This window comes from Hydrogenophilus islandicus (assembly GCF_054657095.1).
Map to the genome: position 1 here is coordinate 1 of NZ_BAAHXE010000013.1, position 51,353 is coordinate 51,353.

50 protein-coding genes, 1 other RNA gene and 1 pseudogene are annotated in these 51,353 nt (G+C 64.8%); 28 read left to right on the plus strand and 24 right to left on the minus strand.

The window, feature by feature from the left end; genetic code table 11:
• Positions 1-13: 13 nt before the first annotated feature.
• The 10 genes from ACYQ6T_RS05505 to ACYQ6T_RS05550 all read right to left on the minus strand — a co-directional run bounded on the left by ACYQ6T_RS05505 (position 14) and on the right by ACYQ6T_RS05550 (position 10,481).
• The gene (locus ACYQ6T_RS05505; protein WP_459828626.1) at positions 14-304 is read right to left on the minus strand and encodes a K+/H+ antiporter subunit F; all 291 of its coding nucleotides are present in this window, start codon (positions 302-304) and stop codon (positions 14-16) included.
• On the minus strand, positions 304-810 hold the full coding sequence (locus ACYQ6T_RS05510; protein ID WP_459828628.1) for a Na+/H+ antiporter subunit E: 507 nt from the start codon (positions 808-810) through the stop codon (positions 304-306). Before ACYQ6T_RS05510 ends, ACYQ6T_RS05505 begins: the two co-directional genes overlap by 1 nt.
• Positions 807-2,432: a monovalent cation/H+ antiporter subunit D gene (locus tag ACYQ6T_RS05515; protein WP_459828629.1), complete on the minus strand. Its 1,626-nt coding sequence runs from the start codon at positions 2,430-2,432 to the stop codon at positions 807-809. Before ACYQ6T_RS05515 ends, ACYQ6T_RS05510 begins: the two co-directional genes overlap by 4 nt.
• Positions 2,429-2,773 carry a Na+/H+ antiporter subunit C gene (locus tag ACYQ6T_RS05520; protein WP_459828630.1) on the minus strand — a complete coding sequence of 115 codons (345 nt, stop codon included), beginning with the start codon at positions 2,771-2,773 and terminating at the stop codon, positions 2,429-2,431. Before ACYQ6T_RS05520 ends, ACYQ6T_RS05515 begins: the two co-directional genes overlap by 4 nt.
• Complete coding sequence (gene mbhE / locus ACYQ6T_RS05525; protein WP_459828631.1) at positions 2,770-5,604, minus strand: hydrogen gas-evolving membrane-bound hydrogenase subunit E; 2,835 nt, start codon at positions 5,602-5,604, stop codon at positions 2,770-2,772. The genes ACYQ6T_RS05520 and mbhE overlap by 4 nt, the downstream gene beginning before the upstream one ends.
• Before the next feature lie 3 nt (positions 5,605-5,607).
• Positions 5,608-7,299, minus strand: a complete 1,692-nt coding sequence (locus tag ACYQ6T_RS05530) for a tetratricopeptide repeat protein (RefSeq protein WP_459828632.1) — start codon at positions 7,297-7,299, stop codon at positions 5,608-5,610.
• Positions 7,300-7,362: 63 nt separating this feature from the next.
• On the minus strand, positions 7,363-8,355 hold the full coding sequence (locus tag ACYQ6T_RS05535) for a metal ABC transporter substrate-binding protein (RefSeq protein ID WP_459828633.1): 993 nt from the start codon (positions 8,353-8,355) through the stop codon (positions 7,363-7,365).
• A gap of 40 nt (positions 8,356-8,395) precedes the next feature.
• Positions 8,396-9,280 carry a metal ABC transporter permease gene (locus ACYQ6T_RS05540; protein WP_459828634.1) on the minus strand — a complete coding sequence of 295 codons (885 nt, stop codon included), beginning with the start codon at positions 9,278-9,280 and terminating at the stop codon, positions 8,396-8,398.
• Complete coding sequence (locus ACYQ6T_RS05545; protein ID WP_459828635.1) at positions 9,277-10,041, minus strand: metal ABC transporter ATP-binding protein; 765 nt, start codon at positions 10,039-10,041, stop codon at positions 9,277-9,279. The genes ACYQ6T_RS05540 and ACYQ6T_RS05545 overlap by 4 nt, the downstream gene beginning before the upstream one ends.
• Before the next feature lie 17 nt (positions 10,042-10,058).
• Positions 10,059-10,481 (minus strand): Fur family transcriptional regulator, encoded by a 423-nt coding sequence (locus ACYQ6T_RS05550; protein ID WP_459828636.1) that lies wholly within the window; start codon positions 10,479-10,481, stop codon positions 10,059-10,061.
• Between the two features lie 50 nt (positions 10,482-10,531).
• On the opposite strand from ACYQ6T_RS05550, the gene ACYQ6T_RS05555 reads away from it, so the two are divergent.
• Complete coding sequence (locus tag ACYQ6T_RS05555; protein ID WP_459828637.1) at positions 10,532-11,245, plus strand: fumarylacetoacetate hydrolase family protein; 714 nt, start codon at positions 10,532-10,534, stop codon at positions 11,243-11,245.
• Here the strand turns inward: ACYQ6T_RS05555 and lgt are convergent.
• On the minus strand, positions 11,205-12,011 hold the full coding sequence (gene lgt / locus ACYQ6T_RS05560) for a prolipoprotein diacylglyceryl transferase (RefSeq protein ID WP_459828639.1): 807 nt from the start codon (positions 12,009-12,011) through the stop codon (positions 11,205-11,207). The two genes, ACYQ6T_RS05555 and lgt, sit on opposite strands and share 41 nt — an antisense overlap.
• A gap of 64 nt (positions 12,012-12,075) precedes the next feature.
• On the opposite strand from lgt, the gene ilvD reads away from it, so the two are divergent.
• From ilvD to ACYQ6T_RS05595, 7 genes are all read left to right on the plus strand, one after another.
• The gene (ilvD, locus tag ACYQ6T_RS05565) at positions 12,076-13,926 is read left to right on the plus strand and encodes a dihydroxy-acid dehydratase (protein WP_459828641.1); all 1,851 of its coding nucleotides are present in this window, start codon (positions 12,076-12,078) and stop codon (positions 13,924-13,926) included.
• Positions 13,927-13,928: 2 nt separating this feature from the next.
• Positions 13,929-14,171 carry a hypothetical protein gene (locus tag ACYQ6T_RS05570; RefSeq protein WP_459828643.1) on the plus strand — a complete coding sequence of 81 codons (243 nt, stop codon included), beginning with the start codon at positions 13,929-13,931 and terminating at the stop codon, positions 14,169-14,171.
• Entirely contained in the window at positions 14,164-14,469 is a 306-nt protein-coding gene (locus ACYQ6T_RS05575) for a cell division protein ZapA (RefSeq protein WP_459828645.1), read from the plus strand. The genes ACYQ6T_RS05570 and ACYQ6T_RS05575 overlap by 8 nt, the downstream gene beginning before the upstream one ends.
• Before the next feature lie 8 nt (positions 14,470-14,477).
• A non-coding RNA gene (ssrS, locus tag ACYQ6T_RS05580) (6S RNA) lies at positions 14,478-14,659 on the plus strand.
• A gap of 16 nt (positions 14,660-14,675) precedes the next feature.
• Positions 14,676-15,485, plus strand: coding sequence for a sulfite exporter TauE/SafE family protein (locus tag ACYQ6T_RS05585; protein ID WP_459828647.1), 810 nt, complete (start codon positions 14,676-14,678; stop codon positions 15,483-15,485).
• On the plus strand, positions 15,482-16,303 hold the full coding sequence (locus ACYQ6T_RS05590; RefSeq protein WP_459828649.1) for an NADPH-dependent 7-cyano-7-deazaguanine reductase QueF: 822 nt from the start codon (positions 15,482-15,484) through the stop codon (positions 16,301-16,303). Before ACYQ6T_RS05585 ends, ACYQ6T_RS05590 begins: the two co-directional genes overlap by 4 nt.
• Before the next feature lie 88 nt (positions 16,304-16,391).
• On the plus strand, positions 16,392-16,700 hold the full coding sequence (locus ACYQ6T_RS05595) for a c-type cytochrome (RefSeq protein WP_459828651.1): 309 nt from the start codon (positions 16,392-16,394) through the stop codon (positions 16,698-16,700).
• 82 nt (positions 16,701-16,782) lie between these two features.
• On the opposite strand, the gene ACYQ6T_RS05600 is transcribed toward ACYQ6T_RS05595, so the two are convergent.
• Positions 16,783-17,922, minus strand: a complete 1,140-nt coding sequence (locus tag ACYQ6T_RS05600; RefSeq protein ID WP_459828653.1) for an EAL and HDOD domain-containing protein — start codon at positions 17,920-17,922, stop codon at positions 16,783-16,785.
• Positions 17,922-18,938 carry a CDP-6-deoxy-delta-3,4-glucoseen reductase gene (locus ACYQ6T_RS05605; RefSeq protein ID WP_459828655.1) on the minus strand — a complete coding sequence of 339 codons (1,017 nt, stop codon included), beginning with the start codon at positions 18,936-18,938 and terminating at the stop codon, positions 17,922-17,924. Before ACYQ6T_RS05605 ends, ACYQ6T_RS05600 begins: the two co-directional genes overlap by 1 nt.
• A gap of 45 nt (positions 18,939-18,983) precedes the next feature.
• Between ACYQ6T_RS05605 and ACYQ6T_RS05610 the strand changes: the two genes are divergently transcribed.
• From ACYQ6T_RS05610 to ACYQ6T_RS05620, 3 genes are read left to right on the plus strand one after another with little or no spacing between them, the layout of a single operon-like run.
• A complete protein-coding gene (locus ACYQ6T_RS05610; protein WP_459828657.1) occupies positions 18,984-19,895 on the plus strand; it encodes an NAD-dependent epimerase/dehydratase family protein in 912 nt (303 codons plus the stop codon).
• Complete coding sequence (locus tag ACYQ6T_RS05615; RefSeq protein ID WP_459828659.1) at positions 19,895-20,311, plus strand: CopD family protein; 417 nt, start codon at positions 19,895-19,897, stop codon at positions 20,309-20,311. Before ACYQ6T_RS05610 ends, ACYQ6T_RS05615 begins: the two co-directional genes overlap by 1 nt.
• Positions 20,312-20,326: 15 nt before the next feature.
• Positions 20,327-21,559: a THUMP domain-containing class I SAM-dependent RNA methyltransferase gene (locus tag ACYQ6T_RS05620; protein ID WP_459828661.1), complete on the plus strand. Its 1,233-nt coding sequence runs from the start codon at positions 20,327-20,329 to the stop codon at positions 21,557-21,559.
• Between the two features lie 9 nt (positions 21,560-21,568).
• Here ACYQ6T_RS05620 and ACYQ6T_RS05625 read toward each other — a convergent pair whose 3' ends face one another.
• Positions 21,569-22,702, minus strand: coding sequence for a PilT/PilU family type 4a pilus ATPase (locus ACYQ6T_RS05625; RefSeq protein ID WP_459828663.1), 1,134 nt, complete (start codon positions 22,700-22,702; stop codon positions 21,569-21,571).
• A 12-nt stretch (positions 22,703-22,714) separates the two neighbouring features.
• Positions 22,715-23,755, minus strand: a complete 1,041-nt coding sequence (locus ACYQ6T_RS05630) for a type IV pilus twitching motility protein PilT (protein WP_459828665.1) — start codon at positions 23,753-23,755, stop codon at positions 22,715-22,717.
• 85 nt (positions 23,756-23,840) lie between these two features.
• Here ACYQ6T_RS05630 and ACYQ6T_RS05635 point away from each other — a divergent pair, with 85 nt between their 5' ends.
• The 5 genes from ACYQ6T_RS05635 to ACYQ6T_RS05655 are packed head-to-tail and all read left to right on the plus strand — an operon-like array spanning position 23,841 to position 26,696.
• Positions 23,841-24,575 carry a YggS family pyridoxal phosphate-dependent enzyme gene (locus ACYQ6T_RS05635; protein ID WP_459828667.1) on the plus strand — a complete coding sequence of 245 codons (735 nt, stop codon included), beginning with the start codon at positions 23,841-23,843 and terminating at the stop codon, positions 24,573-24,575.
• Positions 24,575-25,381, plus strand: coding sequence for a pyrroline-5-carboxylate reductase (gene proC, locus ACYQ6T_RS05640; protein WP_459828669.1), 807 nt, complete (start codon positions 24,575-24,577; stop codon positions 25,379-25,381). The genes ACYQ6T_RS05635 and proC overlap by 1 nt, the downstream gene beginning before the upstream one ends.
• A gap of 1 nt (position 25,382) precedes the next feature.
• Positions 25,383-25,982, plus strand: coding sequence for a YggT family protein (locus tag ACYQ6T_RS05645; protein ID WP_459828671.1), 600 nt, complete (start codon positions 25,383-25,385; stop codon positions 25,980-25,982).
• A gap of 3 nt (positions 25,983-25,985) precedes the next feature.
• Positions 25,986-26,291 (plus strand): DUF167 domain-containing protein, encoded by a 306-nt coding sequence (locus ACYQ6T_RS05650; protein ID WP_459828673.1) that lies wholly within the window; start codon positions 25,986-25,988, stop codon positions 26,289-26,291.
• 6 nt (positions 26,292-26,297) lie between these two features.
• Positions 26,298-26,696: a NusG domain II-containing protein gene (locus tag ACYQ6T_RS05655; RefSeq protein ID WP_459828675.1), complete on the plus strand. Its 399-nt coding sequence runs from the start codon at positions 26,298-26,300 to the stop codon at positions 26,694-26,696.
• On the opposite strand, the gene ACYQ6T_RS05660 is transcribed toward ACYQ6T_RS05655, so the two are convergent.
• Genes ACYQ6T_RS05660 through ACYQ6T_RS05685 form a run of 6 tightly spaced genes read right to left on the minus strand, consistent with a single transcriptional unit; the run spans position 26,686 to position 32,930 of the window.
• Positions 26,686-28,011: a dihydroorotase gene (locus ACYQ6T_RS05660; protein WP_459828677.1), complete on the minus strand. Its 1,326-nt coding sequence runs from the start codon at positions 28,009-28,011 to the stop codon at positions 26,686-26,688. The genes ACYQ6T_RS05655 and ACYQ6T_RS05660 overlap by 11 nt on opposite strands.
• Positions 28,008-28,985 (minus strand): aspartate carbamoyltransferase catalytic subunit, encoded by a 978-nt coding sequence (locus ACYQ6T_RS05665; RefSeq protein WP_459828678.1) that lies wholly within the window; start codon positions 28,983-28,985, stop codon positions 28,008-28,010. Before ACYQ6T_RS05665 ends, ACYQ6T_RS05660 begins: the two co-directional genes overlap by 4 nt.
• Entirely contained in the window at positions 28,982-29,497 is a 516-nt protein-coding gene (pyrR, locus tag ACYQ6T_RS05670; RefSeq protein ID WP_459828680.1) for a bifunctional pyr operon transcriptional regulator/uracil phosphoribosyltransferase PyrR, read from the minus strand. The genes ACYQ6T_RS05665 and pyrR overlap by 4 nt, the downstream gene beginning before the upstream one ends.
• Positions 29,498-29,500: 3 nt before the next feature.
• Complete coding sequence (gene ruvX, locus ACYQ6T_RS05675) at positions 29,501-29,974, minus strand: Holliday junction resolvase RuvX (RefSeq protein WP_459828681.1); 474 nt, start codon at positions 29,972-29,974, stop codon at positions 29,501-29,503.
• Positions 29,967-30,533 carry a YqgE/AlgH family protein gene (locus ACYQ6T_RS05680; RefSeq protein WP_459828683.1) on the minus strand — a complete coding sequence of 189 codons (567 nt, stop codon included), beginning with the start codon at positions 30,531-30,533 and terminating at the stop codon, positions 29,967-29,969. Before ACYQ6T_RS05680 ends, ruvX begins: the two co-directional genes overlap by 8 nt.
• A gap of 15 nt (positions 30,534-30,548) precedes the next feature.
• Positions 30,549-32,930, minus strand: coding sequence for a penicillin-binding protein 1A (locus tag ACYQ6T_RS05685; protein ID WP_459828684.1), 2,382 nt, complete (start codon positions 32,928-32,930; stop codon positions 30,549-30,551).
• A 140-nt stretch (positions 32,931-33,070) separates the two neighbouring features.
• Between ACYQ6T_RS05685 and pilM the strand changes: the two are divergent.
• The 9 genes and pseudogenes from pilM to ACYQ6T_RS05730 form a co-directional block, all read left to right on the plus strand.
• Positions 33,071-34,048 (plus strand): annotated as a pseudogene (gene pilM / locus ACYQ6T_RS05690) (type IV pilus biogenesis protein PilM); the annotation flags it as partial.
• Entirely contained in the window at positions 34,045-34,641 is a 597-nt protein-coding gene (locus ACYQ6T_RS05695) for a PilN domain-containing protein (protein WP_459828686.1), read from the plus strand. The pseudogene pilM and the gene ACYQ6T_RS05695, both read left to right, overlap by 4 nt.
• Positions 34,638-35,300, plus strand: coding sequence for a type IV pilus inner membrane component PilO (locus tag ACYQ6T_RS05700; protein ID WP_459828688.1), 663 nt, complete (start codon positions 34,638-34,640; stop codon positions 35,298-35,300). The genes ACYQ6T_RS05695 and ACYQ6T_RS05700 overlap by 4 nt, the downstream gene beginning before the upstream one ends.
• Positions 35,297-35,884: a pilus assembly protein PilP gene (locus ACYQ6T_RS05705; protein WP_459828691.1), complete on the plus strand. Its 588-nt coding sequence runs from the start codon at positions 35,297-35,299 to the stop codon at positions 35,882-35,884. Before ACYQ6T_RS05700 ends, ACYQ6T_RS05705 begins: the two co-directional genes overlap by 4 nt.
• Before the next feature lie 11 nt (positions 35,885-35,895).
• Positions 35,896-38,016 (plus strand): type IV pilus secretin PilQ, encoded by a 2,121-nt coding sequence (locus ACYQ6T_RS05710; RefSeq protein WP_459828693.1) that lies wholly within the window; start codon positions 35,896-35,898, stop codon positions 38,014-38,016.
• Between the two features lie 38 nt (positions 38,017-38,054).
• Positions 38,055-38,606 carry a shikimate kinase gene (locus tag ACYQ6T_RS05715; protein ID WP_459828694.1) on the plus strand — a complete coding sequence of 184 codons (552 nt, stop codon included), beginning with the start codon at positions 38,055-38,057 and terminating at the stop codon, positions 38,604-38,606.
• Entirely contained in the window at positions 38,587-39,669 is a 1,083-nt protein-coding gene (aroB, locus tag ACYQ6T_RS05720) for a 3-dehydroquinate synthase (RefSeq protein ID WP_459828696.1), read from the plus strand. The genes ACYQ6T_RS05715 and aroB overlap by 20 nt, the downstream gene beginning before the upstream one ends.
• A gap of 145 nt (positions 39,670-39,814) precedes the next feature.
• Positions 39,815-42,412 (plus strand): bifunctional aconitate hydratase 2/2-methylisocitrate dehydratase, encoded by a 2,598-nt coding sequence (gene acnB / locus ACYQ6T_RS05725; protein WP_459828698.1) that lies wholly within the window; start codon positions 39,815-39,817, stop codon positions 42,410-42,412.
• Positions 42,413-42,476: 64 nt separating this feature from the next.
• Complete coding sequence (locus ACYQ6T_RS05730) at positions 42,477-44,042, plus strand: HDOD domain-containing protein (RefSeq protein ID WP_459828700.1); 1,566 nt, start codon at positions 42,477-42,479, stop codon at positions 44,040-44,042.
• 104 nt (positions 44,043-44,146) lie between these two features.
• On the opposite strand, the gene ACYQ6T_RS05735 is transcribed toward ACYQ6T_RS05730, so the two are convergent.
• Positions 44,147-44,815 carry a YiaD family glycine zipper/OmpA-like lipoprotein gene (locus tag ACYQ6T_RS05735; protein ID WP_459828702.1) on the minus strand — a complete coding sequence of 223 codons (669 nt, stop codon included), beginning with the start codon at positions 44,813-44,815 and terminating at the stop codon, positions 44,147-44,149.
• Positions 44,812-46,590: a bifunctional isocitrate dehydrogenase kinase/phosphatase gene (aceK, locus tag ACYQ6T_RS05740; RefSeq protein ID WP_459828704.1), complete on the minus strand. Its 1,779-nt coding sequence runs from the start codon at positions 46,588-46,590 to the stop codon at positions 44,812-44,814. Before aceK ends, ACYQ6T_RS05735 begins: the two co-directional genes overlap by 4 nt.
• A 95-nt stretch (positions 46,591-46,685) precedes the next feature.
• Here aceK and icd point away from each other — a divergent pair, with 95 nt between their 5' ends.
• From icd to ACYQ6T_RS05755, 3 genes are all read left to right on the plus strand, one after another.
• Positions 46,686-47,930: an NADP-dependent isocitrate dehydrogenase gene (gene icd / locus ACYQ6T_RS05745; protein ID WP_459828706.1), complete on the plus strand. Its 1,245-nt coding sequence runs from the start codon at positions 46,686-46,688 to the stop codon at positions 47,928-47,930.
• A gap of 232 nt (positions 47,931-48,162) precedes the next feature.
• Entirely contained in the window at positions 48,163-48,471 is a 309-nt protein-coding gene (locus tag ACYQ6T_RS05750; RefSeq protein ID WP_459828707.1) for a DUF485 domain-containing protein, read from the plus strand.
• On the plus strand, positions 48,471-50,228 hold the full coding sequence (locus ACYQ6T_RS05755) for a cation acetate symporter (RefSeq protein WP_459828709.1): 1,758 nt from the start codon (positions 48,471-48,473) through the stop codon (positions 50,226-50,228). Before ACYQ6T_RS05750 ends, ACYQ6T_RS05755 begins: the two co-directional genes overlap by 1 nt.
• 81 nt (positions 50,229-50,309) lie before the next feature.
• Here the strand turns inward: ACYQ6T_RS05755 and ACYQ6T_RS05760 are convergent, their stop codons facing one another.
• A complete protein-coding gene (locus ACYQ6T_RS05760) occupies positions 50,310-51,311 on the minus strand; it encodes a sodium:calcium antiporter (RefSeq protein ID WP_459828711.1) in 1,002 nt (333 codons plus the stop codon).
• Positions 51,312-51,353: the final 42 nt, after the last annotated feature.

Here is a 51,353-nt window from a genome sequence, read left to right on the forward strand (position 1 = left end):
ATCGTTTCTCCTCCTACTCAGCAACGGCGCGACGAGCCAGATAGCGGGCGGCTGCGACGGTCCCGACAAACCCGAGCGCCGCGATCAAGAGCGCCGTTTCAAAAAGGATCGGGGTGTGGCTGCGCAGATCCCAGATGAGCAGCAGCCCCGCGGCGTTGAGGTAGAGGGTGTCGAGCGCCAGCAGCCGATCGACGGCGTCGGGGCCGCGCCAGAGCCGGAATGCGGTGAGGAGCAGCGCCAACGCGAGCACCATGAGCGCGCCGTCGAGGATCACCGTCAGCATCGGCGAAAAGGTGGGCGTCATCACAATTTCTCCTGAAGATCGAGGTGGAAGATCGTCAAGAGGGGCTTTTGGTAGCGGTCGACGATCTCGGCCACTGCCGCGTCGGGGTCGGGGCAGTCGAGCATATGGACGAGGAGCCGGTCTTCGCCAAACGTCACCGAAACGGTCCCCGGTGTGGTGGTGATGATCGTCGCGAGGAGGGCGTTCGCCCGCTCATGACGCGTCGCGAGGGGGACACTCAGCCACACCGAGCGGGGGCGAAGGTTCGGAGTGACGACCAGCCGCGCGATGCGGAGGTTCGAGACGAGAATGTCCCAAAGTACCACCGCGCAGAGGCGCGCCGCGGCAAGCCACCGCACCCGCTCGCGGTGGCCCAACATCGGGCGAAGGGCACGCGGAATCGCCCAGCCAAAGAGCGTCGCCGCAACGAGGTGGAGCGGGGCGAGAGTGTGGTTAAGCAGCAGCCAACTGACCGCGAGCAGAAGCGAGAGGTAGGGGTAGGGGAACCAGCGGGTGATCCAGTTCATCGCGCCTCCTCCCTTTTCCCAACCGTGCCGTCATAGGGACGGACCCACGGCGCGTCGCGTTGTGCCGCGTCGAGCACCACCTCGGCATAGGCGCTCGGGTCGGCCGCTTGGAGGGCTGCGGCGTAGGTGAAGCGGTAGAGGGGCTCAGCCCAAAGGGTCATCGCGAAGACCACTGCGACGAGTGCCACGACAGGACGCAAAAGAGTGCGGCTCGCTCCAGCCGGCCAGACGGTGATCTGCTGCGGCTGGACGTGCCAGAAGATCGTGACCCCCGCGCGGGCAAGCGCAACCAGGGTGAGCGCACCGACCGCAAGGAGCGTGGTCCAGATCACCGGGGTTGCGGGGGCGTCGAGGCTCGCTTCCAGGAGGTAGAGTTTGCCGAGAAAACCGGGAAAGGGGGGGATGCCGATCGCGGACGCCGCGGCAAAGAGCATCACCACGCCCAGAGCCACAGGATCCTTGAGCGCTGGAGCCGGCTGGATGGTGTCGCCGACGCTGCCGCGCTGCGCCGCGATGAGGGCAACGAGGAGGAAGAGGAGCGCGACGGTGATCGTGCTCTGGACGAGATAGAAGAGCGCTGCGGCGATCCCTTTTGACGTCGCGACGGCCACGCCGAGGAGGGTGGTGCCGACCGACGCGATGGTGAGGTAGGCAACCTGGCGGGTCAGGGTGCGGGCGGCAAGCGCCCCGGTAACCCCCAAGAGAGCGGTCGCGACCGCCGCGGGGAGGAGGAGGGAGAAGTGGGACGCGACGAGGGAACCCGCTGGGCCGCCCCACACCGCCCAGTGGACGCGGATGATCGCGTAGAGGCCGACTTTGGTCATGATCGCAAAGAGCGCCGCGACCGGGGGCGACGCGGCGCTGTAGGCGGCGGGAAGCCACAGGGCAAGTGGGGCTGCCGCCGCTTTGACCGCGAAGACGATGAGGAGCAGTGCCGCCCCCGCGCGCGCAAGGAGCAACTGCTCGGGCGTGAGCTCCGGGGTGCGCAGCGCGAGGTCGCTGAGGTTGAGGCTCCCGTAGGCGCCGTAGGTCAACGCGAGCCCAAGGAGGAAGAGTGCCGACGCGGTGAGGTTGACGACGACATAGCCAAAACCGGCGCGCAACCGGGCGCTCCCCAACCCGTGGGTCAAGAGGGCGTAGGAGGCGATGAGGAGCACCTCGAAGAAGACGAAGAGGTTGAAGATGTCGCCGGTGAGAAACGCGCCGTTCAATCCCGCCCACTGGATGTGGAAGAGCGGGTGGAAAAGACGCCCACGGTGGTCCCAACTGCCGAGGGCAAACGCAAGCGCCGCGAGTGCAACGACCGCGGTGAGGAGCACGAAAAGGGCCGCGAGGCGGTCGGCAACGAGCACGATTCCAAATGGTGGAGGCCAATCGCCCAGGGGATAGGCGGTGATCGCGCCACCGTCGCTTTGCATAAAGAGGACCAGAGCGAGCAGGAGCGTCACCACTCCCCCCATGAAGCTCAACCGCCGCAAACGCTTCCAGCTCGGGTCGGGATGGTTGCTCCCCTGCGGTTCTTCGCTCGTGGGGGGTGAAAGAAGCAGGAGCAGAACGCCCCAGACGAGCGGTCCTGCGACGAGGAGCACGGGAAGGTGCATGAGGAGCGGTTCGACGCTCACCGTCGTTCCTCCTTGCCGCGCAACGCAGTCTCTTCACTGCGTGTCTCCGCGTATCGCCGCACCGCAAGCGCCAAAAGATAGGCGGTCGTGGCAAAGCCGATTACGATCGCGGTGAGAATGAGCGCCTGCGGGAGCGGGTCGGCGCTCAACGAGCGGCTGCGATCGAGAATCGGTGGCGCGTTGAACCAGATCCCGCCGGAGACAAAGATGAAGGCGTTCACAGCGTAGCTCAAAAGCGTCAAACCGAGCGCGGTGGCAAAGGCACGCGGCACGAGCAGGAGATAGACGCCGACGGCGGTAACCAGGCCAATGACGCACGCCAAAAGGGCTTCGAGGGTCATCGCAGCTTCTCCCCTGGGTTGGGTCGCGTGACGTGGGGGGTGGGCGATTCGGAATCGTTGCGCCGACCGGCGGCGAGTGTCGCGAGGAGGAGGAGCGTCGCGCCAACGACGGTGAGGTAGACGCCGAGGTCAAAGAGCGCGGCTGTGGCCCACGGAAGCTCCCCGAGGAGCGGCAGAACGGGGTGGCCATGGGCGCTCGTCAGGAACGGCCGCCCGAAGAGCCACGCTCCTGCACCGGTCGCTGCCGCGGTCAAGAGACCAAGCCCGATGAGGCGCGCCGTTCGCCACCCCCCGTGCGTCTGAAGGAGCCGCTCGCCGACGGCAACGCCGTGCGCCAGGGTCACCAGCAGCAGCGCCCCGGCGGTGACCAGACCGGCGATGAACCCCCCGCCCGGTTGGTTGTGGCCGCGCAGGAAGAGGTAGACGCTCAGAAGCAGCGCCATCGGCAACATCACAGTGGTGGCGACGCGTAAGAGGAGCGGATGGGGTTCGACACCGCTTATTATCCCGGGCTGGCGGAACCGGCTGCGGGTGCCCGAGAAGAAGAGCGCCCAGGCACCGAGCGCGGCGACGCCGAGCACGGTGATCTCGCCAAAGGTGTCGTAGCCGCGAAAGTCGACGAGGATCACATTGACGACGTTGCTCCCGCCCCCCTTCGGGAGCGACTCGGCCAGGAAGTACCAGCTGATCGATTCGCGCGGCGTGGTCATCAAGAGCCACGCGAGAAGCCCAACGACGACGCCCGCGGCGAGCGCGACTGTGCCGAAGAGGAGCCGCTGGGCGCGCGTGACCTGAGCGGTCCGTTTCGGCAGGTAGGAGAGGGCGAGAAAGAGGAGCACGGTGCTCACCACCTCGACCGAGATCTGCGTCATCGCAAGGTCAGGCGCCGAGAGGAGCGCAAAGGCGACGACACTCGCAAGGCCAATCACACCGGTGAGCAGCACTGCGACGACGCGGCGCGCGTGGCAGTAGAGGAGGAGCAGCGCCGAGACGACCACGAGCGCACCGAGGAGGAGCGCCACGGGCGGGAGCGGGTGGGGCATCGGCGATGTTTGCTTCAGCCCCTCGGACCATGGGGTGACCCAAACGACGAGGAGGAGCGCACTCACCCAGATGAGGACGAGGATCGCGGAGAGGGAACCGGTGTCGGTGCGACGGGTGAGCCACGCCGCGAAGCGCACCAGACGAGCGATCGCGGCCGCAAAGAGGGCCCGACCAGAGCGGCGGCCGAAGAGACGGTCGATCTCGAAGGCGTGGAGTTTTCTTTGGGTCATCAACAGCGCGTATGCGATTCCCCCGCCGACAAGCGCAATCCCGCTCATCACGACGTGCAGTCCGGGGTGGTGCCAGAGCGCCAGGTGGGGGTCGGGAACAGGGGTGCCAGCGGCGGCAGAGGCGACGCGCACGACAAGGGGTTCGGCAAGCGAGGGGAGGATGCCCAAAAGCAGGCAGAGGGTCGCGAGCAGCACCACCGGCGCACGCATCCCCCACGCCGGTTCGTGGGGGTGCGGATTGGGGAGCGGCCCAGGTTCGCCGTTGAAGAAGGTGTCATGGATGAAGCGAAAGGAGTAGGCGACGCTCGCCGCCGCCGCAAAGGTCGCGATCACCGGGACGACGGGGTGGGGCGCGGAGAGGGTAGCGGTGAAGAAGAGCTCTTTGGAGAGAAAACCGTTGAAGAGGGGAATTCCCGCCATCGCGGCCGCCGCGAGCGTTGCAAAGAGTCCGGTCCAGGGAAGATAGCGCATCATGCCGTTGACGTAGCGAAGATCGCGCGAACCGGTTTCGTGGTCAATGATGCCAGCAGCCATGAAGAGCGGCGCTTTGAAGAGGGCGTGGTTGAGGGTGTGGAGCACCGCGACGACGAGCGCCTCGGTCGTTCCCAACGCGATCATCGTCATGATGAGCCCCAAGTGGCTCACCGTCGAGTAGGCAAGGAGCCCCTTGAGGTCGTGCTTGAAGATTGCGATGCACGCGCCGACCGTGAGCGTCGCGAGCCCCGCCGGCAACGCGATCGCGGTGAAGCTCTCGACGCCGGCAAAGAGGGGGTGGAGCCGCAGCAGCAGAAAGAGCCCCGCTTTGACCATCGTCGCCGAGTGGAGGTAGGCGGAGACGGGTGTGGGCGCCGCCATCGCGTCGGGGAGCCAGAAGTGGAACGGAAACTGCGCGCTTTTGGTCGCCGCGCCGATAAAAATCAACACCATCGCCCAGAAAAAGAGGGGGTGGTTCTGGATCGCCTGGGCGTTTGCGAGCAGGGCGCTGATCTGGTGGGTACCGCCGATCGCGCCGAGGAGAAGCGCCCCCGCGGCAAGAGCGATGCCGCCGGTGCCGGTGACGATGAGCGCTTGGCGTGCCCCGCGCCGCGCGGCGATCTGGTCGCTCCAGTAGCCGACGAGCAGAAACGACGAGAGGCTGGTGAGCTCCCAGAAGACGACGAGGAGGAGGAGATTGTCGGCCAAGACGATCCCGAGCATCGCCGACATGAAGAGGAGCAGCGTCCCGTAGAACTTTCCTGGGGGATCGTTCGGCCCAAGGTAGTAGGCGGCGTAGCCGATCACAAGGAGCCCGATCGCGAGGATCAAGGTTGCGAAGAATAATGCGAGCGCATCAATACGCAGCTGCCAGTTGAGGCCAAGCGACGGGATCCACAGGGCCGACTCGGCAACGGGGGTGCCGCGCCAGATCGTCGGCGCCTCGGCAAAGAGGAGGAGCAGCGCCGACGCGGCGACGCCCGCAGCGCACAGGGCCGCGGCGCGTTTGCCGTAGCGGCTGCCCACCCAGGTGCAGCCGAGTGTGCCGACAATGAGGGGAAGAAGGATCATTTCCGTGAGCATCGGTTACCGGTCCGGGAAACGGCGTTTGAGGATTGCCCGCCAGCGCGCTGCGCGTTCAGCATCGCCCATTGCCTCATAGACGGCGACGAGGTGGGCGCCGATCTCAGGGTCGGGCGAACGGCGCCAAGCCGCTTCGATCAGCCGCTGCGCCGCGGCGAGATCCCCTTGGCGAAAGCGGAGCCACCCTTCGCTATCCATGATGAACCCGTCGGCAGGTTTGAGCGCGCGCGCGAGCGTAATCAGCCGCTCCGCCTCCTTAAGGTCGCGGTTGGTGTCGGCAAGCAGGTAACCCAATGCGTTGAGGGTGTTGGGGTCGATCGGTTTCATCGCGGCGAGTTTGCGCAAGTACCCTTCAGAGCTTTCCCGCTCCCCCAGCCGCTCGAGGATGAGCGCGTAGTCGTAGAGGAGCGACGGCCGGTCGCCAAAGGTGGCCTGTGCCTCGATCAGCAGTTCGCGCGCCGCCTGCAGCTGGTTCGCCTCGAGCCAGAGGCGCGCTTCGCGGAGCGCCGCTTCCGGCCCGTTGAGCGGCTCGACGCGGTCGAGGAGCTCCGCCGCTTCGGGAACGCGTCCAAGCCGCGCGAGCGCTTGCGCTTCGAGCCGGCGCGCCTCATCAGCGAGCGCTTCCGGGATGGGACGCCGCAGCAGCTGCAGCGCGCGGCGCGGTTGCCCGCGGGCAAGCCACATCTGCGCGAGCTTCACCTGCACCTCGGGGTGGCGTTTCGCAAGCGGCGCAAGGAGTGCTGCCGCCTCCTCGGGGGCAACCCCCTGCGCGCCAAACGAGGCGATCGCGGCGATCGCCCGCGGTTCGGGAGGGCTCTTTTTCACCCACGGGGCGAGGAGCTGCAGCGGGCGCGCCGAGGGAGTCGCGTCGCTCTCGGCAAGGAGCGCGGCAAGCGCCAACGCGACGGTAAGGTTCTCAGGTTGGCGCGCGAGCGCCGCCTCCAGGGTCGGAATCGCACGCTCGGGGGTCATATGGTCGAGCGCCACCTGCGCCCACTGGGCGAGCGCCGGTGGCCAATCGGGGCGAAGGCGAAGCGCCTCGTGCACCGCCCGTTCCGCCTCAGCAAGTGCCCCGGCTTGGCGCGCTGCCTCGCTCACAATTAGGTGGGCGGCCGGCTCAGAGCGGTAGGGTTCGACGGCAGCGGTGATCAAGCGAAGAATCTGCTCGGGGTTACCCAGTTCAGCGAGTGCCGCGGGGAGGCCTAAGAGGGTCTCTTCCCGTTCGTTGGGGTGGTTCGCGAGGATTTCGGCAATTTTGCCGCCGATTTGCGCTTCAAAGCGGGCAGTGAGCCGGTCGCGGTGCGCGGAGAGCTCTTGGAGCCGTTCACTCTGGGGGGCAATTGCGCGCCAGAGGGTGAGGACGCGGTCGAATTCTGGGGCGTTGCCGGCAAGGAGTGCCGCTTGCGCCCAACGGTCGAAGACGAGTGGCGTCGGTACGTGCTCCGCGGCACGGGCGTAGGCTTCGAGCGCCACTTTCCATCTGCCGTTGCGTAAGGCCAACTCGCCGACGAGCCAGAGGAAGGTGACCTCGCCGTCGAGCTCAGAGGAGAGACGCTCCTCGAGGATCGCGGACGACTGGAGTTCACCACTCGGCGGGTCAGCATCGGGGGACGCCTCCCCCTTCTCGGCGACGAGGGGCGCTGAGAAGAGAAGGGAAGCGAGCGTGAGGCTACTGACAAGCACGCGACGCGTCATGCCGGTTCCTGCGAAAGTCGACGACCCATAGGATAGCAGAACTTCCGCACGGTTCCGGTAGGGCTAGCCGGCGAGAAGGGCGCGGCAGATTTCACCAAGGTTGTGTCGCATCATCGCAACATAGGTGGTCGGCCCACGGGAATCGGGCGCAAAGGTCTCGGTATAGAGGGGGCCGGCGACGGTGAGGCCAAGTTGTGCGGCGAAAGTCTGGGCGATGCGGCTCGTGCGGTGCGCTTCGGTAAAGAGCACCCGGATCGCGTCGCGCTGGGCTCGTGCGCGCAGCGCCTCAATCCGTTGCGGGGTGATCTCGCCGTGCGGGACGACGGTGTCGATGCCGATCAGTTCGACGCCAAACGCCCGGTTGAAGTAATCGAACGCCTGGTGCGGAACGAACCCTTTGCGCTGCTTTTCGGGAATCGTTGCGACCATCTCTCTCCCTTGGGCGTGGAGCGCGACGAGCTCGCGGCGAAACGCCTCAGCACGCGCCCGCACCCCATCGGCGTCGTCGGGGAGAAGCGCACTCAGCTGGTCACTCAAGGGAGCGATCACCTCGGCGACCAGCGTCGGGTCGAGCCAAAAGTGGGGGTCAACGCCGCCGTGGTCGTGATCATGGTCGTCGTCGTGGTCATGACCGTGTTTGTGGCCATCGCGCAGCTCCTTTGCACCCCTCAGGAGGCGGTCTGGCGGGAGCGTATCGCCCAGGGCGAGGAGCGGCGTCTGCGGGGCGATGCGCTGGGCGTCGCGGACAAACGGCGCGTCGACCCCCAAACCCATCGCAACGAGGAGCCGAGCCTCGCGCAGTGCAGCAAAGTGGGCGGGGCGTAGGACCACACTGTGGAGGTCTTGGTGGGGCTCGGCGAGCGCCGTGACGGTGAGCCGGCTGCCGCCGACGGTGCGGACCCAGTCGGCAACGATCGGGTGGCTCGCGACCACGAGCGGTGACGAGGAGGCGAATGCCGTCGGTCGGGATACGGCAGAAAAGGCGACAGTGAGCGCCGCGAGTCGGTAGAGAAAACGGCGGCGGGCTGGGGAGAAGGGGGGTGGCGCGTACGACATGCTCGCGGACTCCATAACGTTCTGCAATTCCATGGCGAGACTATTCAACGCGATGGCGGCGCGGGGGGTGGCGGCGACGCCAGAGCCCTTGCGGGGCGACGACGATCGACGCGAGGTAGAGCGCGGAGAGAAGCGCCGCGACCGCAGGGCCCGGCGGGAGATCCCAGCGCACCGAACTCCACAACCCCAAGGTGCTCCCGGCGAATCCGATCGCTGCAGCAGTCGCGAAGGTGGGGAGGAGTCGCTCGACCCAGAGGCGTGCGGTGAGCGCCGGCAGCATCAGGAGGGTGAGGCCCAAGAGCGCCCCCAGCGCCTGAAAGACCGCGACCATCATCGCCACCATCACCGCAAGTGTCGCGTAGTGGGTTCGCGCCGACGCGTGCGGGGCGACGCGGCGAAAGGTCGCAGCGTCGAACCACTCAAACGCAATCGCCCGACGACAGGCGACCAGAAAGAGGAGCGTGGCCACTGAGGTGACGGTGATGAACCCGACGGTCGGGGCGTCGAGCGCCAGAACCGAACCGAAGAGGAGGTGCATCACATCGACGGGGCTCCCTTGGGCGGTGACCAGCAGCACCCCGAGCGCGAGCGCCGAGAGCTGGAAACCGGCAAGGGTCGCGTCTTCGAAGAGGTTGGTGTTGCGGCTCGCCCATCCTGCAGCCCACGCGACTGTGATTCCGGCAACCAGCCCGCCGATCGTCATCGCCGGGAGCGACAACCCCGCGACGAAGTAGCCGGTTGCAACCCCAGGGAGGATCGCGTGGCTCATCGCGTCCCCCATCAGGCTCATCCGCCGGGTGACAAGGAGAACGCCCAGAGGGGCTGCCGCCACTGCGGCCACCGCGAGCGCCAACCACGCCTGCCGCAGCCACGGCTCGAGGAGAATCATCTGCCAAGAGGCGAAGAGATCGAGGGGTGCCGTCATCTGCTCTGCCCATTGTCCACGGCGCACCACGGGGCGTCGTCGTGGGGTGCACGGGGTTGGCTCAACTGGGCGTGCCAGGCGTCCCAGTCGATCGCAGTGGTCGGAGCAAACATGAATAATTCGCGTGCAAGAAGAAGGGTCCAGGGGAAGTCGCTGCGGGCGATCGCTTCGTCGTGGAGTGCCGCGAGCACTGTTACCCCCGCAGTGCGCCAGCGGGCGATGATTCTGCGCACCCATTCGACGGTCGTCGCGTCCATCGCGGTGAAGGGTTCGTCGAGGAGGACCAGCGGAGCCTCCCGCACGAGGAGCTGAGCAAATCGCACCCGTTGTTGCTGGCCGCCTGAGAGGGTCGCAACAGGCCGCTTCGCAAGTGCCGTGAGCCCCATTTCGGCAAGCGCTTCCGCGACGCGTTCCCGTTGTGCACGGGTAAGCGGCCGCCAACACCCGGTTTCGGGCCAGAGCGCGAGCGCGACGGCGTCAAAGACTGAGAGCGGAAACTCCTCCCGCCACGTGGGGTGTTGCGGCAGATAGGCGATGCGCTCCCGCCAGCCGTCGGGAAGCGTGATGCGGCCGGTCATCGGCGGGAGGATGCCTGCGATTACCTTCAAGAGCGTCGACTTGCCCGCGCCGTTGGGGCCGAGCAGTGCGACGTGGCTTCCCGCCGGAATCGTCACCGTCAGGTGGTGGATCGCCGGATGGTGGTCGTATCCGGCGGTGAGGTTGTCGATGATGAGTGCTGCGGTGGCAAGCGGCGGCGTCATGAAGGGGTCCCTCGGGGTCATGGAGCCGTTCGGCATTGCGCGCAGCGGCCGCGGACGACGAGCTCGAGATCCTCGGCGACGAAATCGTCCGGGAGCGGTGGGCATGCTGTCGCGTGTGGCGGCAGACACCAGGTCTGGCCGCAATGGGTGCAGAGAAAATGGGCGTGCGCGGGCTCGTCACCGGCAGCCTCGAAACGGGCCGCGCGGTCGCTCGCGGCGATCCGCCGGGCAAGCCCTTGGGCGACGAGCCATTCGAGCGTACGATAGACGGTGACGCGGTCAGGGTGCCGGGTCGTTGCCGCTGCGGTGGCGGCAAAGACCTCATCCGGGGTGAGCGGATGGGGTGCATCGCGTAAGATGGCGAGCACCCACCAGCGGGCGGCCGTGACGCGACCGAAGCGGGCGAGGAGTTGGCTAATCGGATCGTCGTGGGGGTTCATATCTGCAATTTTATTGCATTTCTCTTTTTTGTCCAACTGAGGAGTACTCGATGAACGAAAACTGGGTTTTTTCGCCGACCATTCCTACCGTTCCCGTTTGCGACGGGCGGCGCTTTCCGGTGCGGCGCGTCTTTTGTGTCGCGCGCAATTACGCCGATCATGCGCGGGAGATGGGTGCCGACCCCAACCGCGAGGCGCCTTTCTTCTTCCTGAAGCCCGCCGACACGGTCTTTCCTGTGACCACGGACGATGCCGCGTGGCCCTACCCCTCGATGAGTCATGAGGTTCACCACGAGGTGGAGCTGGTCGTCGCGCTCGGCGCTGGAGGAGCCGATCTGACCCCGCAAGAGGCCGTGGAGGCGATTTGGGGCTACTCGGTGGGGCTCGACATGACTCGCCGCGATCTCCAAAGCGAAGCGAAGGCGAAAGGAAGACCGTGGGATGTCGCCAAAGGATTTGACGCTTCCCTTCCCATTGCACCGCTCGTTCCCGCTCCGGCTCGGCTCCTCGAACGGGGGGCAATCCGCCTCTGGGTGAATGGGACGCTACGGCAGGAGGGCGACTTGGCGCAGATGATCTGGTCGATCCCGGAGCTGATCGCCACCCTCTCGCGCTATTGGCGTTTGGCTGCTGGGGATCTGATTCTCACCGGAACTCCGGCGTGGGTCGGTCCGGTGGTGGTCGGCGACCGGGTGACCGCAGAGGCCGAGGGGGTGGGGCGGTTCACGATGCGGGTGGTTGCGGGCGGTACGCCCAAACCATGAGGAGCGTGCCCGCCGCAACCATCGCGAGCGACAGCCACTGCGCGGTGGTGAGTGTTGCGCTTAACCCTGAGAATATCCCGGGGTCGGGGTTGCGGAAAAATTCGCAACAGAAGCGGATCACCCCATAAGCGAGGAGAAATAGTGCCGCAACCGCTCCGGTGGGGCGGGGGCGGCGGGCGAAAAACCAGAGGAGGAGAAAGAGCACCACCCCTTCGGCAAACGCCTGGTAGAGCTGCGACGGGTGGCGGGGCACCTCATCGACGTGGGGAAAGATCATCGCCCACGGGAGGTCTGCGGGCGCGGGGCGTCCCCAGAGCTCACCGTTGATGAAGTTGCCGATCCGGCCGAAACCCAAGCCAGGGGGGATGAGGGGGGCGACGAAATCGGCGACTTCCCAGAAACGCAGCCCGGTGCGCCGCGCGTGCCACGCCATCGCCGCGATCGCGCCGATCAGCCCGCCGTGAAAGCTCATCCCCCCTTTCCAGATCGCGATAATCTCGAGCGGATGGGCCAAGTAGTAGGCCGGTTGGTAGAAGAGCACTTCGCCCAGGCGCCCGCCGATGATGATCCCGATGACGCCTGCGGTGAGGAGCTGCTCGAGCCGTTCGGCCGACCAGATGGCCGTGAGGTTGAGCCGCTTCGCGTGGCGAAGACCCAGCCCATAGAACGCCGCGAAACCGGCGAGGTACATCACCCCGTACCAGCGAATCGCGAGCGGCCCGAGCTCCAAGGCGACCGGATCGAACTGCGGATAGAGGAGTGCCATCGTGCTTTCTCAGGTAAAAGCGTTAGAATACGGCAAAGAGAGGGCTAGCGAAAAGGAGCGACTGATGCCGCAATACCGTTCCCGAACTACCACCCACGGGCGCAACATGGCAGGTGCGCGGGCGCTTTGGCGAGCCACCGGGGTGAAAGAGAGTGACTTCGGCAAGCCGATCATCGCAATCGCCAACAGTTTCACCGAATTCGTGCCGGGTCACGTCCATCTGCGCAACCTCGGGCGGATCGTCGCGGAAGAGATCGCCCAGGCGGGGGGAATCGCCAAGGAGTTCAACACGATCGCCGTGGACGACGGGATCGCGATGGGCCACGGCGGGATGCTCTATTCGCTCCCCAGCCGCGAGCTGATCGCCGACTCGGTCGAGTACATGGTCAATGCCCACTGCGCCGACGCGCTCGTCTGCATCTCCAACTGCGACAAGATTACCCCGGGGATGCTCATGGCGGCGCTACGCTTGAATATCCCGACGATCTTCGTCTCCGGCGGCCCGATGGAGGCGGGGAAGATCACGCTCGGTGGTAAGCCCGTTGCGCTCGACCTCGTTGACGCGATGGTGAAAGCGGCCGAGGATGGGGTGAGTGACGAGGAGGTTGCCGCGGTGGAGCGCAGCGCCTGTCCCACCTGCGGTTCGTGCTCGGGGATGTTCACTGCCAACTCGATGAACTGCCTCACCGAGGCGCTCGGGTTGTCGCTTCCCGGCAACGGCACGCTGGTCGCGACCCACGCCGACCGCGAACGGCTCTTTCGCGAAGCGGGGCGACGGATCGTCGCGCTGGCCCGGCGCTATTACGAGGAAGAGGACGCTTCGGTCCTGCCACGCGCGATCGCCACGCGCGCCGCGTTTGAAAACGCGATGGCGCTCGACGTCGCGATGGGGGGGAGTACCAACACGGTGCTCCATTTGCTCGCCGCGGCGCATGAGGCGGGGGTGGCGTTCACGATGGCCGACATCGACCGGATCAGCCGCAAGGTGCCCTGTCTCTGTAAAGTGGCTCCGGCAGTCCCTGACGTCCATATCGAAGACGTCCACCGCGCTGGCGGCGTGATGGGGATTCTGGGGGAGCTGCAACGCGCGGGCCTCCTCGACGACACGGTGCCGACCGTCCACGCGCCGACGCTCAAAGAGGCGCTTGCGCGCTGGGACGTGCGCCAGACGGCCGACCCCGAGGTGCATACCTTCTACCGTGCGGCGCCCGGAGGGATTCCGACCGTCGAACCCTTCTCCCAGGCGAACCGCTACCCCGCACTCGACCTCGACCGGGTGAGCGGGGTGATCCGCGACCGGGCGCATGCCTTTACCCAAGATGGCGGGTTGGCGGTGCTCTTCGGCAACCTCGCGCCCAAGGGGTGCATCGTGAAGACGGCCGGCGTCGATCCGTCGATCTGGGTCTTCAAGGGGCGGGCGAGGGTCTTCGAGAGCCAGGAGGAGACGGTGGAGGCGATCCTCAACGACCGCATCACCCCGGGCGACGTCGTCATCGTGCGCTACGAAGGGCCGAAGGGGGGGCCGGGGATGCAGGAGATGCTCTACCCGACGAGCTACCTCAAGTCGAAAGGGCTCGGCAAAGTTTGCGCCTTGATCACCGACGGCCGTTTCTCGGGGGGAACTTCGGGGCTCTCGATCGGCCACGTCTCACCCGAGGCGGCGTGCGGCGGCGCGATCGCGCTCGTTGAAGAGGGGGATACGATCGAAATCGACATCCCCAACCGCCGCATCCACCTCGCGGTGAGCGACGAGGAGCTGGCCCGCCGCCGCGCTGCAATGGAGGCGCGGGGTGCGAAAGCGTGGAAGCCGGTAGCGCGCACGCGGCCCGTCTCAGTGGCGCTTCGCGCCTACGCGGCGCTCACCACCAGCGCCGATACCGGCGCGGTACGGGACGTCACCCAGGTGGAGCGGTGACGATGGAGCGGTTGCTTGCCGCGGTCGAAGCGAAAGTCGAGGCGGTGGCCCTGGCGCTCTCTACCGCCCGCCAGGAGAACGCCCAATTGCGCCTGAAGCTCGCCGCGTTGGAACAGGAGAACCGCGCGCTCAAAGAGGCACTGCGTGCCGCGTTCGACGCGGTGGGGGCGCAACAGGCGCAGGTGGCCAAGCTGCGAAGTAGCGCAGAGGCGTGGTTGCAGCAACGGAAGAGTAACGATGGCTGAAACCCGGGTTGAGGTGACGCTGTGCGGTAAAACCTATCGCCTCACGGGCGACGAAGAGGATGCGCCGCTGCTCCAGGAGGCGGCGCGGCTCCTCGATGAGCGGCTCGCCCGGTTGCGCCATGACGGTTTGAGTGGCGAAAGGCTCTATTTGTGGGCGGCGTTCGACGTCGCCACCGAACTCGTCCGTCTCCAGCGCCAGGGGGGGTTTGACGTCGCTGCGTTTCAGCGTAGAATGGAGCGCATCGGTGCGCGGCTCGACCGCTTGATCGCGGAAGAGAATCCTTCGTTACCGCGCTGAATTTCGAGTTTACCCTGCGGCGTTCGGGAAAGCTGTACGATCCTTGAACCAATAAGCGTGAAGCTAGGTCGCCGACCCAGGCGTTGCCGGTGTGCGCGCGGCGCTGCCGTGTGCCTGATGGCAACGGGAACGCGACCCTCCTGAACCGAAGGTTCAGGTCACTCAGCTGGATCGGCGCCGCGGGGTTCCTATTTTTTCCGAGCGCAATGGATATCTGGTGGCTTGCCTACCCCGTTCTCGGGGTATTCGTCGGACTCTTTGCTGGCCTCTTGGGCGTGGGGGGCGGCGCGATCATGGTGCCGGTGCTCACCACCCTCTTCACCTATCAGGGCTTTTCCCCTGAAGTGGTCGTCCACATGGCGCTCGGCTCCTCGATGGCGGGGATTGTGCTCACCTCGATCGCCAGCGCCCGGACCCACATCCAACACCAGGCGGTTCGCTTCGATGCGCTTTTCCCGATGGCCTCTGGCGTCCTCCTCGGCACCTTTGCCGCGTCGTACCTCGCGTCGTTGATCGACAGTCGGCTGCTGGCGATCTTTTTTGCCTGCTTCATCGCCTACGTCGCGGTGCAGATGATCATGAACTGGAAGCCCAAAGCGACGCGGCCGTTGCCTGGGCGGGGCGGTCTGGCGGCAGCAGGGTTCGTGATCGGCGCTGTTTCGGCGCTGGTCGCGATTGGCGGCGGCACCCTCACCGTGCCGTTTCTCACCTGGTGCCAAGTGCCGGTGACCCACGCGATCGGGACCTCAGCAGCGCTCGGTATTCCGATTTCGGTCACCGGTACGATCGGTTACGTAATAAACGGCTGGAACGACCCGAACCTTCCCCGCTTCTCGTTGGGTTACCTCTATCTTCCCGCGGTGATCGGGGTGAGCCTCACGAGTATCTTCACCGCGCCGATCGGCGCCCGCTGGACCCATCGGCTGCCGGTGCCGGTCTTGAAGCGGATCTTTGCCGGGGTGTTGCTGCTGCTCCTTGTGAAGATGCTCTGGACCCTCTTTGGGGGTGGTGCGTGAGCGCGCTGTGGCTGGGGCAACAGACGCCGATCCCTGAGGGGTACGCCCCTGAACTCTTGACGCCGATTCCCCGTGCGGAGGGGCGGCGCGCGCTCGGCGAACCGCTTCCCCGGTGGGTAGGGGAGGACCGCTGGTTTGGCTACGAGTGTAGTTGGCTCGATTGCAGCGGCAGACCGCAGAGCGCGGTGATCGAGATTCGGGTGCCGGCCGACTCGCCCTTGCTGATCGAATCGAAGTCGCTCAAACTCTATCTCCACGGCTTTAATCAGAGCGGCTGGGATTCGCCCGAAGCGCTCCAACATTGCATCGCAGGTGACCTCAGCGCTGCGGCAGGCGCTCCGGTCACGGTGCATCTCCATGCCCCCGACCGCTTTGTCCGCGAAGTCGCTTGGGACTTCGCCGACCCCGAGGCGCTCCTCCTCGACACGCTCCCCGTGGAGCGCCCGCCCTACGACTACGATCCGCAAGCGCTCGCGCTTCTCGGGGAGGAGGTGGTCGAACAGCGCTTCGTGATGGGGAACTTCCGTTCGCTCTGTCCAGTCACAGGGCAACCGGATTGGGCCAGCCTCTACCTGCGCCTCTTGGGACCGAAGGTCGATCCGATGGCGCTTTACCGCTACCTGGTGTCGTTTCGCCGCCACGCCGCTTTCCACGAGCTGTGTGTCGAGACGATCTTCACCGATCTCGTCCGGTTGGGGGTGATGCCGCTCGTGGTTTGGGGGCGTTTCCTCCGCCGCGGGGGACTGGAGATCAATCCGGTGCGCGCCGCCTCAGCCGAGTGGCTCCCTGCGCGGTGGCTTGCCGACCCGCGCCAATGAGGATAGTGCTGGCGCAACAAGGGTTGCTTTATGCCGCAGAAGCGGCGTACAATATGCGCGGGTTTTATCTCAGATGAAAGGAGCTGTCATGAAAAAGGTCGCCCAACTGCTCGCCATTGCCGGACTCCTCGCCGGCCTCTCCGCGCCAGCGCTTGCCGACGAGGCGCTCGCCAAAGCGAAAGGGTGCATGGCGTGCCACGCCACTGACAAGAAGCTTGTCGGCCCGGCTTACAAAGATGTCGCGAACAAGTATACGGAAGCCGACGTGCCGAAGCTCGTCCAGAAGGTGAAGACGGGTGGGTCGGGCGTTTGGGGTCCGGTCCCGATGCCGCCGCACCCGCAAGTGGCTGAAGCCGACATCGAAAAGATCGTCCGCTGGGTCCTCACCCTCAAGTGATCGCCGCTGAAGGGTAAAGTAGTCGAGCCCGCGTGTTGCGGGCTTTTTTATGCGGCGCCCGTTCCGGTGAAAAGGGTGCCCGCTACTGGTTGATCTGGTCGGCAAATTCGAGCGCCTCGAGGAGCAGCCGGTTGTGGGTGGCGCTCGCCACCCCAAGCGCTTCGGCTTGGGCAATCAACCGCGCTGGGGAGGGGCTTTCGCTTGCCTCAGTGAGAGCAAGGAGCGGCGCGTAAGGTCCTTCACGGTGAACGAGCGCCTCTTTCACCGCCTCAGGGAGCGTCAAGGGCTCCAGGCTCGCCTCAGGCGGCTCACCGGTGATCAGCGGCAGGATCGAGAAGAGACCGCAGAGAAAGAGCGGTTCGGCTGCCTCGGCGCCAAAGAAGTGGGGGGCGAGCAGCTCGAGGTAGCGGGCGCGGGTGAGCGCCGTCTGCGCGAGTGCCGGCATATGGGGGTGGTCGTGGCTGTGGACGAGGAGCACCGAGAGCCAGCGCAGGAGCGGCCGGTAACCGAGGATGCTCACCGCGTGGCGCAGCGACGTGATCTCCATCCTGAGCCCCATCGCCGGTGAGTTGAGGTAGCGCAACAACCGGTAGCCGAGCGCGACGTCGCGCTTGAGCACCGCCTCGAGCGCGTTGAGGTCGGCGTCCTGCTGCACCAGGGCGATGAGGTGCAGGACCGTTGTGCGTGCCGGAGCAGGTTCAGCGGTTTTGACCGTTTGCGGGTTGCGGAGAAAAGTCCAGCCGCAGAGACCGGCGAAGGTTTTGAGCGCCGCTTCGGCGCTCTGGGGACTGTCAACGCCCCACGCGAGTGCAACCCCAGGCGCTTGGGCGGGTTCTTTGCTCTTGCGCCAATCGACCAACGAGAAACGCCACGGTGCCTCGGGGTAGGGGGTATGACCGTCGTACCACGCAAGACAGAGCGGCCGGTCCTCCTCACGGCAGCGGTCGATGAGCTCTTCGGTTGTGGTGAGCCCCAACCCCTGCTGGGGAATCTCGAGAAAGAGATTTTCCGGCCACGGCCACCCCAGGAGCTTGGTGCTTGGCGGCAGGCGCATCAGCGAAAGAAAGACGGCGTGGGATTGGGGCCAGACCGGAGTGAGCGCAGCCAGTGTCGCGAGCGCCTGCTCGGTGGTGCTGGCGTGGACACAGAGACGGTTGGCGGTGATTTGCAGTTTCCGGTTGAGCGCCGGCTCGCGGGTCAAAAAAGCGTGGTTCTGACTCATTAGCGACTCGACTGGAAGGTGAACGCGTCGGCAAAGAAGGCGTCATCCGGCAGCCCCGCGGCGCGGAAATCGCCACGGGCCGCATCGACCATCGCCGGTGCGCCACAGACGTAGGCGTGAAAAGGGGAGAGGTCGACGAGGTCGGCCAATGCCGCGCGGTGGACGAGCCCGGTCCGTCCCGACCAATCGGGCGCCCGTTCCGGTTCGGAGATCACGGGGCGGTAGTCGAGCCACGGATGGTCGGCGGCGAATTGCCGCAGCCACGCGTCGCGGTAGAGCCCTTGCGGCGTGCGGGCGCCGACGTAGCAGAGGACCGGGTGGGGGGGTGGGGCTTCCCGCGCAAGCGCCAAGAGCATCGACTGGATCGGCGCAAAACCGGTCCCTCCCGCGACGAAGAGGAGCGGCCGGCTGCGGTCCTTGAGGGTAAACGTGCCGAACGGCCCCTCGAGCCGCCAGATCGCCTTCGGTTGAGTCTCGGTAAAGACCTTCGGGGTGAAGCGGCCGCCCGGAACGAGGCGGATGTGGAGTTCCAGAAGTCCGCCGTGGTCGGGCGATGAGGCGATCGAGAAGCTGCGCCGCGCACCGTCGGGAAGGAGGACGTCGACGTATTGCCCAGCGCGGAAGCGAAAGTCGAGCGACGCGGGGAGTTTGAGCGTGACGATCGCCACGTCGTCGATCTTTTCGATCGCCTCGACCCGCGCAGGAAACTTGTGGACGGGAAGGTCATCCGCGCGGCGCAGCTCCCGCACTTCGATCGTGAGGTCGGTCGCGGGGTAGGCGCGGCAGAGGAGCGTCCAACCTTCAGCCGCCTCCTCATCCGAAAGGACACCGGCGGCTACTTTGCCGAGCGTGATACGGCCAGCGACCACGCGCGCTTTGCAGGCGCCGCACGCGCCGTCGCGGCAGCCGTAGGGGAGGGTGAGCCCCGCGCGAAGTGCAGCGTCGAGCACCGTTTCATCCGCAGCAACCGGAAACGAGATCTCCGGGTGGTTGGCAATCTGGACGGTGTGGTTCATCGGCTTTCCCGTGCGATAATCGAATAGCAGCGATTGTACGGAAAAATGGCGCGGGTGCGGACTGTTCGGATCTTGGTCGTCGGCGGAGGGGATGTGGCGCTCAGGGCCGCGCGCCTCTTTGCCGCGCGCGCTCGCTTTTGGGTGGTGGTCCGTCGTGCTGAGGCTGCAGAGACGTGGCGGGCCCTCGGGGCGCGGGTGGTGGTCGCGGACCTCGATGACCGCAAGCAGCTGCGGCGGCTGATTGCCGCGGTGGACCAAGTGTGGGTGACCGCGCCCCCTGCGGGGGACGGCAGGGTGGAGCCGCGGACACGCCACCTCCAGGCGGCGCTCCGCAGGCACCAGGGCGATTGGCGGCCTCGGGTCGTCTATCTCAGCACGAGCGGCGTCTATGGCGACCGGGGCGGGGCATGGGTGCGCGAGAGCGACCCGGTCGCCCCGGCGACGCTGCGCGCCCGGCGGCGAGTCGCGGCAGAACAGCTCTGGCGCCTGTGGGCCCAGCGGGGGGGATGGGCGGTGCGGCTGCGGGTGCCGGGGATCTACGCTGCCGAGCGCCTGCCGCGGGAGCGGTTGGCGCGACGCGAACCGGCGATCATTGCTGCCGAGGACAGTGTCAGCAACCACATCCACGCCGACGACCTCGCGCGGCTCCTCTGGGTGGCGGGTTGGCGGGGGCGCAACGGCCGCCTCTACCATGCCTCGGACGACCTGCCGCTCCCGATGGGGGTGTGGTTTGACGCCGTCGCCGACGCGACTGGCTTGCCGCGCCCGCCGCGGTTGCCGCGCGCGGAGGCGCTTCGCCATGTGGGGGCGATGGCAGCGTCGTTCCTCGCCGAGAGTCGGCGGTTGAGTAACCGGCGACTGCGCGAAGAGCTCCGCTTTCGCTTGCGCTATCCGACGGTCTGGGCGTTCCTGGAAGAGACCTTTGGTTCCTCGTCGCCAAAAGTGAAGGAGTTGTGATGGGTTACGGCATCGTCAAGTCGCTCCATATCATTCTCATGACCTCGTGGTTCGCGGGGCTCTTCTACCTCCCGCGGATCTTCGTCAATCTTGCGATGGAGAGCCATCCCGCGGTAGTGGAGCGGCTGCTCCTGATGGCGAGGAAGCTCTTTCGCTTCATGACGCCGCTCGGGGTGCTCGCGATCCTCTTCGGGTTGTGGCTCTGGTTCGGTTTTGGCTTTTCGGGGGGGTGGTTGCACGCGAAGACGCTCCTCGTCGTCTTGCTGGTTGCCTACCACGCCTATTGCGGCGTGATTCTCCGGGAGTTTGCCGCGCAGCAGAACCGCCGTAGCCACGTCTGGTACCGTCTCTTCAACGAGATCCCGGTTCTCATCTTGACCGTGATCGTCTTTCTCGTCGTGCTGAAACCCTTCTGAAGCGGAAAATTCCCTGTGGCGTACCTTTCTGCGTTTGCCTCTGCCCCCCGCGGGTTGGAGCCGATTCTGGCCGAGGAGCTCGCTGCGGTGGGGGCGAGCGATGTCACTGTTCGCCCTGGCGGGGTCTCGTTTGCGGGCGACGCGCTGGTGGTGGCGCGGGCCAATTTGATGAGCCGGGTCGCGACTCGGGTGATGGTCAAGGTGGCCGAGGCACCGGTGGCATCGCTTTCTCGTTCCGGCCGTGAAGGGGAGGCGCTCTACCGCCTGGGACGCGACGTTCCTTGGCACCGCTACTTGACCCCTGACGATCGGCTGCGGGTCGACGTTGCGGTGGCGCGTGAGCGGCTCGCCGACACGGTGCCGTTTCTCACCCTGCGGGTGAAGGATGCGGTCTGTGACGCCGCCCGCGCCTACTACGGCCGCCGGCCGAGTGTCGACAAGATCTCGCCCACCGTGCGGGTCGTTGCGTTCCTCGACGATCTGGTCGCGGCGCTCTACTGGGATACGAGCGGGGTGGCGCTCACGCGCCGGGGGTTCAAAGGGGCAGCGACCGCAGCGCCCCTCAAGGAGAATCTCGCCGCCGGGATCCTCCGCTTGATCGGCTGGGAACCGCGGCTACCGCTCGTCGATCCGATGTGCGGCAGTGGCACCTTTGTCCTCGAAGCGGCGTTGCTCGCCTACGGGGTGCCGCCCGGGCTCTTTCGCTCGTTTGCCTTCGAGCGTTGGTCAGAGCTGGACCAGACGGCATGGCGGGCGATCCGCGACGAGGCGAGAAGAGAGGTCGCCGCGCGGGTCAAAAGCGGTGCCGCACCGCTCCTCTTTGCTTCGGACCGCGATGCGCGCCAGGTGCTCGGGGCGCAGCGCAACTGGGGGGAGCTCGAGGCGGCGCTCGGCGTGACGGTCCCGGTCGTCTGGGCGGTGTCGCCCGCCGAGGAGCTTCTGCTGCCCGAGGTTCCTTCGCCTGGCTTTTGGCTCGCCAATCCCCCGTACGGGGTGCGGTTGGCGCTCGAGGAGCGCACCGCGTGGTATCGCGCTTTGGGCAGCATCCTCAAGCACCGCTGGGCAGGGTGGCGGGCGCATCTCTTCACTGGCGACCCGGCGTTGGTGAAGTCGATCGGACTGCGCCCCGCCGCGAAATGGCAGCTGATGAACGGCGCGATTCCCTGCGCGCTCCTCTCCTATCCGCTCGTTGCGGGATCGGCGAAGGGGGCGCTTGCTTTGCGCGATCGCGCTGAGGCGCGTTCCTAGTCGGGCGACTTAGAGAATATCGATCCCCTCCGGCGCTGTGATGTCGGGTTTGTCGGGGCGCTTGCTCTGAAGTTTGATCTGGATCCGCAGGTCGTTGACCGAGTCGGCAAAGCGCAGCGCGTCCTCGTAGCGGATTTCGCCTGCCTCATAGAGGTCAAAGAGCGCCTGGTCGAAGGTCTGCATCCCGAGTTCGCGGGAGCGTTTCATCACCTCCTTGATCTCGGGGATCTCCCCTTTGAAGATGAGCTCGGCGATGAGCGGGGAGTTGAGAAGGATCTCGACGGCAGCGACGCGCCCGGTGCCGCTCGCCCGGGGAATCAGTCGCTGCGAGACGATCGCCTTGAGGTTGAGCGAGAGGTCCATGAGGAGCTGCTGCCGGCGATCTTCGGGGAAGAAGTTGATGATCCGGTCGAGCGCTTGGTTGGTGCTGTTGGCGTGGAGCGTCGCGAGGCAGAGGTGGCCCGTTTCGGCAAAGGCGATCGCGTACTCCATCGTCTCGCGGTCGCGGATTTCGCCCATCATGATGACGTCAGGGGCCTGCCGCAGGGTGTTTTTCAGCGCCACCTCCCAGCTGTCGGTGTCGATGCCGATCTCGCGCTGCGAGACGAGACACTTTTTGTGCGGATGGACAAATTCGATCGGGTCTTCGATGGTGATGATGTGGCCGCGGCTGTGTTCGTTGCGCCAGTCGATGAGGGCGGCGAGCGACGTCGACTTGCCGGTGCCGGTACCGCCGACAAAGATCACCAGCCCCCGCTTGATCATCGCGATCTCTTTGAGCACCGGCGGGAGTTTGAGGCCATCGAGCGTCGGGATGGTGTCGGGGATCGTGCGAAAGACGAGCGACACCCCCCCTTTCGAGAGGTAGGCGTTCACACGAAAACGGCCGATCTCTGCCGGGGCAATCGCGAAGTTGCACTCTTTGGTCGCTTCGAATTCGGCCGCCTGCCGGTCGTTCATCACCGCGCGGGCGATCGCGAGCGTGTGGGCTGCGGTGAGCGGCTGGTTCGACTGCGGCTGGATCGCGCCGTCGATCTTGATCGCAGGGGGGAAGTCGGGGGCGATGAAGAGGTCAGAGCCGTTGCGCTCTTTGACGCGGCGCAGCAGATCGGTAGTAAATTTCAGGGCCTGGTCGCGCTGCATAGCGGCTCTCCGTTAGCGAAACGCATCTTTGTTGACGGCGTAGGTGCGCGCCTCCTCGGGCGTAACGATGTGGCGGGCGACGAGCTGCTGCAGGCACTGGTCGAGCGTCTGCATTCCGACCGCTTGGCTGGTTTGCAGCACCGAGTAGATCTGCGCGATCTTGTTTTCCCGGATGAGGTTGCGGATTGAGGGGGTGCCGATCATGATCTCGTGCGCCGCCACGCGCCCCTGGCCGTCGCGTCGCTTCAAGAGCACCTGCGCGATCACCGCGCGGAGCGACTCCGAAAGCATCGCGCGGACCATCTCCTTTTCGGCAGCGGGGAAGACGTCGACGATCCGGTCGATCGTCTTTGCAGCCGACGAGGTGTGGAGCGTCCCGAAGACGAGGTGGCCCGTCTCAGCCGCGGTGAGCGCGAGGCGAATCGTCTCGAGGTCGCGCATCTCGCCGACGAGGATCACGTCGGGGTCTTCGCGCAGCGCCGAGCGCAGCGCATTTTCAAACGAGAGGGTGTCGCGGTGGACCTCGCGCTGGTTGATGAGCGACCGCTTCCCTTCATGGACGAATTCGATCGGGTCTTCGATCGTCAGGATGTGGAGCGGCTGGGTGGTGTTGAGGTAGTCGATCATCGCCGCGAGCGTCGTCGATTTCCCCGAGCCGGTGGGGCCGGTGACGAGAACGATGCCGCGCGGCTGGTCGCAGATCGTGCGAAAGACTGCGGGCGCGTCGAGATCTTCAAGCGTCAAGACTTTACTCGGAATCGTGCGGAAGGCCGCGCCCATGCCGCGGTTTTGGAGAAAAGCATTGACGCGAAAGCGCGCGAGGTTGGGAATTTCGAACGAAAAGTCGGCCTCGAGCCGCGCCTCGAACTCTTTGCGCTGCGCGTCGGTCATGATGTCGTAGACGAGCGCCTTGACGTCGGCGTCGGTGAGCGCAGGCAGATTGACGCGGCGGATGTCGCCGTGAATCCGCACGAGTGGCGGAAGTCCCGCCGAGAGGTGGAGGTCGGAGGCTTTGTTCTTGACGGCGAAAGCAAGGAGTTCGGCGATGTCCATCGGGTGAGCTCCGTCGGCGATAGTCGCTATGGTAGCTCAATTCCTGGGTGCTATACTCGTACTATTCATCGTTGGCAGAGAGGGTATGGCGGAGCGCGAAGCGGAAGAGTGGACTGCGCGGTGGCAGAGGGTCACCACCGAGATCGCCGCAGAGGCGACGCGGCTGGGGCGCGACCCCGAGTCGGTGACGCTTCTGGCGGTGAGTAAGACTCAGCCGCCCGAGGCTGTTCGTGCGCTCTACGCGGCGGGGGCGCGGCGCTTTGCTGAAAACTACGTCCAGGAGGCGGTCGTCAAACAGGCGGCGCTTGCCGATCTGCCGCTCGAGTGGCACTTCATCGGGCCGATTCAGCGCAACAAAACGCGCGTGATCGCTGCGGCGTTCGACTGGGTCCATTCGCTCGACCGGATCGAGGTCGCCCGGCGGCTTGCGGAGCAGCGCGATCCCGGGCGCGGGCCGTTGCGCGTCTTTCTCCAGGTCAATACCAGCGGGGAGGCGAGCAAAAGCGGGGTGGCGCCGGAAGCGGTGGTGCCGCTTGCTGAAGCCGTCGCAGCGCTACCCCAGCTGGCGCTCGTCGGGCTCATGACGATCCCTGAGCCGAGCCCCGACCCGGCGGTGGTGAGGAGCCGCTTTCGGTTGTTGCGCGAACTGAGTGAAACGCTGCAACGCGCCGGGTTTCCCGTCTCGGCCCTCTCGATGGGGATGAGCAGCGATTGGCGCTTGGCGCTTGCCGAGGGGGCGACCCACTTGCGGATTGGCAGCGCCCTCTTTGGCCCGCGGCCACAAAAGGGTGATGGACGATTGAGCAGAGAGGAGGAGTGATGCGGATCAGTTTTCTGGGTGGCGGAAATATGGCCGAGGCGATCCTCGGCGGGTTGCTGAATCTGCGCGTCGTCGACACCCGGCGGGTCCAGGTGGTCGACCCCAGCCCTGACCGGAGACGGGCGCTCGAGGAGCGCTATGGGGTCTCGGCGCTCGCGGTCGTCGATGATCCCTTTTTCGAGACCGATCTCGTCGTGTTGGCGGTGAAACCTCAAGTGGTGGGCGAGGCGTTGGCGCCCCTTGCGGGACGGTTGGGGCGGGTTCCGGTCTTGTCGATCATGGCCGGGGTGCCGATCGCGCGCATCGCGACCCTTTTGCAGGAAGAGGTGGCGATCGTCCGGGCGATGCCCAATACCCCCGCACTCGTCGGGGCGGGGATCACCGGCCTCTACGCGCCGCCAACGGTAGGGCAAGCGGTTCGCGCGAGCGCCGAGCGGGTGATGTCGGCCGTTGGCGAGGTGGTCTGGGTCGAGTCTGAGGCGGCGATCGACGCGGTGACGGCGCTCTCTGGCAGTGGCCCGGCGTATGTCTTCCTCTTGCTTGAAGCGTTACAGCGCGCGGGGGTGGCGCTCGGCTTGTCGCCAGAAGTGGCGCGGCGTTTAGCGATCGGGACGGTGGTGGGGGCAGGAAAACTTGCCGACGCGAGCGCCGATCCCTTTGAGATTTTGCGGGCGCGTGTCACCTCGCGGGGGGGAACGACGGAGGCGGCGCTCGCGGTGCTCTTGCAAGCGGGGTGGGCGCAAACCCTTGAAGAGGCGGTGGCAGCCGCCTACGATCGGGCTCAGCGCCTCGCGAAAGGGGAGTAAGATGGGAATGGGAGCAAGCGCCCTTTTCGACCTCCTCTTCGGCACCCTCTTCAACGGGCTCGCTGCGCTCTTCTGGGTTGCTTTCCTGATGCGCTGGCGGCGGATCTCCTTCTTCCTCCCCGGTGGGGCGTTTGTCTTGACGGCAACCGAGTGGGCGGCACGCCCGCTGCGGCGCTTTCTGCCGCGCACCCGGCTCGACTGGAGTACCCCGCTCTTGGCGTGGGTGAGCCAGATGGCGCTGATTTTCCTCAAATTTGCCCTCTTGGGGCACTTGCCGAGTCTGCCGCTCGTCGGTGTTTTTGGGGTGGTCGTCGTGGGTGGGTTTCTGGAGACCCTCTACGTCTTGGGGTACCTCGTCTTCTGGGTCGTGCTCGCGTCGGCACTCCTCTCGTGGCTGCAGCCGCAGGCGCCCATCGCACCCATTCTCCATGGGCTCGCGGAACCCTTTCTCGCTCCGATTCGCCGCTTCGTCCCAACGGTGGGCGGCGTCGATTTGAGCCCGGTGGTGCTCTTCCTCGCGCTCAACCTCTTGGCGATCGTCGGTGGGGAGTTGCGCTTCTCGCTGGTGCGCCGCTTGTTGGCTGCGTCGGTGGGGGGGTAAGCGGTGGCACTTTGGCAGGAGCATCCCGACGGGGTCGTTGTGACGCTCCACCTGCAGCCGGGCGCCAAACGGAGCGAATGGGCGGGGCAGCACGGCGAGGCCCTCAAGGTGCGCATCGCTGCACCGCCGGTCGAGGGGAAGGCGAACGCCGCACTGTGCGCTTTTCTTGCGGAGACCTTCGGACTGCGGGGAAGCGACGTCACCCTGCGCTCAGGGGAGACGTCGCGGACGAAACGGGTGTTGCTCGCGGTGCCCGCAGCGCGGCGCGGGGAGATCATCGCGCAGCTTGAGAAGTTCGCGCAGGGGTGAGCGGCAGTGGTGTTTGCCAATGACTGGTCGAGCGCCTTCAGGCGGTGGCTCTTGCCTGGTGACTGGTTCGCGCTCGCGTGCGGTATCGTAGCCGTTGCCGCTTCCCTCTTGTGGCTGACGCAAGCCGGCGCGCCGACCCACGCGGTGGTGCGGGTCGGCGGGAAAGTCGTCGGCACCTATCCGCTCGACGCGCCGCGCTCGGTGCAGGTCGTCGGGCCGCTTGGCGAGACGGTAGTCGAGATCGCACCGGGCCGCGCGCGGGTCTTGCGTGACCCGAGCCCGCGGCAACTCTGCGTCCGGCAGGGGTGGCTCACCCGTGCTGGGAGTGTCGCAATCTGCGCCCCGAATGAGGTCTCCGTGGAACTGACGGGGCGCGAACGGCTCTTTGATTCGCTCAACTTTTGACAGCGATACGGCTGCGGTCGAAGACGATCTCGCCGTTTCTCACCAGCAGGCCTACCTGCCCGGTGAGTGGCAGCCCCCACCACGGCGTGTTGCGTGCCGGGCCAACGAGCGACCGGTCATTGACGATCCACGGCTGCTCGGGGTCGAAGAGGACGAGGTCGGCGGGCGCCCCCACGGCGAGTCGCCCAAGCTCGTCGCGGCCGACGAGGCGCGCAGCGCGGCAGGTGACCGGCTGCAGCGTCTGCGCGAGCGTCAGCCCCTGCGTTTCGCCCCAGCGCAATACCGTGGCAAGGAGCGTCTCGAATCCGGCCGCTCCCGGTTTGCTCTCCGAGAAGGGAGCGGCTTTGGCATCCGCCCCCACCGTCGTGTGGTTCGAGGTGATCACGTCGATCGTCCCGTCGGCAACCGCTGCGGCGAGCGCGTCGCGATCGCGGCTGCTCCGAAGCGGTGGAAGGACGTGGGTGTGGGTGTCAAACGCCCCAATGTCGAGTTCGGTCATCGCGAGGTGGAGTGCCGAGACGCTTGCGGTGACCGGCAACCCCTCCGCTTTGGCGCGGCGGACGAGCTCCACGGCCCGTTCACTCGAGAGGTTGACGAGGTGGAGCCTCACCCCTGCTTCGCGAGCGAGCTCGAGGAGCCGAGTGAGTGCGACCGTCTCTGCGGCAACGGGAACAGGCGGCAACCCCAAGCGCGCAGCGACCACCCCATCGTGCGCCCCGCCCGGGAGATGGAGGTCAGGGTCGGCAGCGGTAAACCAGACGGGGAGGTCGAAACTCGCGGCATACTGCATCGCACGCAGCAGCGCCAACGAGTCGCGCATCGCGTGGTCTCCTTGCGAGAGGGCGATGCAGCCGGCAGCGGAGAGGCGGGCCATCTCGGCGAGCTGCTCGCCGCGAAGACCGAGGGTGAGTGCGCCCAGCGGCAGAATCTCGACCATTCGGGCGCGCCGCGCCCGCTCCAGCAGCATCGCCACCAACCCCGGTTCGTCGAGCGGGGGATCGGTGTCAGGCGCGACGACCAGGTGGCCAATGCCGCCCGCAGCGGCGCTCATGAGCTCCGCCTCCAACCGATCTTGCCGTTCGAGCACCGGCCCGGTGAGCCGGGCGTAGGTGTCGATGAGCGCCGGCGCGACGACGCTACCTTGGGCATCGACCGTCCAGTCAGGGGTGAACCCCGCGATCGCGACCGGTTGTGCGGGGTCGCGCGACGCGCGCTCCACCGCGACAATCCGCCCGTCGGCAACGGCAACGGCACCAAACCCCTCTTCCCCTTGGGCAGGGTCGACCCAGTAGGCGTTCGTGATCAGCCCTCTCATGCGACACCCCCTGGCGCGACGCCGGCAAGAAGCGTGAAGACCGCCATGCGAATCGCAATGCCGAAGGTGACCTGAGGCAGGATCACCGACTGGGGACCATCGGCGACGCTCGAGGCGATCTCGACGCCCCGGTTCATCGGACCCGGGTGCATCACGATCGCGTCAGGCTTCGCCCGTTTGAGCCGCTCGGGGGTGAGCCCCCAACACTCATGGTATTCGGCGGTGGAGGCGATGAACGAACCGTGCATCCGTTCATTCTGGAGGCGCAACATCATAATCACGTCGACGCCGTCTAGCGCCTCGTCGAGGTCGTAGGTGACGTGCACCCCGAGCTCGCTGAGTGCTTTGGGGAGCAGCGTCTTCGGGCCAGCCACCCGCACCTCCGGCACTCCCAGGGTGGTGAGCGCGGCGATCTCTGAGCGGGCGACGCGCGAGTGGAGGACGTCGCCGACGACGGCGACAGTCAAGCGGGTGAAGTCCTTCTTGTAGTGGCGAATCGTGTACATGTCCAAGAGCCCCTGGGTGGGGTGGGCGTGGCGGCCGTCGCCGGCGTTCAAAACGCTTACATGCTCAAGGCCCCGCTCGGCCAGGTGCTGGGCGATCCGCACCGGTGCGCCACTCGAAGCGTGGCGGATCACGAACATGTCGGCCATCATCGCGCAGAGGTTGTCGATCGTATCCAAGAGCGACTCCCCTTTGGCGGTGCTGCTCGTGGCGATGTTGAGGTTCACGACGTCAGCGGAGAGGCGCGCGGCAGCGATTTCAAAGGTGGTGCGGGTGCGGGTCGAGTTTTCGAAGAAGAGGTTGAAGACGCTCTTGCCCCGCAGCAGCGGCACCTTTTTCACCGCCCGAGCCGAAACTTCGAGGAACGAGTCGGCGAGCGTGAAGATCGTCTGCAGGATCGGTTCGGGCAGCCCGTCGAGGGTCAAGAGGTGCCGGAGCCGCCCATCGGGCGTCAGTTGTAGCGAAGTCATCGGTGAAGCTCCCAACGGAAGGTCTGCTGTGGGGTCAAGAGGAGCTCGAGCCGCGCCGATTCGGGAAGTGGTTCGGGGGTGCGCCACGGGCAGAAGTCGGCGCAGATCGGCAGCTCCCGTCCGCCCCGGTCGGCAAGCGCGGCGAGACGCACCGCCGCCGGACGACCGTAGTCGAAGAGTTCGTTGATCGCAGCACGTACCGTGCGGCCGGTGTAGAGGACGTCGTCGACGAGAAGGATTCGTGCCCCTTCGACCGCAAAGGGGAGCTCGGTAGGGCGAACCTCACGGCGTCCGAGCCCCCGTTGCGCGAGGTCGTCGCGGTAGAAGGAGACGTCGATCACCCCCAAGGGGAGGTGAGGGGCGACGCGGTTGCGGAGCCGCTCGGCGATCCAGCTCCCCCCGGCGTGGATGCCGACCAAGGCGTCGAATTCGCCGAGGTGGGGGGTGATCGCCGCTTGGAGTTCCGCAAAGAGCGCTTCAGCGTCAGGAAGGGGGAAAGGGGTGTCCGCCATCGTTTAGGGCTCCATGAGGGTGAGCGGCGGTTGGCCGTCGCAGAAGGCTTGGAGAATGAGGGCAGCGGCGACCGCGTCGAGCTGCTGTTTGCGCGTCTGCCAACGGGTTTTGCCCGCTTCCCGTAACAGTCGCTCGGCGTGGCTCGAGGTGAGCGACTCGTCGATGAGGGCGACGGGCAACGCGTAGCGGTCGCGGAGCGCTTCGGCAAAAGCGGTGACCGACGCGGCAAGGGGGTGGGGTTCGTCCGAGCGGGGGGAAAGGGGGAGGCCGAGCGCGACGCCGCGAGGCTGCCACTCGCGCACCAAGGTGTCGAGTTTCGTCCAGAAGCGCTCCCAAGGGGTCGCAGGAAGGATAACGAGGGGCGAGGCGATCGCAACCGGAAAGGTCGCGACCGCAACCCCGACGCGCGCTTCGCCGTAGTCGATGCCCAGCCACGTTCCGACGGCAAGTGGCGGCGCAGCTGCGGCGTCAGCCATGTCCCGCGCCTCCAACGAGAAAGCCCGGTCGAACGCCCAAGAGCGCCAGCGCCGCCTCGTAGCGTGCCTCCGGCGGGGTGGCGAAAATGATTTCGGGGTCAGCGGGGACGGTGAGCCAGTCGTTCCGCGCGAGTTCACTCTCGAGCTGCCCCTCGCCCCAACCCGCATGACCGAGGAGGACGAGAAAATCGCGTACCGCATTGCGATCCCCGAGACTCGGCAGAATGTCGCGGGAGGAAGTGAGCGCGAGCTCATCAGGGAGTTTGAGCGAACCCGCCCACTCGCCGTGCGGGCGGTGGAGGACGAATCCCCGTTCGGTTGCGACCGGCCCGCCGAAAAAGACCGGGGTGTCGGCAATCAGCGGGTTGCCGTTCGCCACCTCGACGCGCTCGAAGAGTTGCCCGAGCAAGAGCTCCGTGGGGCGGTTGATGATCAACCCCATCGCCCCTTGCGGATGGTGCTCGACCAGGTAGACGACGCTCTGCCGGAAGTTCGGATCGAGGAGTTCGGGCATCGCGATGAGAAAGTGGTGTTTGTAGCTGACAAAACGTTGCGCCATGATCTCTTCTCATCCTTAGTTGAGGAACGAACGCTCCAGGATCGGGGCAAAAGAGGGGGTTGTGCGCGCCGGCGTCTCGCTTGCCGGGGAGGTGGGCAGGGAGGTGCCCTCTCCCGCCTCTCCCTCTTCAGGCAGGCTGGGTCGCGGCGGATAGGGGTCGGGCGGTGGCAGCTCGAGATAGTGGTATTCTGGCCGACCATCGACCGTCGCGGTCGCAATCCCCGAGGGCATCGGCTGGAACTTCTCGGGGAGACCGGCTAGCGCCGTCTTCATGAAGTCGATCCAGATCGGCAGCGCGGCGCGACCGCCAGTCTCCTTTTTGCCCAGCGGCTTCGGTTGGGGGTAACCCAGCCAGCTGACTGCGACGAGCGACGGGTGGTAGCCGGCGAACCAGGCATCGACCGCGTCGTTGGTGGTGCCGGTTTTGCCAGCAAGGTCGTTGCGTTTGAGCTCGCGGCGGGCAGCAGCGCCCGTCCCCCGTTCGACCACGGTGTGGAGCATCGAGTCGATCAGCCAAGCGTTGCGCGCCGGGATCACGCGGATCCGCTCGTCGCCGGCAACAACCGGTTGCGCTTTCCACAGCAGCGTCCCTTGCGCATCGCGGATCTCGTCGATCAGAAAGGGTTCGATCAGGTAACCGCCGTTTGCGAAGACCGCGTAGGCGCGGGCGAGCGTCCAGGGGCTCGTCTCTCCCGCGCCCAAGACCATCGTGAGGTAAGGGGGGTGGTGCTTCGGATCGAACCCGAAGCGGGTGATCCACTGCTGGGCGTATTGCGGCGTGATGTCATACAGCACGCGCACCGCGGGGAGATTTTTCGAGTGGGCGAGCGCGTCGCGCACCCGCATCCACCCTTCGTATTTGTCATCGTAGTTTTTCGGCGACCACTCGGCGCTCCCGGTGACCTCGCGTCCGAAGGTGATCGGCTCATCTTCGATCCAGCTCCCCGGCATCCACCCCTTCTCGAGGGCCGCAGAGTAGATGAAGGGTTTGAATGCCGAACCGGGTTGGCGGAGCCCTTGGGTGGCGTAGTTGAATTTGGCGCTCTCAAAATCGTAACTGCCGACGAGTGAGCGAACCGCACCGTTCGATGGATCGAGCGCGACGAGCGCCGCTTGGGCGTTCGGCAGTTGCGTCCCCTCCCATTGCCCCTTGTCGTTTTGTCGAATCCGGACGACAGAACCGGGACGGAGCTGCACCGCTTGCGGCGCGCGGGGGGAGAGCGCCGGCTGCCAGAGGGCGAGCCCCTCTCCTTCCAAGGTGATCGTCCGCCCGTTGCGCCAGACCTTGACCGCCTTGGGCGCAACCTCGACGACGACGGCAGTGAGCGCTTCTGGCGCGTCGGGGTAGGCCTCGAGCGCTTCGGCGATCGCTCCGAACTCTTGACGGCGGAGCAGTTCAGCGGGGATCTCCCCTTCAGCGCCGCGGAAACCGTGGCGGCGGTCGTAAGCGATCAGCCCGCGCCGCACCGCAGCCTCCGCCTCCCGCTGCCAGTGGGGGTCGATCGTGGTGTAGACCTGCAGGCCCGCGCTCGTTGCCGCCTCACTTCCAAAGCGCTCGATGACGAACTGACGGACGAGCTCGGCGACGTGTCCTCCCCACGGAATTCGCCCGCCGACCAGGTCAGTGGGCGAAGAGCGGCTGTTTGCGAGCACCAGCGGTTCGGCCAGCGCCCGCTCGTACTGCTCCCCGTCGATGAAACCGGCCTCCTTCATGCGGCGCAGCACATATTCCCGCCGCGCGAGCGCCCCTTCCGGGTTGCGGTAGGGGTTGAGTTGCGACGGCGCTTTGGGGAGTCCCGCAAGCAACGCGCTTTCAGCAAGCGTCAACCCCTGGATCGGTTTGCCGAAATAGGTTTGCGCTGCAGCGGCAAAGCCGTAGGCGCGTTGCCCGAGGTAGATCTGGTTCATGTAGAGGGTCAGAATCTGATCTTTGGTCAGCTCCCGGTCGAGTTTGATTGCGAGAAGCATCTCGTAGAATTTGCGCCAGTAGCTCTTTTCTCGCGAAAGATAGAAGTTGCGTGCGACCTGCATCGTGATCGTCGAGCCCCCTTGCGCTTTGGCGCCCGAAAGGAGGTTGGCGATCGCGGCGCGCGCGATGCCGAGCGGATCGACCCCGGGGTGGGCGTAGAAGTGTTCGTCTTCTGCGGCCAAAATCGCCTTTTTGAGGTGCTCCGGCACTGCGGAGAGATCGACGACAATCCGCCGCTCCTCACCAAATTCGGCAATCTTTTCGCCGTTCTGGGCGTAGATGCGTAGCGGCATTTTAGGCCGGTAGTCGGTGAGTTGTGCGACATCGGGGAGCTCCTGCCAGGCAAAGAGGATGACCGTGGCCAGCACGGCAACCGGGGCAAGCGTCACCGCAAGGAGCACGGCGGACCATTGGAGGAGGCGGCGCATCGATTCTCTTGACAGCAGGTAACAATTCGACGATTATAGCTGCGATAGGGAGAATCAGGCGATTTCCACGGGGCACGGGATGAGATGGCCATTCGCAAGGGGGGGGGTTCAGAGGCGCCCATCAGGAGGGCGCAGGGGTCGATCTCGGCCCTTCGGCGATCAAAGGGGTGCGCCTCACGCGCCGGCTGGGGGCGGTCACGCTGACGGGGGTTGCGGTCGAACCCTGTGAAAAGGGGTGGTACGACCCTGCCGGCGTGCGGAATAGTCAAGCGCTTGCTTGGGCGCTGGCAACCCTCTGCGAAAAGCTCCAGGTGGATCGCATCGTGATGGCGTTGCCCGATTCTGCGGTGATCCAGCGCGCAGTGGACCTCCCGCGGGGGCTCTCGGAGAGCGAAGAGGAGGAGATGGTCCTTGCGGAACTCGCGCGGATGACCCCGATCCCCGTCGAGGAGTTACGGGTCGATTGGCGGCGTTATGGCCCCGGGAGTATCCCGGAGAATGAACGGACGATGATCGTCGCCGCGCGGCAGGAACGGGTGGAGGCGCTGCAGCTACTCGCCGAAGAGGCGGGGGTGACGCTGATCCACTTGGATGTAGCGAGTTTGGCGCTCCGGCGTGCGGCGGTGCGTGCTGGCCTTTTGGACGGCGTCGTCGCGCTGGTCGATCTCGGCGAAGAGGCGATTGAGCTGGCTGTCTGGGAGAACGGGGAGAAACGGTTCGAGCGGGCCCAACCCTTTGAAGCTGCCCGGTTGCGCCGCGAATTGGCGCGTCATCTGCAGTCGAGTAGTGCCGCAGAGACCCTCCTTGCGGAAGGAAACTGGGATGAGACGCTCAAGCGCGAGGTGTTGCAGCCGTTTCTTGCGAAGATGAGCATCGAGATCGCCAATCTCCTGAAATTCTACTTCCATGCGGTCGAAGGGGCGCTGCCCCTTAACCGCATCCTCCTCGCTGGGGGTGGCGCGGTGTTGCCCGGGGTGGTTGCCGCGGTGCAGAGCATGGTGACTCCCCCTGTCGCGTTGTTGCAACCGTGGCAAGGGGTCAAGGGGGTGGGCGCGTGGCAGGCGCAGGCGCCGCGCTTCGCCCTCGCTACCGGTTTGGCTTGGCGGGTAGTGGGATGAACTCGATCGATATCGACCTTTTGCCGTGGCGCGAGGCGCTGCGGGAGCGGCGGCGACAGACCTTCACCGCTGCGTTCGGGGGGGTGCTCATCGCGGCGGCACTTGTTGCCGGTGCCGGCTGGTGGTGGCTCGATCGGCTCCTCGAGCGGCAGAACGAGCGCAACCGCTTTCTCGAGCAGGCGATTGCACAGCTCGACCGCGAACTCGGCGAAATCCGCTCGTTGGAGTCGCTGGTTGCCGGGATCCTCGCGCGCAAGGAGGTGATCGAGGCGCTGCAGTTGCGCCGCGTCGAGCCGATCGTCGTGACCGACGAACTCCCCCGCCTTTTGCCCGAAGGGGTGGCGCTCACGGCGCTCGAGCGCAAAGATGCCGCCGTCACACTCCAAGGGGTGGCCCGTTCCAACGGGATCGTCTCGGAGCTGATGCGTCAGATCGATCGCTCGCCTTACTTTGATGCGGTCCGCCTCATCGAAACGCAGGCCACCCAAGTTTCCGGGCAGAACGGCGTGAAGTTTTCGCTGGCGTTTGCGATCGAGCGGCCTGCGATCGAAGCGCGGATCGTCGCGCCGCCACAGGGAGGAGGGGCGCGATGAAGGAGCGGTTGATCGAGTGGGCGTTGCAGTTTCGCAACCTCGACCCCAACGACCCGGGGCGGTGGCCGCTGCTGCCGCAGGCGACGGTGCTTGCGGTGGTCTTCCTCCTTGCCCTCTTTCTCGCGTGGTATCTGTTGTGGAGCGACCAGGTTGCTGCGATCGAGGCGGCAGTGGCGAAAGAGCCGCAGCTCAAAGAGCAGTGGCTGGCGAAAAAGCGCCAGGCGGTGAATCTTCCGCTCCTTCGGGCGCAGGTGACTGAGGCGGAAAAGCAGTTCGGGGCGCTCTTGAAGCGCCTGCCGAGCAAAGCCGAAGTCGACGGGCTCTTACAAGAAGCCCACCGCTACGGATTGCAGCGGGGGTTGCAGTTCGAGCTCTTTCGTCCCGGGGGGGAGGTGACAAAGGAGTTCTACGCTGAACTGCCGGTGACCATTCGCCTCACCGGCTCCTACCATGCGATCGCCGGTTTTCTCAGCGACGTCTCGTCGATGCCGCGGGTCGTCTCCTTTGCCGACTTCAAACTCGCGCCCGCGACGGGGGGTGAGCCGGGTGCGCCGCTCCTTCGGCTCGATGCGACCCTCTTTGCCTACCGCTATCTCGAAGCCGAGGAGCGGGCGGCAGCAGCGCCACAGGGGCAGAGCGCGCAAGGGAGGCGGCGATGAGTGGGCGGCTGGTTGTGCGGCGCGTGCCGCTCCTCCTTTTTTCCTTGGCGGTTGCCGGCTGTGAGATGACGGTACCGCCGGAAGGGACCGCCGACTTGGCGGAATGGATGACGGAAGCTGCAAGGCCACTCAAAGGGCGGGTGAAGCCCCTCCCCGAGGTGCGGACAGTCGTTCCGTTGGCGTACGCGGCGTATGAGCTTACCGACCCCTTTGCGTTGGAGCGTTTCCACCCGGCGCCTCCCCCGCCGGCGAAAGGAGCGGATCACCCCGGGCTCCCCGGGCCCGACCTTAGCCGTGAGCGCGAGCCGCTCGAGGCGTTTGCGTTTGAGGATCTGATCCTCCGGGGGGTGATCGAGCGGCAGGGGGCGCGGTGGGCGTTGATCGTCGCACCCGACGGCCGCCTCTACCGTGTGACGGTGGGGAACTATCTCGGACGCGATTTCGGACGGATCACCGCAATCACGCCGAGTGAGAAGAGAGGGGAGAGGGTGTGGCGCGTCGTGGTGACCGAGTTGGTCCGCGACGACGAGGAGCGGTGGCAAGAGCGGAAGCGGGAACTGGTCAGCCAGGGAAAAGGTGAGTGAGGGAGTATCGCATGGGGCGAACGGGTGTCAAGGGAGTGCTCATCATTGGGGCGATCTGGCTTGCGACGGCTGCGCACGCGGCTGCGCTCACGGGAATCGAACTCGTCGAGGGGGGGGATGGGCGCGCGAGTCTGCTCCTCTCCTTTGACGAACCCCCGTCTGCACCGGCCCACTTCCAGATGGGGGCGCCGGCGCGGACGATCCTCGATTTCGTCGACGCAAAGAACCAGTTGGGGCGCTCCGAGCAGAAGTTCGCCCGAGGGGGGCTTGACCGTGTCTATCTCGTCGAGTCGGGAAAACGGCTTCGTGTGGTGCTGACACTCAGTGAGCCGGTTCGCTACGAAGTTACGCCAACGGCTTCCGGGTGGCGGGTCGATTGGCAGCGGCAAGCGCCAGCGGCCGTCGACCCCGTTGCGCAAACGGTCGCAGTTCTGCCGGCCGACAAGGTCAAGGAGACCCCAACATCGGGTAGCGCAGAGGTGCGTGACGTCGATTTTCGCCGCGGCGAGCGCGGTGAGGGGCGGATCAAACTGACCCTCTCGGGGGAGAACGTTTCGCCCGATTTGAGCCGCAGCGGTAACCAGCTGGTGGTGCGCTTTCCCCGGGTGCGGGTGCCCGCGCCGCTTCAGCGCCGCTCCGACGTCGCCGATTTCGGTACCCCGGTGCGCCTCTTTCGCCTCGAGCAGCGCGGCGAAGATGGCTACCTGACCGTGGAAGGGAAGGGCGAGTGGCAACCCACCGCCTACCAGGCCGATACCACCTTTGTCCTCGAGATTGCCGAGCCGCCGAAAGAGGAGGAGAAGGGGGTTGCCGCGGCGTTGAAACCGAAATACAGCGGCGAGCGGTTGACGCTCGACTTTCAGAACGTCGAGATTCGAGCGCTTTTGCAGGTACTTGCCGATTTCAGCGGCTTTAATATCATCGCGTCGGACACGGTGCAGGGGAGTATCACCCTGCGCCTCGTCGATGTGCCGTGGGATCAGGCGTTGGACATCATCCTTCAGGCCAAGGGGCTCGACAAGCGGCAAAACGGCAACATCATCTGGGTCGCTCCGACTCAGGAGATCGCCAAGCGCGAACAGGAGCGGTTGTTGGCGATCAACGAGCAGATCGAAAAAGGGGTGCTGCTCACTGAGTCGTTTCAGGTCAATTACCACTCTGCTGCTGAGGTCCATAAGATGTTGGTCGCCGGGAGCGGTGGCGCAGGGTCCGGTGGCGGACCAGGCGGTGGCCAGGGGGGCGGGCAGGGCGGTGGCGGCTCGTCGCACACTCTTCTCTCGCCGCGCGGTTCGGCGACTTTTGATGCGCGCACCAACAAGATCTTCGTCACCGACGTCGAAGAGCGCCTTGCTGCAGTCCGGGCGCTCCTCAAGGAGATCGACGTGCCGCCGAAACAGGTGGTGATCGAGGCGCGGATCGTCGAGGCGACGACCAACTTTGGCCGCGAAATCGGTGCCCGTTTAGGGGTTGATGACGCGCGCATTCGCAGCCTCGGGGGTGGGGCGCTCTTTACCGTAGGGCCCTTCAACTGGCCAAACAAGCCTGGGGCGACGGTCAGCAATACCAACTACGGCTCTTTTGCCGTCTCGATCTTCAACAAGTCGCTCACCCGCTTCCTCAACCTTGAGCTCAATCTGGCCGAAGTCTCGGGAGAGGGGCGCGTCATTTCGAGCCCCAAGATCATGACTGCGAACAACGTCAAGGGGCGGATCAGCGTCGGCGATGAGATTCCCTATGTCACCCCCTCTTCGACGACCCAACCCGCGACCGTCTCGTTCAAAGAGGCCGCGCTCATTCTCGAAGTGACGCCCCAGCTGACACCCGATGGACGGGTCCGGATGGCGGTGCAGGTGGAGAAGAACCGTGCCGATTTTACTCGCCAGGTCCAGGGTAATCCGCCGATCCTGAAAAAACAGGTTACGACCGACGTGATCGTCGAAAATGGCGGAACCGTGGTGTTGGGGGGATTGTTTGAAGAGAGCGAGGACCGCAACGAAAACAAAGTGCCGTTCTTCGGCGATCTTCCGGTTATGGGCAATCTCTTCAAAAATACGGCGCGCAAGGCGCAGCGCACCGAACTGATGATCTTTCTCACCCCGCGGATCGTGAGCGACGATTTGCGCCTGCGCTGAGGTACACTCCCGCGTTTCTTCAGTGCGGTGGGGCCGGCGTGGAACCGATCGTGTTGGTGGGCATGATGGGGGCGGGAAAGACGACGGTGGGCAAAGCGCTCGCTGCGCGGCAGGGCTGGACCTTTGTCGATGCCGACGAGCTCTTGGCGGAGCGCGCCGGTGCACCGATCCCGCTCATTTTCGAGGTGGAGGGTGAGGCAGGCTTTCGCGAGCGGGAGTCGAAGCTCCTTGACGAGCTGCTCATGCGCGACGACGTCGTCATCGCCACGGGGGGCGGAGCGGTCGTGCGGGCGGAAAATCGCCAGAAGTTCAAACGGCGCGGGATTGTCATCTATCTTGAAGCACCGCTCGAGGTGCTGTGGGAGCGGCTGCAGCACGACCGCTCGAGGCCGCTCCTCCAGGTCCCTGACCCGAAGGCACGCTTGGCGGCGCTCCTTGCTGAGCGGGATCCTTGGTATCGCGAGGTTGCCGATCTGATTGTGCCAACGAGTTCGGGGCGGCTTGCGGCGGTGGTCCAAGAGGTCGAGGCGGCATTGGCCGCGTATGGTCTTGTGTTGCGGAGTGTGGCTGATGCGAACCGTTACTGTTGAACTGGGCGACCGATCCTACCCGATTCTGATTGCCGAGGGGATCCTCTCCCACGGGGAGCTCCTGCTCCCCCATCTCCCTCAACCCCACTGCCTGATTGTTTCCAATACCACCGTGGCGCCGCTCTATCTCGAGACGCTCAAGGGTGCGCTCACCTGCCACGGCGTTGCCGTCGACGCCGTGATCCTTCCTGACGGCGAGCGGTACAAAAACTGGGAGACGATGCAGCGCATCTTCGACGCGCTCGTCGCTGCGCGCGCCGAGCGCGAGACAACGGTGATCGCGCTGGGCGGGGGGGTGATCGGTGATATGGCCGGCTTTGCCGCCGCCTGCTGGCAGCGCGGAGCGCCGTTTATTCAGGTGCCCACCACCCTCTTGGCGCAGGTCGACTCCTCGGTCGGAGGAAAGACGGCGATCAACCACCCGCGCGGCAAGAACCTGATTGGCGCCTTCTACCAGCCGCGGGTCGTCATGATCGATACCGCAACACTCAAGACCCTTCCGCCGCGCGAATTGCGTGCGGGGCTTGCTGAGGTGATCAAGTACGGCTTGATCCGCGACGCGACCTTCTTCGAGTGGCTCGAGCATCGGATCGAGCCACTGTTGGCGCTCGATCCCGAAAGTGTCGCAATCGCAGTCGAGCGCAGCTGCCGCAACAAAGCGGAGGTGGTCGCAGCCGACGAGACCGAGCGGGGGATCCGCGCGACGCTCAACTTGGGCCACACCTTCGGCCATGCGATCGAAACGGCGACGGGGTACGAGAGCTGGCTCCACGGCGAAGCGGTCGCGGCCGGGATGATGATCGCCGCGGAGGTGTCGCTCCGCTTGGGGTGGCTGAGCGAAAACGCCTGTGCCCGGATCGAAGCGGTGCTGATGCGCGCCGGCCTTCCGGTGAGAGGTCCCGCTCTAGCAACCGACGAGGTGTGGCGCCTCATGGCAGGCGACAAAAAGGTGGTCGGCGGCAAAATCCGCTTTGTGCTGCTGCGCGACATCGGTGACGCGGTCGTGACCGCGGCGGTGCCCCAAGCGGTGGTCGACGCGGCACTCGCTGCCCGTTTGGGATAGCCCTCTTCCCGCTTCCTCTTTGCCGTTGCGGCCGAACGGCTTGCGCTCCTTTGGGGTTTTGAGTAGAATCGCTCTGTCGAGTCTTCTAGTCTTATAAAAGACATAAGACATAACATTTGTCGTGTGCACCAGTCCGGAGATCGCTATGTTAGAAGCCTATCGCGCCCATGCTGCCGAACGCGCTGCGCTCGGTATCCCGCCGCTGCCGCTTTCCAAGGAGCAGACGCTTGCGTTGATCGAACTCCTCCGTAATCCTCCTGCGGGAGAAGAGGATTTTCTCGTGGAGCTCCTCACCCATCGCGTCCCGCCGGGGGTGGATGATGCTGCGAAGGTCAAGGCCGAGTTCCTGGCCCGGGTTGCAAAAGGGGAGGAGAAAAACCCCCTGATCTCCCGGGAGCGGGCAACGGAACTCCTCGGCACGATGTTGGGGGGGTACAACGTCGCGCCGCTCGTGGAACTCTTGCAAGACGAGGTCGTGGGCAAAATTGCCGCGGACGCGCTTAAACACACGCTCCTCGTTTTCGACGCTTTCAACGATGTCAAAGCGCTTGCCGATGCGGGGAACGCCAATGCGCAGGCAGTGCTGCGCTCCTGGGCGGAAGGGGAGTGGTTCACGAGCCGCGAACCGGTTCCGCAACGGATGACGATCACCGTCTTCAAAGTGCCGGGTGAGACCAACACCGACGATCTTTCGCCCGCGCCCGACGCCTGGTCGCGTCCCGACATCCCGTTGCACGCCCTTGCGATGCTCAAAAACCCTCGCCCCGGAATCGAACCGGACGAGCCCGGCGTGCGGGGTCCGATCAAGCTCATCGAGTCGCTGAAGGCCAAGGGGCATCCTGTCGCCTACGTCGGCGATGTGGTGGGTACCGGTTCGTCGCGCAAATCGGCGACCAACTCGGTGATCTGGTGGACCGGAAAGGATATCCCGTTTGTCCCCAACAAGCGCTACGGCGGGGTCTGTCTCGGCGGCAAGATCGCGCCGATCTTCTTCAACACCCAAGAGGATGCCGGTGCGTTGCCGATTGAGATCGACGTCACCCAGATGGAGATGGGCGACGAGATCGAACTCGAGATCGATCACGACACCGCAGCGGTCAAAGCGTACAAGAATGGTCAATTGATCGCCGAATCGCGGCTCAAAAGCCCGGTGCTCCTTGACGAAGTGCGCGCGGGCGGACGGATCAACTTGATCATCGGCCGCAACTTGACGGCGAAGGCGCGCGAAGCGCTCGGGCTTCCCCCCTCCACCCTCTTCCGGTTGCCGCCGCAGCCGAAAGATACCGGCAAGGGGTATACGCTCGCGCAGAAGATCGTTGGTCGCGCTTGCGGCTTGCCGGAAGGGAAAGGGATCCGCCCGGGGACCTACTGCGAACCGCGCATGACGACGGTGGGTTCCCAAGACACCACCGGCCCGATGACGCGCGACGAGCTCAAAGATCTTGCCTGTTTGGGGTTTACCGCCGACCTCGTGATGCAGTCGTTCTGCCACACCGCGGCCTATCCGAAGCCCGTCGACGTCAAGATGCACAAGGAGCTCCCCAAATTCATCACCGAGCGGGGTGGGGTGAGCTTGCGGCCGGGTGACGGGGTGATCCACTCGTGGTTGAACCGGATGCTCCTCCCCGACACCGTCGGCACCGGGGGGGACTCCCACACCCGTTTCCCGATCGGCATCTCCTTCCCCGCCGGTTCCGGGCTCGTCGCCTTTGCGGCAGCGACCGGTTCGATGCCGCTCGACATGCCCGAGTCGGTCTTGGTGAAGTTCAAAGGGACGATGCAGCCCGGGATTACCCTGCGCGACCTGGTGAACGCCATTCCCTACTATGCGATCAAACAGGGGCTCCTCACCGTTGAGAAGAAGGGCAAAAAGAACATCTTCAACGGCCGGATTCTTGAAATCGAAGGGCTGCCTCATCTCAAAGTGGAACAGGCGTTCGAACTCACCGACGCTTCGGCCGAACGCTCGGCAGCGGCCTGCACCGTCAAGCTCGACAAAGAGCCGATCATCGAGTACTTGCGCAGCAACATCACGCTCCTCAAGTGGATGATCGCGAACGGCTACGAAGACAAACGGACGCTCGAGCGGCGCATCCACAAGATGGAGGCGTGGATCGAAAATCCGGTCCTGTTGGAACGGGACGAGGATGCCGAATACGCGGCGGTGATCGAGATCGATCTCAACGAGATCACCGAGCCGATCGTCGCCTGCCCCAACGACCCGGACGATGTCAAACTCCTCTCGGAGGTTGCAGGTGATCGGATTGACGAAGTCTTCATCGGCTCGTGCATGACCAACATTGGCCACTTCCGCGCCGCAGCGAAGGTGCTCGAAGGGAAAGGGGAGATCCCCACCCGGCTCTGGATCGCCCCGCCGACCAAGATGGACGAGATGATCCTCAGGGAAGAGGGGGTCTATGGGGTGCTGGGGCGCGTCGGTGCGCGGATCGAGATCCCGGGTTGCTCGCTCTGCATGGGGAACCAGGCGCAGATCCGCCGCGGAAGCACCGCGATGTCGACGTCGACCCGCAACTTCCCGAACCGTCTCGGGCTCGACACGCGCGTCTATCTCGGTTCAGCCGAACTCGCCGCCGCTTGTGCGCTCCTCGGGCGGATCCCCACGGTGGCCGAATACATGGCGTTGATGGAGCCGGTGAACGCCGCTGCGGCCCAGATCTACCGCTATATGAACTTCGACCAGATCCCTGAATTTGCGGAGGTGGCAAGTACCATCGCCGCCTGATCGTCGCGTGACCTGTACGCAAAAAGGGGGGCATCTGCCCCCCTTTTTTGCGTAGAATGGAAAGATGACCGCGAATACCCCCTCACCGTCAACCTCCGCGTTGGAACTCCTCTGGAACCGCTTGCAAGCGCAGGGGGAGTTCCCGGCGCTCGCGCGCAGCGTCGACTTGGTGACGCAATTCACCCACTCGGACCAGGCACGAATCGACGCGCTCGCCGACGTTGTTTTGCGCGATGTCGCTTTGGCGACCAAAGTTTTGCGCCTGGCGAATAGCGCAGCCTACCGAAGGAGCGGAATGGCGGAGGTGAGCACGGTGTCGCGTGCGCTCCTCCTCCTTGGCTTTGAGACGGTCCGCAATCTTGCCCTTGCGAGCGCGGTGATTGCCCGCCTGGGCGAAACCGACCCGGCACTCGTCAAGGAGTTGGCGCGGGCACTGGTGGGGGCCCTCTTCGCCGAAGCGATCGCCCCCCATTTCCGGGTCAAACGCGAAACCGCCTTTTTGGGCACCCTTCTGCGCCACTTGGGGACGTTGCTGGTCCGTCACTACTTCCCCGACGAGGCCGCCCAGATCGACGCTTGGGTTGCGGCTGGAAAACCCGCAGCGAAAGCGGAACAGGAGGTCTTGGGCGTCAGCGCTGCTGCGTTTGGGCTTTTTGTCGCGAAAATGTGGGGGTTGCCGAGCAGCGTGCAGAGTGCGATGGAACCGCTCACGGGTCGTCCGCCCGCGCAGTGGGACGGGAACTCGCCGGAGGCGCTGCGCTGGCTCTGTGGCGCGGCGCAGAGCGCTGCCCAGGTTGCAAGCGAAGAGGGGAAGAACCTTGCAGCAATCAAGGGCGAAGTGACCGCCGCGTTTCCCTTCCTCACAGGAATAGATCCCCCAACTTGGCAGAGCGTTTCCGAGGCGACAGAAGAGGCGGCGGTTGCATGGTGGAGGGTCCTCGTCGGCCAAGGTTCTCCTTTTGTCGCGCTCGGAAACGCACCCCTGCCGCAGCGGGCAACGGAGGAGAAGCGGAGCTCGGGGAGCGTCGCCGGTGCCACCCCAGCCCCCGCCGCTTTATCCTCTGAAGCGGCCCCTTTGCCGCAAAATCCCCACGCGCCGGTCCATGCGGAAGAGGCGGCGCGACGTCTCATCCTTGGTCTCGAGGATCTTGCGCAGACGCTCCTCGAAGGGCAACCGCGCGCGGCGCTTCTCTACCTGGCGTGCGAACTGGTGTGGCAGGCGCTTGCGTGCGAGCGGGTTCTTCTCCTGCGCTGCTACCCCTCGGCGTTGCTTCCCGAGGTGGGCATTGCCCCGGAGTGGAGCGAACTCCAAGAGACGGGGGCGATTCCACTGGCTGAAGGGAAGAGTGTCCTCCACCTTGCCGTGGCGCAGGGGGTCGACATCGAAATCGACGACCGCGCCGACCCAAAGATTGCGGCGAAATTCCCGCCCCCGTTCAACCGCTTTCCCCGCGGCCGCAGCGTCCTCCTCTTGCCCCTGCGGGTCAAAGGGGCGAGCGTCGGCTTGATCTACCTCGATAAACCACAGCCGCAGCAGCTGAAGCTCCCGAAAACCCTCAAGCAGCTGGTGCGGTTGTGGCGCAACCAGGTTGCGCTCGCGTGGGGGTTTTCCGCTTCTGCAAGCGGCTAGACAGAGCGGCGAGACTCGAGCCTCCTGCCGGTCAGCCGCTGACGCTGACCGCCCCCCCCTGCAAAGCGCCCAGCACAGGGTGGCGTAGCGCTTGCCGCGCGCAGTTACTGCGCGAGCGGAATCAGCAAGATCTCAACCCGGCGGTTTTGGGCACGACCCTCAGCAGTAGCGTTGCTCGCAATCGGACGGGTGCTTCCGAAACCGACCGCTTCGATCCGTTTGGGATCGACCCCGTGCTGCATCAGGTAACTCGCTACCGCATGTGCCCGGTTCTCGGAAAGCGTCTGGTTGAACTGGGCGTTCCCCGTCGCATCGGCGTGCCCTTCGATGCGAATCAGCGTATTGGGATACTGCCGAACGCTCTGCGCGAGCTGATCGAGCACCTGCATGAAGCGCGGTTGCAGTTGGGCGCTGCCCGTCGCAAAGGTGATCGCCTCGGGTGCCTGAAGGCGGATCGTATCCCCTTGCCGTTGGATCTCCACGCCACTATTGGCGAGCTGCTGCCGCAGTTGCGCCTCCTGCTGGTCCATCTGGTGGCCAATCGCGCCGCCCACCACTGCGCCAATCGCGGCGCCAATCAGCGCCCCTTTGGTGCGATCCCCTTTGCCCGCGACGACATTGCCGAGTACGGCCCCCGCTGCCGCACCGGCGGTTGCCCCTTTGGCGGTGTTGGCGTGCTCGCCCCCATACGGGTTCGTCGTCACACACCCGGCAAGAAGGGCAGAGGCGAAAAGGGCAAAAGCGCCCGGATGGAGTCGAGTGCTTCTGTTCATGGCGTTGCTCCTTGAGGGGAAGAGGGGAAACGGTTGCAGAAACGGATCTCTTCGCCATAAGGGAAGAAATCTTCGACCACGCCTCGCCGGATCCGCTCCTGCGCCTGTTGCCAGAACTGCGGCGTCAAGAGGTCGCGGTGGTGCTTGAGAAAGATCTGACGGATTTTGGGGTCCCCCAGCAGGAAGGTGGCGAACTCTTCGGGAAAGACGTCGAGCGGCCCGGCGGAGTACCACGGTTCGTCGCCCATCTCCATCTCGGGATAGGGGGCTGGGGGGATCGCGCGAAAGTTCATATCGGTCATGTATTCGATCTCGTCGTAGTCGTAGAAGACAACCCGCCCGTAACGGGTGACGCCGAAGTTCTTCCACAACATATCGCCGGGGAAGATGTTGGCGATCGCGAGCTCCCGGATGGCGTTCCCGTATTCGATGATCGCCGCTTCGGCCTCTTCCGGGGTGGCCGTCTCCAGGTAGAGGTTGAGGGGGGTCATCCGCCGCTCGATGTAGAGGTGTTTGATCACCAGCTGCTCGTTGATCTCCTCGATGAGACTTGGCGCCTCACGCTTCAGTTCGGCAAGGAGCTCTGGCGAGAAGCGGGCGAGGGGAAGCGCGACGTGAGAGAACTCGAGCGTATCGGCCATGCGGCCAACCCGGTCGACCTGTTTCACCATATGGTACTTGCGCCGGACCGTCGCGTGGTCGATGTTTTTCGAACTGCCGAAACGGTCTTTGATCACCTTGAAGACGTAGGGAAACGACGGGAGGGTAAAAACCAGCATTACCATCCCCTTGATTCCAGGCGCGATGATGAACTGGTCGTTCGAATGGCGCAAGTGGGCCATCAGGTCGCGGTAGAACATCGTCTTGCCTTGCTTACCCAGCCCCAACATCGTGTAGAGCTCGGAGCGGGGTTTGTTGGGCATGATCGAGCGGAGGAACTGGACGTAACCGGAAGGGACCTCCATATCGACGAGGAAGTAGGCGCGCGACAGCGAAAAGAGGACAGAAATGCGCCACGCCTCAAAAATGGCGGTGTCGATCACCAGTTTCCCATTTGCGCCGTGGCGAACCGCGAGACAGAAGGGGATCTCGTCGTGGCCGTTGATCCCTTTGCCAATGATGTACGCCGTCTTGTTGCGATAGAAGGGAGAGTAGAGCACCTGAATCTGGGCATTGACCTCCATCTTCGGCCATTTCCCCCCGAGATGCTCCTCAAGGGCGCGGCAGATGTACCCGATGTCGCGGTCGAGGTCGTCAAAGGGGCGTTCCCAGTCGAAATCCTCGATGATGCGGCGAATGGTGGCGCGTAACCCCCCCTCTTTGGGGTAGTAGCTGGTATAGACCGGCGGGAACGACTCGATGTATTCGGTCGAGATCGCCGGCCGGGCAAAGATATACTGGTTGTTGAAGTAGCTGCGGTCGAGGATTTTGGTGGTGACCGAGTTGAAAAAGGTCTCCGCCAGTTCCGGCTGCTTGTGGTCGATCAGGTGGTCGATGTAGAAGAGCTTCACCGCGCGCCAGGTGGCGTCGTCGAGCGTCGTGATCGGGAAGTGGGCGCGCAACCGCTCAACGGTCTCGGCGACGCGCTGGTCGTAGAATCCGACGCGGTCGCGCACCAGCTCCAGCTGTTTTTGCCAGTCGCCCGCTTCAAAGAGCTCTTTGGCGCGGGCGCTTGCGGCGCGAAAGATCCGGTAGTGGCGGTCGAACCCTTCGATCATCGTCCGCGCCATCGCTTGGGCAATCGCCTCTTTCTCATCCGGGATGGGATGATCCATCAGTATCTCCCTCAACGTTTATTTATTCGGTGAGTATAGCGGAAGCAACCGGGTTGACGGATAATAAAGGCTCCAAACACAAGGGAGTGAACCTGATGAGCTACGAGAAAATCCAAATTCCTGCCGGTGGGCAGAAGATCGTGATGGGGCAACCGATCCCCGACCAGCCGATCGTCCCCTTCATCGAAGGGGATGGCATCGGGGTCGACATCACCCCAGTGATGCGGGCGGTGGTCGATGCCGCCGTCGCGAAAGCCTACGGCGGCAAGCGCAAGATCCACTGGATGGAGGTCTATGCCGGCGAGAAGGCGACGCGCGTCTATGGCCCCGATCAGTGGCTGCCCGATGAAACGCTCGCGGCGCTCAAAGAGTTCGCCGTCTCGATCAAAGGGCCGATGACCACCCCGGTGGGCGGGGGAATCCGGTCGCTCAACGTGGCGCTGCGGCAGGAGATGGACCTCTACCAGTGTGTCCGGCCCGTGCGCTATTTCAATGGGGTCCCTTCACCCCTCAAGCACCCGGAACTGGTCGATATGGTGATCTTCCGCGAGAATACCGAAGACATCTACGCCGGGATCGAGTGGCCCGCGAAATCGGAAGGAGCGCAGAAGGTCATCAAATTCCTGCAGGAAGAGATGGGGGTGAAGAAGATCCGCTTCCCCGAGAGCTCCGGGATCGGGATCAAACCGGTCTCGATCGAAGGGACGAGCCGGCTCGTGCGCGCCGCGATCCAGTATGCGATCGACAACGACCGCAAATCGGTGACGCTCGTGCACAAAGGCAACATCATGAAATTCACCGAAGGGCTCTTCCGTGACGTCGGTTACCAGGTGGCGAAAGAGGAGTTTGGCGCCCAGCCGATCGACGGCGGCCCGTGGTGCCGTTTCACCAACCCGAAAACGGGCCGGGAGATCGTCATCAAGGATTCGATCGCCGACGCCTTCCTGCAGCAGATTCTGCTTCGTCCTGCCGAATACGACGTGATCGCAACGCTGAACCTCAACGGCGACTACATCTCCGACGCGCTTGCTGCCCAAGTGGGCGGGATCGGGATTGCCCCGGGGGCGAACATCGGCGACCACTACGCGGTCTTTGAGGCGACCCACGGGACCGCGCCGAAATATGCGGGGCTCGATAAGGTGAACCCCGGGTCGCTCATCCTTTCGGCCGAGATGATGCTTCGTTTCTTCGGCTGGAAAGAGGCGGCCGACCTCATCATCGCCGCGATGGAGCGGACGATCAACGACAAGATCGTCACCTACGACTTTGCCCGCCTGATGGAAGGGGCGAAAGAGGTCTCCTGCTCCGGCTTTGGGCAAGCGATGATCGAACGGATGTAAGTTTCGCGTAAGCATTGATCATTACGCTATAAGCCATCGTCAAGGGGTCTCCCCTGGCGATGGCTTTTTTTCTGGTAACCACAAAGGAGGTTGAGATGGACAAATCGCCTGATGCTTACTGGAAAGCGACATTGCGCCTCATCAGCCATGCTGTAAGTTTTGTTTAAGTTGTAATTCCTACATTGCGCTCTGCAGCAATATCTCTTGCAACCAAAGTCTGAGGAGCAAATCGATGCATGACGACGTTTACGAGAAAATTCGGGCCAATCCGAAATACCAGCAACTAGTGAGCACTCGTAATAGATACAGCTGGATCTTGACGATCCTGGTGCTGATTGTCTATTACGGCTTCATAGCCTTGGTAGCCTTCAACAAGGCCTTCCTGGCTACTCCTCTGCGGCCTGGCGGAGTCACTACCGTGGGCATTCCCATCGGCATTGGCGTGATCCTGTTTACGATCATCATCACCGGTCTCTATGTCCGTCGCGCCAACACCGAGTTCGACGCGCTCAAGGAAGAAATCATTCGGGAGGCAAAATAATGGCAAAGACCTTTAAGCAACTGGCTGGCCTCATTGCCCTGTTGGCTGCCGGCGCTGCGTATGCCGCCGGTGCCGATCTCGGTCAGGCTGAAAAGCAGGCCACCAACTGGACGGCCATCATCATGTTCGGCATCTTCGTCGCCGCCACGTTGTACATCACCAAGTGGGCCGCCGAAAAGACGAAGTCTGCAGCCGATTTCTACACTGCCGGCGGGGGTATCACCGGTTTCCAGAACGGTCTGGCCATCGCCGGTGACTACATGTCGGCTGCTTCCTTCCTCGGTATTTCCGCCGCCGTGATGGCCAATGGCTACGATGGCCTGATCTACTCGATCGGTTTTCTCGTCGGCTGGCCGATCATCACCTTTCTGATGGCGGAGCGCCTGCGTAACCTCGGCAAGTTCACTTTCGCCGACGTCGCCGGTTACCGCTTCAAGCAGACCCCGATCCGTGCCTTCGCTGCGACCGGCACGCTGGTCGTCGTCGCCTTCTATCTGATCGCCCAGATGGTCGGCGCCGGTCAGTTGATCAAGCTGCTCTTCGGTCTGGAATACTGGATGGCGGTGGTCATCGTCGGCGTGCTGATGATGGTTTATGTGCTCTTCGGCGGTATGACCGCGACCACTTGGGTGCAAATCATCAAGGCTTGTCTCTTGCTCGCTGGCGCCTCCTTCATGGCTTTCATGGTGCTCGTCAAGTTCGGTTTTAGCCCGGAAGCGATGTTTGCCAAGGCGGTCGAAATCAAGACCCAACTGGCGGCCAAGGAACTGCTCGCCGAGGCCCTGAAAACCAACCCGAACGCCACAGCGGAATCCGTGGCCGCTGCTGCGCAGGCCAAGGGCTTATCGATCATGGGGCCGGGTAACTTCGTGAAGGATCCGATCTCCGCCATCTCCTTCGGCATGGCCCTGATGTTCGGTACTGCCGGTCTGCCGCACATCCTGATGCGCTTCTTCACCGTGCCGTCCGCCAAGGAAGCTCGCAAGTCCGTGTTCTGGGCAACCACCTGGATCGGTTACTTCTACATCCTGACCTTCATCATCGGTTTTGGCGCCATCGCCTTCGTGCTGTCCGACCCGACTTTCCTCGACGCCAAGGGCGCGCTGAAAGGTGGCGGCAACATGGCGGCTATCCATTTGGCCAACGCTGTCGGCGGCAATGTCTTCCTCGGCTTCATCTCCGCAGTTGCCTTCGCCACCATTCTGGCCGTGGTTGCCGGTCTGACCCTCTCCGGTGCTTCAGCTGTCTCGCACGACCTGTACGCGACCGTGTTCAAAGAAGGCAAGGTCGACTCCGCAACCGAACTGCGCGTTTCCCGTATCACCACTGTCGTTCTCGGTATCATCGCGGTGGTTCTCGGGATCGCCTTCGAGAAGCAGAACATCGCCTTCATGGTCTCTCTGGCTTTCGCCGTCGCTGCCTCAGCCAACTTCCCGGTCCTCTTCATGTCCGGGCTGTGGAAGGACTGCACGACCCGCGGTGCCGTGATTGGCGGCTTTCTAGGGCTGATCTCCTCGGTTGTGCTGACCGTCGTTTCCCCGTCCATCTGGGAAGCCGTCCTGGGCAATCCGAAGGGTTCAGCTTTGTTCCCCTATACTTCGCCAGCGCTCTTCTCCATGACCATCGGCTTCGTCGGTATCTGGCTGTTCTCCATCCTGGACAACAGCGAACAGGCTGCCAAGGAACGTGCGCTTTACCCGTATCAGGAAATTCGTTCTGAAACCGGTGTTGGTGCCGCAGCTGCCAGCGCCCACTAATCCATTCGATAAAGTCAAGTCAAGTGCTCAAGCCCGGGTTACGCCCGGGCTTTTTTATGGTGTGTCCGGTAAGGAGAAGAGTTAGGCCAACGCAAGGCCCAGGTAGATGATGTAGAGCGCACCGTTCACCCACAGGTGCCAAAGGCGCAGCCGGCCGCGCTGAAGCAAAATCCTCATCCAGAGCGCGGCCACGAAGGTGATCACCACCCCCGAGAGCACGGCGCGTTCCGGCGCCCAGGGTGTGAGCGTGATGCCGATGGCGGGCAGCAGCGTGCCCTGGAACACCATGGCACCGGTGATGTTGCCGAAGGCGAGGGTGTCCTTGTGGCGGCGGATCCAGAGGATGCTGTTTACCTTCTCCGGCAGTTCCGTGGCGATGGGCACGATCATGAGCGAAAGCAGGAGAGGCGAGATTCCCATCACACGCGATGCTTCCTCCACGCCGTGGATGAAGCCTTTGGCGCCGCCGATCAGAAGGCCGAGTCCGAGGGCCAGTTGCAGCAGGATGATGGGCAGCGTCTCTGGCAGGCCGAAGCGGGCAAGAAACATCCTTTTATGGGCCTCGGTCCCATGCCCCTCCTCCACCAGCCGCGCCGAGGCACGGAAAGTCAGCATGAGATAGACGAAATAAATGGTCACCATCGCCGCGGCCAACCCCACCCGCACGGCGGGGAGTTCGTGCGGCACGAATAGTGCCACTGCGGCAAGCCCGAAGGCCAGTAGAAAGAAGTCCAGATCCCGTTCGAGCCCCGTACGCTCCGGCGTGAAGTGACCCTGCGGGCCGCGACGAGCAAGCACCGCCACACTCATCAAGAAGAGCGACAGGGTGGACAACATAAGGGGCGCCCCCAGGATGGCGCCTACGCCGATTTCTTCGTTGACACGCTGGTTCGTGGTGCCGCCGAAGATGGCAAGCAACGGCACCAGGGTTTCCGGCAGCGCCGTTCCCACCGCGGCGAACACCGAGCCGGTCACACCCTCGGAGATGCGCAGCCGTTCGCCCAGATGCTCGAGAGCGTTGGTGAAAATCTCCGCCGCCACCAGAATGACGAGAAGCATGAGGGCGAGTTGGGCGAGGATCATCGATTTCGTTCGCAGTGAGTGTCGCGACCCGTGGGATTATAC

Coding starts and splice junctions, on each gene's coding strand:
- ACYQ6T_RS05550 (WP_459828636.1), bottom strand. CDS start 10,481: ATGAACCCCCACGACGATCCGATTAGCCAACTCCTCGCCCGCTTCGGT.
- ACYQ6T_RS05535 (WP_459828633.1), bottom strand. CDS start 8,355: ATGTCGTACGCGCCACCCCCCTTCTCCCCAGCCCGCCGCCGTTTTCTC.
- ACYQ6T_RS05540 (WP_459828634.1), bottom strand. CDS start 9,280: ATGACGGCACCCCTCGATCTCTTCGCCTCTTGGCAGATGATTCTCCTC.
- pyrR (WP_459828680.1), bottom strand. CDS start 29,497: ATGGCGGACACCCCTTTCCCCCTTCCTGACGCTGAAGCGCTCTTTGCG.
- aroB (WP_459828696.1), top strand. CDS start 38,587: ATGCGAACCGTTACTGTTGAACTGGGCGACCGATCCTACCCGATTCTG.
- ACYQ6T_RS05700 (WP_459828688.1), top strand. CDS start 34,638: ATGAAGGAGCGGTTGATCGAGTGGGCGTTGCAGTTTCGCAACCTCGAC.
- ACYQ6T_RS05695 (WP_459828686.1), top strand. CDS start 34,045: ATGAACTCGATCGATATCGACCTTTTGCCGTGGCGCGAGGCGCTGCGG.
- ACYQ6T_RS05755 (WP_459828709.1), top strand. CDS start 48,471: ATGGCAAAGACCTTTAAGCAACTGGCTGGCCTCATTGCCCTGTTGGCT.
- ACYQ6T_RS05570 (WP_459828643.1), top strand. CDS start 13,929: ATGGAGCGGTTGCTTGCCGCGGTCGAAGCGAAAGTCGAGGCGGTGGCC.
- aceK (WP_459828704.1), bottom strand. CDS start 46,590: ATGGATCATCCCATCCCGGATGAGAAAGAGGCGATTGCCCAAGCGATG.
- ACYQ6T_RS05760 (WP_459828711.1), bottom strand. CDS start 51,311: ATGATCCTCGCCCAACTCGCCCTCATGCTTCTCGTCATTCTGGTGGCG.
- ACYQ6T_RS05680 (WP_459828683.1), bottom strand. CDS start 30,533: ATGGCGCAACGTTTTGTCAGCTACAAACACCACTTTCTCATCGCGATG.
- ACYQ6T_RS05710 (WP_459828693.1), top strand. CDS start 35,896: ATGGGGCGAACGGGTGTCAAGGGAGTGCTCATCATTGGGGCGATCTGG.
- ACYQ6T_RS05575 (WP_459828645.1), top strand. CDS start 14,164: ATGGCTGAAACCCGGGTTGAGGTGACGCTGTGCGGTAAAACCTATCGC.
- ACYQ6T_RS05605 (WP_459828655.1), bottom strand. CDS start 18,938: ATGAACCACACCGTCCAGATTGCCAACCACCCGGAGATCTCGTTTCCG.
- ACYQ6T_RS05735 (WP_459828702.1), bottom strand. CDS start 44,815: ATGAACAGAAGCACTCGACTCCATCCGGGCGCTTTTGCCCTTTTCGCC.
- ACYQ6T_RS05510 (WP_459828628.1), bottom strand. CDS start 810: ATGAACTGGATCACCCGCTGGTTCCCCTACCCCTACCTCTCGCTTCTG.
- acnB (WP_459828698.1), top strand. CDS start 39,815: ATGTTAGAAGCCTATCGCGCCCATGCTGCCGAACGCGCTGCGCTCGGT.
- ACYQ6T_RS05505 (WP_459828626.1), bottom strand. CDS start 304: ATGACGCCCACCTTTTCGCCGATGCTGACGGTGATCCTCGACGGCGCG.
- lgt (WP_459828639.1), bottom strand. CDS start 12,011: ATGGCACTCCTCTATCCGCAGTTCGATCCGGTCGCCTTGGAGCTCGGG.
- ACYQ6T_RS05665 (WP_459828678.1), bottom strand. CDS start 28,985: ATGACTTCGCTACAACTGACGCCCGATGGGCGGCTCCGGCACCTCTTG.
- ACYQ6T_RS05615 (WP_459828659.1), top strand. CDS start 19,895: ATGGGTTACGGCATCGTCAAGTCGCTCCATATCATTCTCATGACCTCG.
- ACYQ6T_RS05750 (WP_459828707.1), top strand. CDS start 48,163: ATGCATGACGACGTTTACGAGAAAATTCGGGCCAATCCGAAATACCAG.
- ACYQ6T_RS05545 (WP_459828635.1), bottom strand. CDS start 10,041: ATGACGCCGCCGCTTGCCACCGCAGCACTCATCATCGACAACCTCACC.
- ACYQ6T_RS05635 (WP_459828667.1), top strand. CDS start 23,841: ATGGCGGAGCGCGAAGCGGAAGAGTGGACTGCGCGGTGGCAGAGGGTC.
- ACYQ6T_RS05730 (WP_459828700.1), top strand. CDS start 42,477: ATGACCGCGAATACCCCCTCACCGTCAACCTCCGCGTTGGAACTCCTC.
- ACYQ6T_RS05555 (WP_459828637.1), top strand. CDS start 10,532: ATGAACGAAAACTGGGTTTTTTCGCCGACCATTCCTACCGTTCCCGTT.
- proC (WP_459828669.1), top strand. CDS start 24,575: ATGCGGATCAGTTTTCTGGGTGGCGGAAATATGGCCGAGGCGATCCTC.
- ACYQ6T_RS05530 (WP_459828632.1), bottom strand. CDS start 7,299: ATGACGCGTCGCGTGCTTGTCAGTAGCCTCACGCTCGCTTCCCTTCTC.
- ACYQ6T_RS05585 (WP_459828647.1), top strand. CDS start 14,676: ATGGATATCTGGTGGCTTGCCTACCCCGTTCTCGGGGTATTCGTCGGA.
- icd (WP_459828706.1), top strand. CDS start 46,686: ATGAGCTACGAGAAAATCCAAATTCCTGCCGGTGGGCAGAAGATCGTG.
- ACYQ6T_RS05625 (WP_459828663.1), bottom strand. CDS start 22,702: ATGCAGCGCGACCAGGCCCTGAAATTTACTACCGATCTGCTGCGCCGC.
- ACYQ6T_RS05705 (WP_459828691.1), top strand. CDS start 35,297: ATGAGTGGGCGGCTGGTTGTGCGGCGCGTGCCGCTCCTCCTTTTTTCC.
- mbhE (WP_459828631.1), bottom strand. CDS start 5,604: ATGCTCACGGAAATGATCCTTCTTCCCCTCATTGTCGGCACACTCGGC.
- ACYQ6T_RS05630 (WP_459828665.1), bottom strand. CDS start 23,755: ATGGACATCGCCGAACTCCTTGCTTTCGCCGTCAAGAACAAAGCCTCC.
- ACYQ6T_RS05595 (WP_459828651.1), top strand. CDS start 16,392: ATGAAAAAGGTCGCCCAACTGCTCGCCATTGCCGGACTCCTCGCCGGC.
- ACYQ6T_RS05660 (WP_459828677.1), bottom strand. CDS start 28,011: ATGAGAGGGCTGATCACGAACGCCTACTGGGTCGACCCTGCCCAAGGG.
- ACYQ6T_RS05600 (WP_459828653.1), bottom strand. CDS start 17,922: ATGAGTCAGAACCACGCTTTTTTGACCCGCGAGCCGGCGCTCAACCGG.
- ilvD (WP_459828641.1), top strand. CDS start 12,076: ATGCCGCAATACCGTTCCCGAACTACCACCCACGGGCGCAACATGGCA.
- ACYQ6T_RS05610 (WP_459828657.1), top strand. CDS start 18,984: ATGGCGCGGGTGCGGACTGTTCGGATCTTGGTCGTCGGCGGAGGGGAT.
- ruvX (WP_459828681.1), bottom strand. CDS start 29,974: ATGGCTGACGCCGCAGCTGCGCCGCCACTTGCCGTCGGAACGTGGCTG.
- ACYQ6T_RS05685 (WP_459828684.1), bottom strand. CDS start 32,930: ATGCGCCGCCTCCTCCAATGGTCCGCCGTGCTCCTTGCGGTGACGCTT.
- ACYQ6T_RS05645 (WP_459828671.1), top strand. CDS start 25,383: ATGGGAATGGGAGCAAGCGCCCTTTTCGACCTCCTCTTCGGCACCCTC.
- ACYQ6T_RS05520 (WP_459828630.1), bottom strand. CDS start 2,773: ATGACCCTCGAAGCCCTTTTGGCGTGCGTCATTGGCCTGGTTACCGCC.